General features: G+C 43.8%; 52 protein-coding genes, 3 tRNA genes and 1 pseudogene (1 of these 56 running past the window's edge). 24 read left to right on the top strand and 32 right to left on the bottom strand.

The genetic code is table 11. The features are described from left to right. A protein-coding gene (gene ptsP / locus G5T77_RS06870) for a phosphoenolpyruvate--protein phosphotransferase (RefSeq protein ID WP_159123644.1) crosses the window boundary here: on the top strand, positions 1 to 2012 show its 3' portion. Its footprint begins 286 nt before the window's first position; 2012 of the gene's 2298 nt are visible here — the last part of the coding sequence; its start codon lies off the left edge, out of view; the stop codon is at positions 2010 to 2012. A gap of 42 nt (positions 2013 to 2054) precedes the next feature. Further along, a complete protein-coding gene (locus tag G5T77_RS06865; RefSeq protein ID WP_166138117.1) occupies positions 2055 to 2555 on the top strand; it encodes a hypothetical protein in 501 nt (166 codons plus the stop codon). Here G5T77_RS06865 and G5T77_RS06860 read toward each other — a convergent pair. Next, entirely contained in the window at positions 2552 to 2728 is a 177-nt protein-coding gene (locus G5T77_RS06860) for a hypothetical protein (RefSeq protein WP_004781833.1), read from the bottom strand. The two genes, G5T77_RS06865 and G5T77_RS06860, sit on opposite strands and share 4 nt — an antisense overlap. 637 nt (positions 2729 to 3365) lie before the next feature. Here G5T77_RS06860 and G5T77_RS06855 point away from each other — a divergent pair. Then, complete coding sequence (locus G5T77_RS06855) at positions 3366 to 4886, top strand: catalase (RefSeq protein ID WP_004781832.1); 1521 nt, start codon at positions 3366 to 3368, stop codon at positions 4884 to 4886. A 126-nt stretch (positions 4887 to 5012) separates the two neighbouring features. Here G5T77_RS06855 and G5T77_RS17045 read toward each other — a convergent pair whose 3' ends face one another. From G5T77_RS17045 to G5T77_RS06840, 3 genes are all read right to left on the bottom strand, one after another. Further along, entirely contained in the window at positions 5013 to 5153 is a 141-nt protein-coding gene (locus G5T77_RS17045) for a hypothetical protein (RefSeq protein ID WP_171431268.1), read from the bottom strand. Positions 5154 to 5234: 81 nt separating this feature from the next. Then, on the bottom strand, positions 5235 to 6290 hold the full coding sequence (locus G5T77_RS06845) for an MBL fold metallo-hydrolase (RefSeq protein ID WP_034704696.1): 1056 nt from the start codon (positions 6288 to 6290) through the stop codon (positions 5235 to 5237). 411 nt (positions 6291 to 6701) lie between these two features. Beyond that, positions 6702 to 7640 (bottom strand): cation diffusion facilitator family transporter, encoded by a 939-nt coding sequence (locus G5T77_RS06840; RefSeq protein ID WP_166138114.1) that lies wholly within the window; start codon positions 7638 to 7640, stop codon positions 6702 to 6704. A gap of 131 nt (positions 7641 to 7771) precedes the next feature. Here G5T77_RS06840 and G5T77_RS06835 point away from each other — a divergent pair, with 131 nt between their 5' ends. Continuing rightward, positions 7772 to 8209: a GNAT family N-acetyltransferase gene (locus G5T77_RS06835; RefSeq protein ID WP_004781822.1), complete on the top strand. Its 438-nt coding sequence runs from the start codon at positions 7772 to 7774 to the stop codon at positions 8207 to 8209. 53 nt (positions 8210 to 8262) lie between these two features. Here G5T77_RS06835 and G5T77_RS06830 read toward each other — a convergent pair whose 3' ends face one another. The 7 genes from G5T77_RS06830 to hcaE form a co-directional block, all read right to left on the bottom strand. Further along, entirely contained in the window at positions 8263 to 9171 is a 909-nt protein-coding gene (locus tag G5T77_RS06830) for an EamA family transporter (RefSeq protein WP_166138111.1), read from the bottom strand. Positions 9172 to 9469: 298 nt separating this feature from the next. Then, on the bottom strand, positions 9470 to 10699 hold the full coding sequence (gene hcaD / locus G5T77_RS06825; protein WP_166138108.1) for a 3-phenylpropionate/cinnamic acid dioxygenase ferredoxin--NAD(+) reductase subunit: 1230 nt from the start codon (positions 10697 to 10699) through the stop codon (positions 9470 to 9472). A gap of 4 nt (positions 10700 to 10703) precedes the next feature. Continuing rightward, entirely contained in the window at positions 10704 to 11669 is a 966-nt protein-coding gene (locus tag G5T77_RS06820) for a 3-carboxyethylcatechol 2,3-dioxygenase (protein WP_004781819.1), read from the bottom strand. A 67-nt stretch (positions 11670 to 11736) separates the two neighbouring features. Next, on the bottom strand, positions 11737 to 12552 hold the full coding sequence (gene hcaB, locus G5T77_RS06815) for a 3-phenylpropionate-dihydrodiol/cinnamic acid-dihydrodiol dehydrogenase (RefSeq protein ID WP_004781818.1): 816 nt from the start codon (positions 12550 to 12552) through the stop codon (positions 11737 to 11739). A 2-nt stretch (positions 12553 to 12554) separates the two neighbouring features. After that, entirely contained in the window at positions 12555 to 12881 is a 327-nt protein-coding gene (gene hcaC, locus G5T77_RS06810) for a 3-phenylpropionate/cinnamic acid dioxygenase ferredoxin subunit (RefSeq protein WP_004781817.1), read from the bottom strand. Next, positions 12881 to 13399 (bottom strand): 3-phenylpropionate/cinnamic acid dioxygenase subunit beta, encoded by a 519-nt coding sequence (gene hcaF, locus G5T77_RS06805; RefSeq protein WP_004781816.1) that lies wholly within the window; start codon positions 13397 to 13399, stop codon positions 12881 to 12883. Before hcaF ends, hcaC begins: the two co-directional genes overlap by 1 nt. Further along, complete coding sequence (gene hcaE, locus G5T77_RS06800) at positions 13396 to 14763, bottom strand: 3-phenylpropionate/cinnamic acid dioxygenase subunit alpha (RefSeq protein ID WP_004781815.1); 1368 nt, start codon at positions 14761 to 14763, stop codon at positions 13396 to 13398. The genes hcaF and hcaE overlap by 4 nt, the downstream gene beginning before the upstream one ends. 280 nt (positions 14764 to 15043) lie before the next feature. Between hcaE and hcaR the strand changes: the two genes are divergently transcribed. Further along, entirely contained in the window at positions 15044 to 15952 is a 909-nt protein-coding gene (gene hcaR / locus G5T77_RS06795; RefSeq protein WP_166138105.1) for a DNA-binding transcriptional regulator HcaR, read from the top strand. Positions 15953 to 16327: 375 nt separating this feature from the next. Here the strand turns inward: hcaR and G5T77_RS06790 are convergent, their stop codons facing one another. The 7 genes from G5T77_RS06790 to G5T77_RS06760 all read right to left on the bottom strand — a co-directional run bounded on the left by G5T77_RS06790 (position 16328) and on the right by G5T77_RS06760 (position 24615). Then, positions 16328 to 17188 carry an alpha/beta hydrolase gene (locus G5T77_RS06790; protein ID WP_166138102.1) on the bottom strand — a complete coding sequence of 287 codons (861 nt, stop codon included), beginning with the start codon at positions 17186 to 17188 and terminating at the stop codon, positions 16328 to 16330. Between the two features lie 279 nt (positions 17189 to 17467). Further along, positions 17468 to 18757: an OprD family outer membrane porin gene (locus tag G5T77_RS06785; protein ID WP_166138099.1), complete on the bottom strand. Its 1290-nt coding sequence runs from the start codon at positions 18755 to 18757 to the stop codon at positions 17468 to 17470. A 491-nt stretch (positions 18758 to 19248) separates the two neighbouring features. Beyond that, the gene (dmpG, locus tag G5T77_RS06780; RefSeq protein WP_166138095.1) at positions 19249 to 20268 is read right to left on the bottom strand and encodes a 4-hydroxy-2-oxovalerate aldolase; all 1020 of its coding nucleotides are present in this window, start codon (positions 20266 to 20268) and stop codon (positions 19249 to 19251) included. Positions 20269 to 20279: 11 nt separating this feature from the next. Next, positions 20280 to 21176 (bottom strand): acetaldehyde dehydrogenase (acetylating), encoded by an 897-nt coding sequence (locus tag G5T77_RS06775; RefSeq protein ID WP_004781810.1) that lies wholly within the window; start codon positions 21174 to 21176, stop codon positions 20280 to 20282. A 22-nt stretch (positions 21177 to 21198) separates the two neighbouring features. Then, a complete protein-coding gene (locus tag G5T77_RS06770; RefSeq protein WP_166138092.1) occupies positions 21199 to 21996 on the bottom strand; it encodes a fumarylacetoacetate hydrolase family protein in 798 nt (265 codons plus the stop codon). A 408-nt stretch (positions 21997 to 22404) separates the two neighbouring features. Continuing rightward, the gene (locus G5T77_RS06765; RefSeq protein ID WP_166138089.1) at positions 22405 to 23073 is read right to left on the bottom strand and encodes an HAD-IA family hydrolase; all 669 of its coding nucleotides are present in this window, start codon (positions 23071 to 23073) and stop codon (positions 22405 to 22407) included. A 573-nt stretch (positions 23074 to 23646) separates the two neighbouring features. After that, positions 23647 to 24615, bottom strand: coding sequence for an RluA family pseudouridine synthase (locus tag G5T77_RS06760; protein ID WP_005232406.1), 969 nt, complete (start codon positions 24613 to 24615; stop codon positions 23647 to 23649). Positions 24616 to 25384: 769 nt separating this feature from the next. Between G5T77_RS06760 and G5T77_RS06755 the strand changes: the two genes are divergently transcribed. The 5 genes from G5T77_RS06755 to G5T77_RS06735 all read left to right on the top strand — a co-directional run bounded on the left by G5T77_RS06755 (position 25385) and on the right by G5T77_RS06735 (position 31337). Next, positions 25385 to 28819 carry an Rne/Rng family ribonuclease gene (locus G5T77_RS06755; protein WP_166138086.1) on the top strand — a complete coding sequence of 1145 codons (3435 nt, stop codon included), beginning with the start codon at positions 25385 to 25387 and terminating at the stop codon, positions 28817 to 28819. 173 nt (positions 28820 to 28992) lie between these two features. Then, positions 28993 to 30834: a long-chain-acyl-CoA synthetase gene (locus G5T77_RS06750; protein ID WP_166138083.1), complete on the top strand. Its 1842-nt coding sequence runs from the start codon at positions 28993 to 28995 to the stop codon at positions 30832 to 30834. A gap of 197 nt (positions 30835 to 31031) precedes the next feature. Further along, positions 31032 to 31107: transfer RNA gene (locus G5T77_RS06745), tRNA-Lys, on the top strand. A 21-nt stretch (positions 31108 to 31128) separates the two neighbouring features. Continuing rightward, positions 31129 to 31204, top strand: a tRNA-Lys gene (locus tag G5T77_RS06740). Between the two features lie 57 nt (positions 31205 to 31261). Further along, positions 31262 to 31337, top strand: a tRNA-Lys gene (locus tag G5T77_RS06735). Between the two features lie 157 nt (positions 31338 to 31494). Here the strand turns inward: G5T77_RS06735 and G5T77_RS06730 are convergent. Continuing rightward, positions 31495 to 32181, bottom strand: a complete 687-nt coding sequence (locus G5T77_RS06730) for a hypothetical protein (RefSeq protein ID WP_166138080.1) — start codon at positions 32179 to 32181, stop codon at positions 31495 to 31497. A gap of 250 nt (positions 32182 to 32431) precedes the next feature. Between G5T77_RS06730 and G5T77_RS06725 the strand changes: the two genes are divergently transcribed. The 3 genes from G5T77_RS06725 to G5T77_RS06715 all read left to right on the top strand — a co-directional run bounded on the left by G5T77_RS06725 (position 32432) and on the right by G5T77_RS06715 (position 35160). Then, entirely contained in the window at positions 32432 to 32704 is a 273-nt protein-coding gene (locus tag G5T77_RS06725) for a PspC domain-containing protein (protein ID WP_034169835.1), read from the top strand. Between the two features lie 179 nt (positions 32705 to 32883). After that, the gene (locus tag G5T77_RS06720) at positions 32884 to 33666 is read left to right on the top strand and encodes a sulfite exporter TauE/SafE family protein (protein ID WP_125279384.1); all 783 of its coding nucleotides are present in this window, start codon (positions 32884 to 32886) and stop codon (positions 33664 to 33666) included. Between the two features lie 84 nt (positions 33667 to 33750). Beyond that, the gene (locus G5T77_RS06715; RefSeq protein WP_166138077.1) at positions 33751 to 35160 is read left to right on the top strand and encodes a DASS family sodium-coupled anion symporter; all 1410 of its coding nucleotides are present in this window, start codon (positions 33751 to 33753) and stop codon (positions 35158 to 35160) included. A 73-nt stretch (positions 35161 to 35233) separates the two neighbouring features. Here G5T77_RS06715 and G5T77_RS06710 read toward each other — a convergent pair whose 3' ends face one another. Together G5T77_RS06710 and G5T77_RS06705 are read right to left on the bottom strand one after the other, a co-directional pair. Continuing rightward, on the bottom strand, positions 35234 to 36343 hold the full coding sequence (locus tag G5T77_RS06710; protein WP_034704289.1) for an HPP family protein: 1110 nt from the start codon (positions 36341 to 36343) through the stop codon (positions 35234 to 35236). Between the two features lie 198 nt (positions 36344 to 36541). Next, on the bottom strand, positions 36542 to 37369 hold the full coding sequence (locus G5T77_RS06705) for a transglutaminase family protein (RefSeq protein ID WP_166138074.1): 828 nt from the start codon (positions 37367 to 37369) through the stop codon (positions 36542 to 36544). A 314-nt stretch (positions 37370 to 37683) separates the two neighbouring features. Between G5T77_RS06705 and glyQ the strand changes: the two genes are divergently transcribed. The 6 genes from glyQ (at position 37684) to G5T77_RS06675 (ending at position 44408) form a co-directional block, all read left to right on the top strand. Beyond that, a complete protein-coding gene (gene glyQ, locus G5T77_RS06700) occupies positions 37684 to 38673 on the top strand; it encodes a glycine--tRNA ligase subunit alpha (protein WP_005232423.1) in 990 nt (329 codons plus the stop codon). Then, positions 38673 to 40742 (top strand): glycine--tRNA ligase subunit beta, encoded by a 2070-nt coding sequence (glyS, locus tag G5T77_RS06695; protein ID WP_166138071.1) that lies wholly within the window; start codon positions 38673 to 38675, stop codon positions 40740 to 40742. Before glyQ ends, glyS begins: the two co-directional genes overlap by 1 nt. Before the next feature lie 86 nt (positions 40743 to 40828). Further along, the gene (locus G5T77_RS06690; RefSeq protein WP_166138068.1) at positions 40829 to 42601 is read left to right on the top strand and encodes an AAA family ATPase; all 1773 of its coding nucleotides are present in this window, start codon (positions 40829 to 40831) and stop codon (positions 42599 to 42601) included. A 75-nt stretch (positions 42602 to 42676) separates the two neighbouring features. After that, positions 42677 to 43066 carry a hypothetical protein gene (locus tag G5T77_RS06685; RefSeq protein ID WP_159123919.1) on the top strand — a complete coding sequence of 130 codons (390 nt, stop codon included), beginning with the start codon at positions 42677 to 42679 and terminating at the stop codon, positions 43064 to 43066. 235 nt (positions 43067 to 43301) lie between these two features. Beyond that, complete coding sequence (locus tag G5T77_RS06680) at positions 43302 to 43781, top strand: hypothetical protein (RefSeq protein WP_166138065.1); 480 nt, start codon at positions 43302 to 43304, stop codon at positions 43779 to 43781. A gap of 108 nt (positions 43782 to 43889) precedes the next feature. Beyond that, a complete protein-coding gene (locus G5T77_RS06675; protein ID WP_166138063.1) occupies positions 43890 to 44408 on the top strand; it encodes a hypothetical protein in 519 nt (172 codons plus the stop codon). Between the two features lie 38 nt (positions 44409 to 44446). Here G5T77_RS06675 and G5T77_RS06670 read toward each other — a convergent pair whose 3' ends face one another. The 3 genes from G5T77_RS06670 to G5T77_RS06660 all read right to left on the bottom strand — a co-directional run bounded on the left by G5T77_RS06670 (position 44447) and on the right by G5T77_RS06660 (position 47082). Further along, a complete protein-coding gene (locus tag G5T77_RS06670) occupies positions 44447 to 45400 on the bottom strand; it encodes a 2-hydroxyacid dehydrogenase (protein WP_166138060.1) in 954 nt (317 codons plus the stop codon). A 92-nt stretch (positions 45401 to 45492) separates the two neighbouring features. Then, positions 45493 to 45687 (bottom strand): hypothetical protein, encoded by a 195-nt coding sequence (locus G5T77_RS06665; protein WP_005232434.1) that lies wholly within the window; start codon positions 45685 to 45687, stop codon positions 45493 to 45495. Positions 45688 to 45810: 123 nt separating this feature from the next. Continuing rightward, positions 45811 to 47082, bottom strand: coding sequence for a hypothetical protein (locus tag G5T77_RS06660; protein WP_166138057.1), 1272 nt, complete (start codon positions 47080 to 47082; stop codon positions 45811 to 45813). A 113-nt stretch (positions 47083 to 47195) separates the two neighbouring features. Between G5T77_RS06660 and G5T77_RS06655 the strand changes: the two genes are divergently transcribed. Both G5T77_RS06655 and G5T77_RS06650 read left to right on the top strand, forming a co-directional pair. After that, on the top strand, positions 47196 to 47972 hold the full coding sequence (locus G5T77_RS06655; protein ID WP_166138054.1) for a class I SAM-dependent methyltransferase: 777 nt from the start codon (positions 47196 to 47198) through the stop codon (positions 47970 to 47972). Between the two features lie 15 nt (positions 47973 to 47987). Continuing rightward, positions 47988 to 48566, top strand: a complete 579-nt coding sequence (locus tag G5T77_RS06650) for a hypothetical protein (protein ID WP_005232438.1) — start codon at positions 47988 to 47990, stop codon at positions 48564 to 48566. Between the two features lie 83 nt (positions 48567 to 48649). Here G5T77_RS06650 and G5T77_RS06645 read toward each other — a convergent pair whose 3' ends face one another. Then, entirely contained in the window at positions 48650 to 49852 is a 1203-nt protein-coding gene (locus G5T77_RS06645; protein WP_166138051.1) for a TIGR03862 family flavoprotein, read from the bottom strand. Positions 49853 to 49855: 3 nt separating this feature from the next. Next, positions 49856 to 50500 carry an SAM-dependent methyltransferase gene (locus G5T77_RS06640; protein WP_171521881.1) on the bottom strand — a complete coding sequence of 215 codons (645 nt, stop codon included), beginning with the start codon at positions 50498 to 50500 and terminating at the stop codon, positions 49856 to 49858. Between the two features lie 84 nt (positions 50501 to 50584). Here G5T77_RS06640 and G5T77_RS06635 point away from each other — a divergent pair, with 84 nt between their 5' ends. Both G5T77_RS06635 and G5T77_RS06630 read left to right on the top strand, forming a co-directional pair. Further along, positions 50585 to 50761, top strand: a complete 177-nt coding sequence (locus G5T77_RS06635) for a DNA gyrase inhibitor YacG (RefSeq protein ID WP_166138045.1) — start codon at positions 50585 to 50587, stop codon at positions 50759 to 50761. 154 nt (positions 50762 to 50915) lie between these two features. Then, positions 50916 to 51098: a hypothetical protein gene (locus G5T77_RS06630; RefSeq protein WP_004781764.1), complete on the top strand. Its 183-nt coding sequence runs from the start codon at positions 50916 to 50918 to the stop codon at positions 51096 to 51098. A gap of 32 nt (positions 51099 to 51130) precedes the next feature. On the opposite strand, the gene G5T77_RS06625 is transcribed toward G5T77_RS06630, so the two are convergent. From G5T77_RS06625 to G5T77_RS06605, 5 genes are all read right to left on the bottom strand, one after another. Continuing rightward, the gene (locus G5T77_RS06625; RefSeq protein ID WP_166138042.1) at positions 51131 to 51775 is read right to left on the bottom strand and encodes an MBL fold metallo-hydrolase; all 645 of its coding nucleotides are present in this window, start codon (positions 51773 to 51775) and stop codon (positions 51131 to 51133) included. A 21-nt stretch (positions 51776 to 51796) separates the two neighbouring features. Beyond that, entirely contained in the window at positions 51797 to 52810 is a 1014-nt protein-coding gene (gene hemH, locus G5T77_RS06620) for a ferrochelatase (RefSeq protein WP_166138039.1), read from the bottom strand. A gap of 65 nt (positions 52811 to 52875) precedes the next feature. Continuing rightward, positions 52876 to 53904, bottom strand: coding sequence for a DUF4062 domain-containing protein (locus G5T77_RS06615; protein WP_166138036.1), 1029 nt, complete (start codon positions 53902 to 53904; stop codon positions 52876 to 52878). A 115-nt stretch (positions 53905 to 54019) separates the two neighbouring features. Next, positions 54020 to 54898, bottom strand: coding sequence for a glutamate racemase (gene murI, locus G5T77_RS06610; protein WP_166138033.1), 879 nt, complete (start codon positions 54896 to 54898; stop codon positions 54020 to 54022). 49 nt (positions 54899 to 54947) lie between these two features. Beyond that, positions 54948 to 55559, bottom strand: coding sequence for a DUF1285 domain-containing protein (locus G5T77_RS06605; RefSeq protein WP_159123934.1), 612 nt, complete (start codon positions 55557 to 55559; stop codon positions 54948 to 54950). Positions 55560 to 55746: 187 nt separating this feature from the next. Here G5T77_RS06605 and G5T77_RS06600 point away from each other — a divergent pair, with 187 nt between their 5' ends. After that, positions 55747 to 57459 (top strand): electron transfer flavoprotein-ubiquinone oxidoreductase, encoded by a 1713-nt coding sequence (locus G5T77_RS06600; protein WP_166138030.1) that lies wholly within the window; start codon positions 55747 to 55749, stop codon positions 57457 to 57459. 67 nt (positions 57460 to 57526) lie between these two features. On the opposite strand, the pseudogene G5T77_RS06595 reads toward G5T77_RS06600, so the two are convergent. Then, positions 57527 to 57671: pseudogene (locus G5T77_RS06595) on the bottom strand (IS30 family transposase); the annotation flags it as partial.

The raw sequence follows: 57671 nt of genomic DNA, 5'->3' as shown, positions 1-57671 counted from the left end.
AGCATGATCGTTTCCTATATTTACCGGAAACGGGCGAAGAAATTTATAATTCCTTTCTGGGCGTTCCGGTCATGTACCGCCGTAAGGTCATGGGCGTACTGGTGGTCCAAAATAAAGAATCCCAGGATTTTAGTGAAGCGGCTGAATCATTCCTGGTTACGCTATGTGCCCAGCTTTCGGGCGTAATCGCTCACGCTCACGCAGTCGGTAATATTGATGTATTCCGCAAGCCAAATAATTTACCAGCATATAAAACCTTCCAGGGCGTATCGGGTTCTGGCGGTATTGCACTCGGCCGTGCCATTGTGCTTTATCCACCTGCAGATCTGGGCGCTGTTCCGGATCGTGAAGCAGATGATATTAGCGAAGAACTGGCTTTGCTAGATAATGCCTTAAATTCGGTGCGTGAAGAAATTCAGTTCCTGGATGACAAGATGCAGGATGCGCTGATGGCCGAAGAACGTGCTTTGTTCAGCGTGTTCTTGCGTATGCTGGATGAAAATGCCCTGCCATCGGAAATTAAAGCACTGATTCGTGATGGCCACTGGGCGCAAGGTGCGGTTCGGATCGTAATTGATAACCATGTGGCGCAGTTTGCCCAGATGGAAGATGATTACCTGCGTGAACGTGTCGCTGATCTGAAAGATCTGGGTCGCCGTATTCTGGCCAAATTACAGGAAGCCGATGAAAGCCATCGCGAACTGACCGATGAAAGCATCCTGATTGGTGAAGAAATTTCAACGGCTGCACTGGTGGAACTGCCTGTTGATAAGATTGCCGCGATTGTCACCACTGAAGGTGCCATGAATTCGCACATGGTGATTGTGGCACGCGCACTCGGTATTCCGACTGTCGTGGGTGTGACTGAACTGCCAATCAATACCCTGGATGACGTCGAGATGATTGTCGATGCGCATCAGGGCCGTATCTTTATCAATCCACCACGTCGTCTGCGTACCCGCTATAAAGAAATTCAGAAAGAAGAAGAGCAGATTGCCAAAGATCTACGTCAATACGAGACCAAAGATGCAATTACGCCAGATGGTACCGCTGTACGTCTGTTCGTAAATACTGGCCTGATGATTGACGTGGTTCGTGGTGTACAACGCGGTGCCAAAGGTGTTGGCCTATACCGCTCTGAAATCCCGTTCATGCTACGTGACCGCTTCCCGGGCGAAGAGGAACAGCGGGCCATTTACCGGCAGCAACTGAGTCACTTTGCCAATAAACCGGTAGTCATGCGAACGCTGGATATTGGTGCAGATAAAGACCTGCCATATTTCTCGATTGAGGAAGAAAATTCAGCATTGGGCTGGCGCGGTATCCGCTTTACCCTGGATCATCCTGAAATCTTCTCTTCTCAGATTCGCGCCATGCTAAAAGCCAGTATCGGTCTGAACAATCTGCATATCCTGTTGCCGATGGTGACCAGTGTCAGTGAAGTTGAAGAAGCACTGTATCTGTTAGAGCGTGATCATTATGCCGTTCAGGAAGAAGAGCAGGTCAAAATTACCAAACCGCAAATCGGAATTATGGTCGAAGTACCAAGCGTACTGCATCAGATTGATGAATTTTCTGAACTGGTCGATTTCTTCTCGGTCGGTTCTAACGATTTGACCCAATATTTACTTGCTGTAGACCGGAATAATCCACGTGTGGCCAATGTCTATTCACACTTACATCCAGCGATCCTGCGTGCCCTGACCCGTCTGGTAGAGGATTGTCACCGTAATAACAAACCGATCAGTATCTGTGGTGAAATGGCCGGTGATCCTCTATCGGCCGTACTATTAATGGCCATGGGATTCAATACCCTGTCCATGAGTTCTAGCAATATTTTGAGAGTCCGAAAAACGATTTGTCATGTACCGATGCCTGATGCACAGGAATTACTCAAACATGTACTAAAACTGGACAATCCACTCATGGTAAAAAGCTGGATGGAGCATTATTTTAGAACACATGGTTTAGGAGATATGGTGAAATCCACCACCCGTATGGTCAGCGCTTAAGGAGGAACTTTTCCAGGTTCCTCTGCATCTGTCGAGGTACTTATGGAATTTGTGCTTATCCTGCTTATGCTGGCTGCAGCGTTTTATTTTATTATTGTTGCACCGGCCTTACGTTCGCAAAAATCCAGATATACATCTTCTCGTGGTCGTAATAACACAAGTACCAGTCATCAGTATATCCGTGAAACTGAACGTCCTAAAGCCTGTCCCTTATGGGGAATTGAAATTTCTCGTACCCAGCAACGGCGTTTAGGCAAGAATGATCCATCGGTCATTGCCGCAAAACTGTATCGGCAACAGCTAGGAAAATTTGCCAGTTTTCAGCAAACCCGGCCTATGGCTGATGCTGATCCAAATAGATCTTCGAGTTCTGCGACCCTGCCCCGTTTTTTTCAAAATATGTTTCCCGAAGAAGCTTCTTCAACCACCCGGCGGACTTCACCGCATTCTTCGAAAAGAAATTCATCTTTTCACTATACCCTCCAGAATCCCTTAAAGTCAGCTCCTGTCCAAAGCAGATCCACTTCTTCCTGGCCGCCCTAAGCCGCCCATAAAAAAGGGCGATCATCTTGTTGATATCGCCCTTGTTTGTGCTTGGTATAACCACGTTTTGCATTTTTCTTCCGGTCTACAAAAACCTGGCTTTTATTGACTTCATGCATATGTTTGGCCACGAAGTTTGGCATGACTGCCTCTACAGCTTTTTTCTTTGCCATCTTGCTCTCTGTTTAATTTGGACTAAGGAAATGATCCGCTCGGGATGTGAAATGATTATAAGGGCGACTGGCCAATTTTCAAGCAGATCAGGACTTAAATATTTTCCAGAAAATAGATAATTTGGTAGATATTCTTGCTGTAAAAATCAGAAAATTGTGAGCAAGAGAATGCTGATTTAACTACCTGTTTAATCCTTGAATTTTAATCCTTAAATCTTTCTATTTAAAAAATATTTATAAAATTAATAACTTAATAAATATTTAATAAAACCTAATGAAATCTAAAAGAGATATTGAAGCATTTTTCTGACTTAGAGAAGACATCTTAAATTCTGATTTTCTTACTTAATCATTTTAAACTGAGTAAAAAATTTGCATATTTTAACATTGTCACATTTCTAGAAATATCTTATGTTCAAATTAGATTATTTATTTTCAATGACTTAATTTTTATTCATTTAGGCAGTATTTTCTGAAGTTACAGAAAAACCAAACTTATTGCCAAAACACCCAATTCAACAACTCACTTAATTAAAAATCTGTTGGAAATAAAGCCCCTAATGTTATTCCTGCGCTTATAGATGATTTTTTTGAATGCTGGAATAACGAATAAAATTCTCAACGCTTGGAGAGAAATATGAGCCAAGATATGAAAAAGTGCCCTGTCACCCATCTGACTACTGAAGCTGGCGCACCTGTAGTCGACAACCAGAACAGTATGACGGCAGGTAGCCGTGGCCCATTGCTGGCCCAAGATTTATGGCTGAATGAAAAACTGGCTAACTTTGTTCGTGAAGTGATTCCTGAGCGCCGTATGCACGCAAAAGGTTCAGGTGCATTTGGTACCTTTACCGTAACCAATGACATTACCGAATATACCCGTGCAAAAATTTTCTCGGAAGTCGGTAAAAAAACTGAACTCTTTGCCCGTTTTTCGACCGTCGCTGGTGAACGCGGTGCAGCTGATGCAGAACGTGACATTCGTGGTTTTGCCCTGAAATTCTATACCGAAGAAGGGAACTGGGACCTAGTCGGTAACAATACACCGGTATTCTTCCTGCGTGATCCACGTAAATTTCCTGACTTAAACAAAGCAGTAAAACGTGATCCGAAAACCAATAAACGTAGCGCCACCAATAACTGGGATTTCTGGACTTTATTGCCGGAAGCACTACATCAAGTTACCATCGTAATGTCCGATCGTGGGATTCCGGCTGGTTACCGTCATATGCACGGTTTCGGCAGTCATACCTACAGTTTTATCAATGCCCAAAATGAACGCTTTTGGGTAAAATTCCATATGCGTACCCAGCAAGGTATCAAGAATCTGACTGATGCTGAGGCAGCAGAGTTGATTGCTAAAGACCGTGAAAGCAGTCAAACCGACCTGTTTGATGCGATTGAACGTGGCGATTATCCGAAATGGAAAATGTACGTTCAGATCATGCCTGAAACAGATGCCGAGAAAGTGCCTTATCATCCGTTTGACCTGACCAAAGTCTGGCCGAAAGGTGATTATCCACTAATTGAAGTAGGTGAATTCGAACTCAACCGTAATCCGGAAAACTATTTCCAGGACGTAGAACAAGCCGCTTTTGCGCCAAGCAATCTGGTACCAGGTATCAGCTATTCACCGGATCGCATGCTACAGGCACGTTTGGTCAATTATGCTGATGCAGCGCGTTACCGTGTAGGTGTGAATCATGCCCAGATTCCGGTCAATGCCGCACGTTGCCCGGTACATTCAAATCACCGTGATGGTTTGGGCCGTATGGATGGCAACTATGGTTCATTGCCGCATTATGAGCCGAACAGTTTCAGCCAGTGGCAGGAACAGCCAGAATTCAGAGAGCCCCCTCTCAAAATCACGGGTGATGCAGATTTCTGGGATTATCGCAAAGATGATAATGACTACTTCAGCCAGCCACGTGCCCTGTTCAACCTGATGAATGATGAGCAGAAACAGGCTCTATTTAATAATACCGCAGCCGCAATGGGTGATGCGCTTGATTTCATCAAGTACCGTCATATCCGTAACTGTTATGCCTGTGATCCCGCCTATGGTGAAGGTATTGCTCAAGCTCTTGGGATGAGCGTAGCTGATGCCCAGATGGCTCGAGCAACTGATCCAGCTAAAGGCCTACCAAGCTTTCTCTAAGTTTTTTAGCTTGAACTGAGCGAATAAAAAACCACCCGAGGGTGGTTTTTTTATTGGTGTTAAATTAAAGCATTAGGAATATGAATTGCAGTTCATTTCAGGTCATGTGTTTGACGGTCACGGATTTCAAAAAGGTTCTTCTACCGGTACCCAGATCTTTTTCATATCCATCAGATTCACGAAGAAATCATTGCTCAACATACCCACCCGATCAGTCAGTATGCCATGCTTGTTTCCACCACGATTGGCACCTGTACCCTTCAGCATAGGATTTAATCCTATACAAATGAGAGCTACTCTATATGCTAGCTAACGACTCAATCGTTATACAGGAGTGATCTTAAGCCCTTAGACAATAATCCGTTTGCCTTCACGAATACAGTAAAACGGGTTAATCAGCTTGGATGAATGCTGAATAATATGCTGCAGTTCATTTTCAGGCTGGTCACGTGCTTCATCAGTGAGCTGGAAGGTCCGATAATGAATGGCCATAGAACAACGTGCCATTAAGTCCTGATGGGCATGAAAAGCATCTTCCGGATTCATATGAATATTGCGCATCAGTTCACGCGGTTCATAGGCACCGATCGGCAACAGCGCAATTCGTGGTGGCCCCAAGCGTTTGCGAATTTCCTTGAAATGCGGCGCATAGCCGCTATCCCCGGCAAAATAGCAATGATCCTTACCATTCAATAAGGAAAAACCGCCCCATAATGCACAGTTCTGATCGCGCATTCCACGTCCTGAAGCATGCTGTGCTGGCGAGTAGACAATCTGGATATCTTCAAAAAATGCATTTTCCCACCAGTCCATTTCAATGACATTATAGTCTTTAGGCAGGTACCAGCCATTGCCAAGGCCAGTATAGATCGGCATTTGATAGGTTTGATGCAGCCAGGCCAAGGTCGCCAGATCCATATGATCATAATGGTTATGGCTAAGCAATACGGCATCAATATGCGGCAGCTCATCCAGGGCAATGCCAGCAGGAATGACGCGCTGTGGCCCTCGGGATGCAGAAGGACTGGCATATTCACACCAGACCGGATCAGTCAGAAAATTATACGGCCCGATCTGGATCAGAGCGGTGGCATGCCCAATAAACCAGATTTGCCAGTCATCTAAAGTGGCTTCCGGCCGATTTTGTGGCAAGGCACGCGGACGTGAAAAAAACTCGGCACGTTCCTGTTCCAGATTTACTTCCCAAGTTCTGGATTTTCTAGTGAATAACCATTTATACAAGTCAAAGCGACTCTGCTCGAGCGAATGATGCTCCAGATTCTTAAACCGCTCACCATCAAAATGATCGGAATGTAGATAATCAAATACCGGCTTGGACCAGAGATGTTTCCAACTGGACTCAGTCTCAAGCTGAAATTTTTTAGTCTTGAAAAGATCTTGCATAAATATCCACTATTTATTATTTGTTATATGCAAGACAGCATCCACCTGGAATTTTCAAACGGAGCATCTCTTTAAATCGCATACAAACTTATATACTTCGGTATTTCAGCATAGTATGAAATACGTGCCTAAGATTCATTTATGTTTTTGTTATTTTTAGCAAAACATCGAGCCCATGGAAAGACTAAAACCGATGAAAAGCTTCTAAAAAAATGAATACTCGAGATCAAGTTTGTGTCCATTCTTCTTTCTAAAAAGACAGGAGAATGATCGATATTCATCCGATAATTCTCACTCCGTACCTGACTGTACATGATTTCATGACCTAAATTTTTATCCCGTATTCATGTAATCACGCTTGATGCCCTTCTGACTATCCGACGAAAGTTATCTACTGAAATCTTCACTTCCTTAAATACGACCTTGAGTCCGTTCCAGCCATACGGCTTTGGTTTGAGGTTTCACAAACAGAGTAATAATTTCAGGGTGTAGCTGTTTAATCTGCGCTTCAATCCGGTTGACGCAAGCTTCGATTTCATCAGAAGTCAGATCGTCTTTGAATTCCAGACTTAAGGAGGCAATCACCTGATGCGCGCCCATTTGCTCAGTCAGCACCCCATTGGCGCTATAGACCGCAGTATCCTGCTGGGCAATGTTAAGTACATTTTCACGCAGTCTAGGATCGGCAGTTTCACCAAGTAACAGCCCTTTTGTTTCACGCGCCAACAGCCAGGCCGATACAGCCAGTACCAAACCAATCAGAATTGAGGCCGCTCCATCTAGCTCAGGGATATTTAGCTGATGTGCGAGAAAAATACCTACCAGCGCAATAAAAAGTCCGATCAATGCAGCCGTATCTTCAAATAACACAGTAAAAGTCGTTGGGTCTTTACTGCGTCTAAAAGCTTCAAAATATCCCATTTTGCCTTTGTGTTTGCGAAAGGCTTTTAAAGCCACGAACCAAGAAGTTCCTTCACATAAAATCGCAATACCGAGCACAATATAGTTAATCATCGGGTCTCGCATTTCTTCAGGGTGGATAATGTGCTGGATACCCTGATAGATTGATACAATGGCGCCCAAAGCAAAGACCATTAAGGCGACAATAAAGGCCCAGAAATATAGCTCACGACCATAGCCAAAGGGATGCAATGCATCGGGGCGTTTTTGAGATTTTTTCATACCGTGCAGCAGCAGAATTTCATTCAGGGTATCCACTACCGAATGAATAGCTTCACTCAACATGGCAGAACTATTGGTAATATAGGCTGCGACAAATTTAACCAGCGCAATAGCCAGGTTGCCAAATAACGCTGCATAGACCACAATTTTATTAGATTCAGATGACATTCAAAGTTGTCCTAGTCTTTCCTCAAACAGATGGATCTATTTGATTTTTCATTTTATCTCTTTGCATCTTAATAAACTGCTGCGATAAATTGTTTATTGTTTTGTTGTTCTCATTTTTAATCGGAATCTTCATGCCTGTAATTGTCCATACTTCTGCCGATCGGCATCCTCAGCTCCTAGAATTGTGGGAACAATCCGTCCGTGCTACGCATCATTTCCTAAATGACGCGCAGATCCTAAAGATCCGTCAGCAGATTATTGATCATAATTATTTCACCCACGTGCAATTGTTCCATGTGGAACATCAGCAGCAGATTCTGGGTTTTATGGGCATTGCAGGCAACAAACTGGAAATGCTGTTTGTCTCTCCTGCGGCATTTAGAAAAGGCATAGGCAGCCAGTTATTACAACATGCGCTTGCTCTAGGTGTGACTGAAGTCGATGTGAATGAGCAGAATCCTGATGCGACTGCTTTCTATTTAAAACATGGTTTCGAGATGATCAGCCGTTCAGAAACCGATGCTGAAGGTAATCCCTACCCAATTCTGCATCTAAAACTGCAAAAATAAAAAAGGAAGCCAAAGCTTCCTTTTAGGTCTGAATTTAACTTGAACAATCTATTTTAAGATTTAGAAAAATACTGCTCGCGCCATTCTTTCCAGAAGTACATCACGATCCCGAACATCACCACGGCAATTCCGGCAAAGGCATGACTGCTGATCACTTCGTTATTCAGGGTTGCACCGAGAATCAGGGCAATAATTGGCGTCATTACATTACTGAGGGATACGGTGGATGCGGCTAAACGGCGAATCAGCCAGAAGTAACACAGCATCGCCACAATCGAAGACAGGATCATGGTAAAACCAAAGCCAAACAGTGCCTGCATACTTGGCATTTGCGTTGGGAAAGATTGCCAGATAAATGGAATAATCAGTAATGATCCCAATGAGGAAACAATCAAAGAACCGGTGGCTTGCGACATTGGTTTTAAAGGAGCATTGATCTGTTTTACCCAGAAAATCGAGCTGATATAAGACACCATACTAATCAGCATCAGTACCACACCCCACGGATTCACTTTACTATCTGCTGACTCCGCAAAGACAAAACTTAAACCACCGACGGCAACTGCCATACCGAGCCATTGCAGCCAGATCAGACGGTTGGTTTTCAGGATGACATGCCCGATCAGACCAGCAACCAGTGGTGAGAAGCCGAAAATCAATGCCATTAAGCCAGAGGTCAAATAATTCGCAGCCAGGTAGATAAATAACTGCGCACCAATGAGGTTCAGACTACCTGCTACATAGCTCATCATGGAGGTTCGATCAAATGGCAATGGATTACGCATCGCTGCCAAGATCACCAAAGCCAGCACAGAAGCACCGAAATAACGAATGATCAGCACCCACATCGGATGAACTTCTGCAACGCTCCAGACAATCGCCAGTGGCGTCGCTGCCCAGATCAGCACCAGCAAGGCATAAATACTTGCCGTCACTAGCATGGGAGATGAATTTGAATTCATAAAGGACTCAATTAAATTTTAATCAGAAAGAATTGAACTAACTTCTCGTTCAAATCCACAATCGACAATACTGATGGTGGCAGGGATGCCGCCACTAAACTGGGATATAGGGATATATCCTCATTTTAGCAAAAGATTTTTATTACTTTTCATCTTTGAAAAGTAAGCCAAACCTACACAAAGCCATTTCAAATCACAATAGAATGTGAGGTCATGACAGCACAATCTGACAGACATAAAAAAGCAGACCCAAGTTGCCCAAGGTCTGCCCTTTTGTAAACTTATCAATAAAACAAAGTTATTTCACAAGTTTACGAAGATCCTGGCTGAGATCTAAATATTTGTCTGCTTCAAACGCTGCATTCTTGCTGATCAGCTTTTTCAGGTGACGCATTTCTTTTGCCGCATTTACAGTAATACCGCCAACAATAACGCCATCAGTCACACCAAACATCACGAATGATGATTCAGCGCGAAGCTCTGGATTGATTTCACCGCGAACTTGCCATTCAGCAGCAGCCATGTCACCCACGAACTGGTAGTTGATGTCCAACTGATCTGTCCAGAACCATGCTGGATTTGGAGTCGGATGCTCAACGCCCATCACATGGCGCGCAAAGATGCCTGCTTGAAGGTTGGCATTTTCCCAAGTTTCGACACGACGGTGGTTACCGCAATTACGAAGTTGAGTTGCCACATCACCTGCTGCATAGATGTCTGCATTTGAAGTCTGGCAGTTTTCATTTACTTTAATCGCGAAATCAACATCCAGGCCAGCTTCTACAGCCAATTGTGCATTTGGCACGATACCAATACCATAAACTACAGCATCAGCGCGAAGTTCTTCACCACCCTCAAGGGTAATCACCACTTCTTCACCATCCAGTTTGCAATCTGCAATCTTAGTTTCCAGACGAACGTCGATCCCTGCCAAACGTTGTTGTTCAAGCAGGAATTCGCTCAGAATACGTGGCGAACAGCGACCCATCACCATAGGACCCATTTCGATCACAGTCACCTGACATTCTTTGAAACGTGCAGAAGAAGCCAGTTCCAGACCGATCACACCACCGCCGATCAAGACAATATGACGGCCTGATTGCAACACAGGTACTAAAGCTTGTGAATCTTCAAGGTTACGCAAGGTATAAACGTGTTTACCCAGCGCATCGAAGTTCGGCAGACGACGAGCTGCGCCGCCTGTAGCAAGCAACAGTTTGTCATAAGCAACAACGTCACCATTTTGAAGTTCAACCGTTTTCGCTTCAGCGTTGATTTTTGCCACGCCATTGCCACGAATGGTTTCTACACCAAGTTCCGCCAGTTTTTCTTCTGACAGAATCTCAATCTTGGTTTCTTCAGGTTTTAGAATCACGTCTTTAGACAGTGGTGGACGCTCATAAGGAAGATGCGTTTCATCACCGATCAGAATGATTTTACCTTCGTATTTATTGCCACGAAGTTCTAAAATCGCGCTTGCACCTGCCTGGCCAGCACCTACAATTACGATGGTTTCGATGTTGCTCATGTCTTTAACCTTTTAACTCTGCAGATACGATGCCGAAGCCCGCAATCCATTCACTGATTTCTTCATAACAGTGCGTTGTCATTTCGTACTCGCCCATTTCGCTTAAAGCAGCAAATGCCGCCATCCACGAACGGACTTCCTGACCACCACGGCCACCATCACGGCGGATTTCAGCTTCAGTCATGGCTTCTAGTGCAGCGAAGTCGGCATTCTTGAATTTTTCAAGCAATGCGATATCCCATTCAGCATTCAGAGGAACTGCAACAGAGGTATCGCCCGCTGCCAGTTTCTGGCCCACTGCAATAATTTTTGACTGACGCGCGTTACGTGCTTCAGGTGTCGGGTTACGACCTGCAATCAGGAACTCTTCCACTTCTGGTGGTACAGAACCCATTTGCGGAGTCGGTGGATCATGTGACAGGCCACCTGTACCTAGGACAAGTACACGCTCATTTTCAAGGTTCAGAGATTTGATGAACTGACCTACAGCACGGCCTAAAGCGATGGTACGCTTCGTAGTTGGCATCGGTGCTGCAGCGCCATTAATGAAAATTGGAATCGTTGGATAACGATCAAGTTTGCCGTCGCACAGGAAGTGCAATGGCTGAGTCACACCATGGTCAGCTTGCATACGGTAAGAATACGCAACGTCCACGCCCTCATCGAGTACACGACGCACTAAGCCCAGTGCTTTGTCTTCTGGTACATCAATGTGTGCATTGTCTTTACCATAGTCCCAGTCACCTGCAGCAGTCGCGCGAATGCCCACACAGAAGCTTGGCATCAGGTCATAGAAGAAACCATTGAAATGGTCAGGACCAAAGGTAATGATCAGGGTTGGGTCGTAAGCTTTTACTTCAGCAGACAGTTTTTCAAACGCTTCACGAACAGCCTGTTCTTTGCGTTTTTCCTGCGGTGAAGCAAATTCCATTAAAGGACTGTGCGATGCACAAATAAGTTTAACGGCCATGAGAGACTCCTTAAAAGGAAGGCAGCCTTAGAACAGGCTGCCGAAAAGTCCATTTCAGACTAGATTTTTATTCGTCAAAGAAACCGGCACGTGGCTGACGTAGACCACGAATACCCAGACCGCATTCTGCATTGATCAGAACACCAGTCAAAGGACGGTTATTTTGACGAGATGCCAAGAGCACATATGAACCAGTCATATCTTCCGGCTCAGGTAAGAAATTCAGTGGCATGCCACGGGCGATTTTCTCAGGATCACGTGCATCGAGCAGGCCAAGATTTTCCTGACCCAAAGATGCAGCACCTTTGATATTCACATTCATACCTGATGGCGCAACGGCATTGACTCGGACTTTAGGTGCAAGTTCATAAGCCAGTTCTTTCATAATGCCTACACCGGCATGTTTTGATGCAGTGTAAACCGGACCGCCACCTGCAGAATAAAGTGCAGAATTTGACAGTGTGAAAATGATCGAACCTTCAGATTTCACGAGCTCATCAAGTGCAGCTTTGGCACCCAAGATCAGAGATTTGGTATTAATCCCCATAATCTCATCAAAGGCTTTTTCCAGCTGCTCACCTGAAGTATTGACGATATCGGCATAGTGATCCCAGATACCGGCATTACCCACGAAACAGTCGAGTTTACCGTAACGCTCTACAGTCGCTTTAACAGCGCGGACGTTGTCTTCATAGCTGGCCACATCACCTGCGATTGCCAGCACGCGATCACCAAAATGTGCATTCAGTGCATCGACTTTAGACTGTGAACGTTGAAGAACGGCCACTTGTGCACCCTCTTCCAGGAAACGTTCTACCAGTGCCCAACCGAGACCTGAACCACCACCAGTGATCAGTGCAACTTCGCCTTGTAGCCAACCCATGATTACTCTCCTGCCATCTCTACGTATAACGCACCATCTTCAAGTACAACTGGGAATGTTTGAATTGGGTCAGTTGCTGGTAAGCAAAGTGCCTGACCTGTTTTCAAACAGAAGCGAGCTGCGTGAAGTGGACATTCCACTGTACCATCGTCTTCAAGGTAGCCTTCAGACATAGAAGCATTACCGTGTGAACAGCGGTCGTTCATTGCGAAGAATTCGCCACCGTTGTTGAATACTGCAAGCGCTTCGATACCGTTTACGCCACAATCCACTTTTAACGCTTCGCCTTCATCTAATTCGTCAACTTGGCAAACAAAAATCTTATTCATTAGAAGAACACACTCAGGTTATGTGAGTTATAGGTAACTTGGTCAAGCGTGATCTTACGGTTGAAGATCTGGAAGCCCAGGCCGCCTTCAACTTTGCGGATCTTGTCATGACGTTTACCACAGTAAATCGTAACGTCTTTCTCTTTCTGAGTACGGTACAGTAGGTATGTCACGTATACATCGTATTCGCCTTCAACTTCAGTCGGCTCAACAATCACGTTGCTCACCATGTGAGTGGTACGTGATGGAGGCTCTTCAGCCCAAGCCATACCAGTTTCCAGACGTGCAACACGACGTTCCAGAAGATCTTTCGTATCGTTGAATACCCAGGTAGTAGGTGGTTCAACTGAACGACGACGGTCACGCGTTTGAGCGTTTGGTGTAGTACGTAGCGTGTAAGAAATATCTTCAGCTAGCGTGTCTAACCATTCGCGGAATTTCCAGTCATCAAGAAGCTTGGCTTCTTGATACAGGAACTGACTAATTTGGTGATGAAGTTCTAAACTGATTTGACTCATTTCATAAGCTCCTTCTCATATTCGTCAGCCGCAGCTTCAACGTCTTCCCATTTTTCATGAATCAATAAATCTGCCCAACGGCGGTACATACCACGTGCTGCAGTTTCAGAGAAAATATAGTTAGTGATACCCGGGATACCATCTTCACGTACTTTCTCGTTACCTTTACCCATTTCCATAATGAGTTTGTTTTGACGCGCTTTGTAACCACGTAAAACTTTTTGGATTTCGATCCAGTTTTCAGAGTCATCTTGCTCCAGGAAGCCTGCAGGACCGAAGGCACGAGTTGCAGAACGTTCAAATGCTGCTTGTACATCTTCTGGTGCGTCCGCATCACAGATACAGAATGCCCAAACTTCAGTTTTGTTAGGACCACGTGGGTGCCATACACGAAGAGTCGCAGTACCGTTCAACCAAGACAGCGTTGGGAACATGGTGTTGTGACCTGCAAGACGCAGCGCACGAGTTTCACCTAGGCGTTCTTTCACTTCTTCGTAAGTTTCACGGAAGTAATTTGCAACTTCACCGTCAACCCATACGTTTGCGTCTGGTTTCTCTGTGAAGAAGAAGCCTGAACCGTGACCGCGTGAACCGTATTGGATCGCGTCTTTCGCAGTTTCCCAAACTGGACGAGCAGTTTGTGCAGCACCTAATTTCTTAGAAGATTCGTCGTCTGGTTTCGCACCAAGCACCTGAATTGCAGATGCGTGAGAGAACAACGCGTGATATTGGTCAGATGCGAACTGTTCAGCTGCAAATTTCCAGTTACACTCGATTTCCCATTTGTGTACACCACCCACAATCACAGTACCGCCTTCACGACGATCTACAACGCCGTCCAGGTACCAAGCGATATCGCCCATGTATTCTTCTAGATCTGGAGTCGTTTCATCCCAGCATCCGAAAATCAGGCCTTTGTATGATTTAACACGGTTAACTTCTACCAGACCCCATTGTTCTTTACATGCACCATGTGGGTAAGCACGATCTTCAAGCGGGATGTCTTTTAGAGAACCATCAATACCGTATGACCAGCCGTGGTATGGGCAAGTGAACGCACGTGTGTTACCACAGTCTGCGAAGCTTACGCGCATAGAACGGTGACGGCATTGGTTTAAGAATGCTTTGATTGAGCCATCTTTTTGGCGTGCCACGATGATTGGATCTTCACCCATGTAGGTATTGAAGAAATCGCCAGCCTTAGGAATTTGGCTTTCATGGCAAAGGAATAACCATGTACGACCGAAGACACGTTCAAGTTCTAATTCGTAAATGTCAGGATCTGTATAGATAGATGGCGTGATACGTCCATTTTGTGCATCGACTAAAGCGTCGATTTCGCGCACATCAATTTTTCCACTCATGAAAAGCTCTCCTGTGACCAGTTATGGCACAAAGTAATAGACTCAACTTTTCAACGATGATGAATTTTAGGGCGGTTTTGGGGAAATATTTTTTTTGTTTCAATTAATAGTTTTAAGCAATTATTCTAGGCGTGTATTTTTATATTAAAACACTAATCAATCCCTCCAAAGCATTTACTTTCTAAATGACAAAATAATCTTCACGACATAGTTGTTTATAGATTATACTCTTCTGAAATTATAGTAAGACATTTTTTGGATTACTCGACGGGCTGATGATATGGAATTACGACACCTCCGCTACTTCATTACTGTGGCTGAAGAACTCAACTTCAGTAAGGCAGCACTCAAACTTTACACGGCTCAGCCATCACTTAGTCAGCAAATCAAAGATTTGGAAGAAGATGTCGGTGTCAAACTGCTACACCGTACCAAGCGTAAAGTCGAACTGACCGAAGAAGGTGCTGTATTCCTAGAACAGGCCCGCCTGACGCTGGCACAAGCTGATAAGGCGATTGCCATGGCCCGTCAGGTCTCACAGGCCAAGCAGCAGATGCTACGCATCGGTTTCGTCCCTGTCGCGGAAATGAAAATCTTCCCGTATATCCTGCCGAATCTGCGCGTGCAAAACCCTGATTTAAAAATTGAATTGCTCAGTCTGAACAATAATGAGCAAATGCGATTATTGAAGAAAGGCGAACTGGATCTGACCTTTACCCGTCACAATTTCCATAGTGATGAAATTGAAAGCCAGTTTGTGATTCGTGAGCCATTGATCTTCATTTTGCCGAAGGATCATCCTTTAGCGAAATACGACCGTATTCCAGTTAAATTACTGAATGGTATAGATTTTATTATTCCATCTGCAGAACAGTCACAGACCCTGCACAATACGATTATGGAATTTGCCAAGACCAATGGCATTGAGCTTAATATTGTGCAAAAGGCGGATAATATCCTGTTCAATATCAACTCGATTGGAATGGGCTTGGGCTGTGCCATCCTGCCAGGCTATATCGCACCATTGACCATGAACAATACTATAATCCGCCCGCTGGATGTAGAATTTCCCTTTTTAGATCTGTATGTTAGCTATCGTAAAGATAGTAATTCAGTCGCAGTGAAGAAGTTCCTGGAACTCCTGACTCGCGTATTCTACCTAGACATTAACCGCGACGAACCACATTAATTTTCTATTTTTATAGCAGCACACGTAATTTCCTCTGAGAATACGTGTGCTTTTTTGTTTTTATTTTTTCTGATCAAAATTTCATTTTATATTCATTTTTCCTATGACAGACCACATCTAGCTTGGCTTCCAACATCTCCGACCATGGCTTATTAGGTTTAATTTTTGCTCAAATTAGGCTTCTTTTACAACTTAAGTCTAATAAGAAGTCTAAGGCCCATTTTAATTTTTGAAATTCTGATTAATAGCTAAAAGGCATTAAAAACATTCAAAAAATTCACTGAATGAAATGACACTCATTTGGCAGCAGTAAATCAAATATTTTAGAAAGAAAAAAGGATGACCGAAGCCATCCTTTTTTAAACTGAGTACGACTTATTTTACGCCGTGTACAGCCAAGTAATTTTTGATCACAGTGTTGAACTCATCTGATTTTTCAACTTGAGACCAGTGACCACATTGACTGAAGATGTGTGCATCAGCATTTGGCACGATGTTCAGGATGTCCCAAGTACGAGAAACCGGAATGACCACGTCTTGAGTACCATGAATCAATAATACAGGTACAGTGATGTCTTTCATTTTTTCGAAGTCTAACGGGAATTCGAAACGGTCACGGTCACGTGCGCCCACTACATCCATCAAACGATTTGATGCATAGTCATTTGCAGCAGAAGCAAAACGTACTTTAACCAGTTCGTCGGTGATCAGATCTTTGTTCACCACGAACATAGAAAGTGTTTTCTTAATACCTTCTTCAGTCAGTACAGGGTTTGCATGCGCTTTAAGTGCAGCAGTCTGTTTTGCACCGCCGGTACCCATAGATACAATACCTAAAACACGCTCTGGATAATCCAGTGCCAATTGGAATGCCAACCAGCCACCTAAAGAGTTACCTACCAACCAGGTTTTTTCAATGCCAAGAGCATCTAGAGTACGGATCGCGTGATCCACCCATGCACGGATACCATAAGCAGTACCTGGTGCAACCACAGTTTGACCATAACCAATCGTGTCAATTGCGATACAACGTGCTTGCTCACCAATTGCAGGCAGGTTCAACCACCAGTTTGCAGCAGCAGATACGCCAGTACCAGAACCATGAAGGAATAGAATTGGTGTACCTTCACCAATTTCGTGGTAGTGAGTCAACTCACCTTCTGCAGTTTCAATCCATTTGTCTTCTAAGCCAAAGAATGGATCTGTTTTATAATCAGGGATTTGAACAGTGCTCATGTTGATTCCTCGTACAGTCTTTAGCTTGCGTGTCCATCTATTCAGAGGTCGACGGCAAGTTGACTCTTTAAAAAATGAATTTTTACAGCTTTATATTAACCGCTTAGCACAGCTCAACTGATACAAAATTACGATTGCATACTATAAAAAATATATAATTTAAGATATTGTTTTGTATAACTATTTTTAAAATAATTCCTTATAAATATTCAGGTTTTAAATTTCAAAATGACATAAAAAAGAGCGGTATTGGTATACCGCTCTTTTAAATTCTCAATTTTAGAATTTATAGGTATAAGTTGTTGCAATACGATGTTCCTGCAAATCAAAGCCACCTGCAATATTGTCATAGTTGGTATCGATGAACATGTATTGGAGACCTAAGCCTTTTAATTTACCTTCAGGAACAACATAATTAACAATTACATTGTTTTCATCTTCCTTACCACGCTCATTGCCAGCACCATTATCTACGTCCCATCCTTCAAAATGACGTAAAGTTGCAGTTAAACCTTTCGCACCCAGCTCTGAGAAGTCATAGGTATAACCGAGACTCCATGATTTTTCGTCTTTACGAATAAAACTTGCTACAGACCAGTTGTCTAAATATGGTTGTGGAACCCATCCGCCCAGAGTCGGGAACATAGTGGCTCTCGTACCATGATCACCAAACATTTGTTGATAGCCCAACTGAACTGTATGAGCACCCTGATTTACTTTCAGGCCTGCAGAAACCGCCTGGCTATCGATATTGCCATAAAGTTTGTCACCAGATTCACTGTTATCAAAGTAACGAACGTGTCCATCGAGCTTAGTCTTTTCACCGACAGTTGTTTTATAATCTGTAGCTACATAATGCTGTTTATACATATTGGTCACATCGGCATACCAATAGCTACCAGTAAACTTAGGTGTGAATTGATGGTCGATTCCTACGATATACATACCATCATCAGTGGATAGACCTGCAGCTTCAGCTTTAGCAAAATCATTTTGCGGGAACAGCGTTAAATTTTGATATTGATTATCATAACGCGCATTAATACCATCAATATAAGCCAAGGTCAGTTTAGTGTCTTTGATATCTTTAGATTCTAACCATGCGCCACTATAGGTCGTTAGCAATTGACGAGATGGATCAAAGAACACCACTGGTGACATGGGTTGTAAGTCACCTACTTTCAATTCAGTTTGACCAACTTTTGCTTTTAAGGTTACGCCCAACTTGGCATTATCACGTTCAGTCTTCTGATCTTTGTTGCTATATGGCATGTGAATATCATTCACATTATCAGGAGATTTCAAACCTACGGCATATTGTGCTAATACATCGGCACCTACCTGAACCCCACCACCGATATCGTGATAACCAGACTTAGCATCTAGTGTTACCGCTTGCGTCCAGTTACCATAGTTTTTTTGAGATTCATTATCATAATTACGTTCTAAATAAAAATTCTTAAATTTTAATTGAACGTTACTGTCGTCAATAAAATCAGCTTGAGCAGCTGTTGTTCCTAAAGTCGCTGTTGCAGCAATGATTGCTATCCATAAATTATGACGACGCATTTTCTTTGTCCTTAACCAACATAAGAAGTAATGGCTGCATCATGCTGAACAACGTATTTATTTAAAATCCGACCACAGTATTAACTTTTTGATCCCAATTATTTTTCTGGATTTATTTGAATATATTTATCATTTCTTTAATATTTTTAAAATCTTAGATATTTTTTATTATTTTACTAAACAATGAAAATAACTCTTTGTTCTATATTTCAAATTCAATATTAAAAAATATATAAACTCTTTAAAATCTATTTTTTAATCGTTTTTACGTTTAAGGCTTTTTATAATATTTAAAAACTATAAGTTATATTTATAAAAAATATGATAGCTATTTAATTCAGGGGATTTATTTCGCAGTTCAAATATTTATGCATGACAGCATACATAAGTTATTTCTAAATTTATTTTTAATTGTGTTACTTAAATATTTTTAAATTTAAAAATAAAAAAGCGCCCTTTCGGACGCTTTTTTAAAACTTGCGTTTTAACAATTAAGCTTGAAGCTCTTTCGCTTTAGACATAGTCAATGCCAAATCTTCAATCATATCTTCCTGACCACCAACGGTGCCACGACGACCAAGCTCAAGCAGAATTTCACGAGCAGATACGCCATATTTTGCTTCAGCACGTTTAGCGAACAGCAGGAATGAAGAGTAAACACCCGCATAACCTAAAGTTGCAGCATCACGGTCCGCACGGATCTGATGAGTCATCATTGGAATGATCAGATCTTCTGCAACGTCTTGTACTTTAAACAGGTCAACACCAGTTTCCATTTGCATACGATTGGCAACCGCAACAAACAGTTCAAGTGGCGTATTACCTGCACCAGCACCCAGACCGGCAGATGCCAAGTCAACACGTGTTGCACCCGCTTGTACAGCAGAAACAGAGTTAGCAACACCCATACCTAAGTTATGGTGACCGTGGAAACCAATTTCGATGTCTGAACCCAAGTTAGCACGTAGGATACCAACACGGTCAGTCACGTCTTGCGGAAGCATGTAACCAGCAGAGTCAGTTACATAGATACAGTTGGCGCCGTAAGACACCATTTTTTGCGCTTCTTCAAGCAGTTTTTCTGGAGAAGCCATGTGTGCCATCATCAGGAAGCCCACAGTATCCATACCCAGTTTACGAGCAGCAGTAATGTGCTGTTCAGAAACGTCTGCTTCAGTAGAGTGAGTTGCAACACGGATGGTTGCTACACCTACATCATGCGCCATTTTCAGGTGATCAACCGTACCAATACCAGGAAGTAACAGCGCAGATACTTTTGCTTGTTTCAGGTTTGGAATAACCGCTTTCAGGTATTCTTCATCAGTTGCAGCTGCGAAACCGTAGTTCACAGAGTTACCGCCAAGGCCGTCACCGTGTGTTACCTCGATTAAAGGTACACCTGCATCATCCAGCGCAGTTGCAATCGCAACCATTTGCTCAGGTGTAGTTTGATGGCGCATTGGATGCATACCATCACGTAAAGTCATATCATTAATAATAATCTTAGACATGAAGGTGCTCCTTAAGCTTCAACTGCATTTAAAACACGTTCTGCAAACATCTCTGCGGTACGTGCAGCTGCTGCAGTCATAATGTCGAGGTTACCTGCATATTTCGGCAGGAAGTCACCCAGACCTTCAACTTCAAGGAAGATCGATACGCGGTTGCCATCAAATACTGGACCATTGACCAGTTTGTAACCTGGTACGTATTTTTGAACCTCGAGGATCATCGCATGTACAGATTCAGTGATCGCTGCCTGATCTGGCTCACCTTCTACTAGACAGTGAACAGTATCACGCATCATCAGTGGTGGCTCAGCCGGGTTAATGATGATGATCGCTTTACCTTGTTTCGCACCACCGACTTTCTCAATTGCACCAGCAGTAGTACGCGTGAATTCGTCGATGTTTTTACGTGTACCAGGACCAACTGATTTAGTAGATACAGTCGCAATGATTTCGCCATAGTTCACAGGCTGAACGCGAGAAATCGCTGCAACCATAGGAATCGTTGCCTGACCGCCACAAGTTACCATATTGACGTTTGGCACTTCACCTTGTTCAAGCAATGCTTCAAGGTTGACAGGTGGTACGCAGTAAGGACCAATTGCAGCTGGTGTTAAGTCAATCATTAACACGCCAAGCTCGTTCAGCTTACGGCTGTTTTCAGCATGTACATAAGCAGAAGTTGCATCGAAGGCGATTTTGATGTCATCTTCAACTACGTGAGGCAGCAAACCGTCTACGCCTTCAGCAGTGGTTTTTAAACCCATTTTTGCTGCACGTGCTAGACCTTCAGAAGTTGGGTCAATCCCCACCATCCATACTGGTTCTAACCATTCGCTGCGTTGCAGTTTATAAAGCAAATCAGTACCAATATTACCTGGACCGATCAATGCACATTTAATCTTTTTCATGAATGTACTCTCTTGTATTCCCTTATTCAGCAGCAAAAGCAGCTGTTACTGAACCAAAGCCTTCAATTTCAACTTTGAATTCGTCGCCAGGCTGAGCTACAACCATTGGACCCAAAGCACCAGTCAAAATAATGTCGCCTTTTAGCAATGGACGGCCACGGCGTACCATTTCATCTGCCAGCCACACAGCAGCATTTAACGGGTTTGCCAGACATGCTTTACCCACGCCTTGAGAAACCACTTCGTCGCCACGTGTCATGACCATCTTGCAGTTCACAAGATCAAGGTTTTCCAGTTTGACAGGCTTAGAGCCCAGAACGAATGCAGCAGAAGATGCGTTATCAGCTACGGTATCAATCAGGCTGATTTTCCAGTTTTCGATACGGCTATCGACCACTTCTACAGCAGGAAGTGCATAGTCAGTTGCACTGATGATGTCTGCATACGTATGTTTTGCTTTAGTCAGATCTTCTTTGATGACCAATGCGATTTCAGCTTCAACTTTCGGTTGAATCAGCAAACCTGCAGGGATTGCTTCACCATCGCCATAGGCCATGTCGGCAAACAACATACCGAAGTCAGGCTGATCTACGCCAAGCTGTGCTTGAACCACTTTCGATGTCAAACCAATTTTACGACCTACCAGACGGCGACCTTCCGCCAGAGCACGCTCGGTATTTACTTCCTGAACGGCATAGGCAATATCTACGTCAGCACTTTCACCACCAAGTTCCGGGCGAATCGGTGCGATCGCAGTTTTTGAGAGTTCAGCAGTATGTAATGCTTGTGCAACTGATTCAACAACAGCAGAATTCGACATCAATGTTTCCTTAAACTGCAAAAATGAGGCTTATGCCGAGAACTAAGACAGGCAAAATGTTCTGACCTGATCATTTCGATCATTCCAATAAACAATTGCGCCTAGTACGGGCATATGAATAAACAGTTTTAGGATGGGAAAAATACGACGTGAATGCCAATAGTTATTTTATTTTTTGCAATAGCTATTATCTATAAATTAAATTTATAAAAATCAATTAAAAACATAATCTTATAATTATGAATTAAGTTATATCCAACTAAATAACTCAACAATCATGACAGAACAAAACCACTGTAATCACAACTTTAGACTAAAAGATAAGACCAGTTGTTCAAATCTACCGCATTGATCCGCATCTTCTATTTCAGAAAATGCCGGATCTTGAAGAATGACTAAGATACTGAATTAAATCGCTTCCTTCCATTGGACTTTAGCCAATAAAAAGTCATGCAAACTGCTGACATCCTTTACAATCGACAGTGGATTAAACTGTGCCAAAGTTTCCGGTGTATGTACGCCATAAGTCACACCTACACTTGGCATGGCAATGTTCATCGCCATTTCCAGATCATAAGAAGTGTCACCGACCATAATCGCTTCATGCGCATTGACACCAGTTTCAGCCAGAATTTCAGCCAGCATTAAAGGATCAGGTTTGGAGCGGGTTTCACTGGCAGCACGAGTGGCATGGAATAGTTCCAGACTATTCGTTTGTTTTAGTACCCGGTCTAAACCTTTACGACTTTTACCTGTCGCCACTGCCAGTTTGATGCCTTCATCCTTTAATGCATAGAGCATTTCAGATATGCCTTCAAACCACGCATCTTCAACAGAGTTCGCCACATAATGATCTGAATAGGCCTGCAAAATATCCGCATGTAATTCTGGTACAGTTGGGAATAGTCGCTGTGCGACTTCTGGCAAACCCAGCCCGATAATGCCCTTCGCATCTGCATCAGTTAACGGTTGCTGAAATTGCTGCGCGGCAAACTGCAGGCTCGACACGATCTGACCCACTGAATCAAATAAAGTGCCATCCCAATCAAAAATGACCAGTTTTATAGGTGAATTCATATAAGGTTCCTAGTATTTGATTCAGTAATAATCCACCCCGGCCCTCCTTTTTCAAAGGAGGGAGAGTTTTATCACAAAATAACTTTTATTGTGATATCACAACAGCTATTGGCTATCCAATGGCGACATGGATGTCGCCGTTGATCTGTGGCATAGGGACATGCCATCAGATCAACAGAAGGGGTTTTGTTACTTTTGCCCCCGTCAAAAGTAAAACACTGCCTACGCGATAAAATTTGAATTTATAACTACAAAACTCGGCTGTGCTTTACTTTTACCTCACCTCAGCCCTCTCCTTCTAGGAGAGGGTTTGGGAGAGGTGAGTTAAATTAATTCCCCACCACAATTAACATCAGTGAGCAGCTGTTTTCGTATAGGTATTATCTACTTTTCAAGGATGAAAAGTAGCAAAAATCCTTTGTTACTCTGATGGCACGTCCCTGTACCACAGAGTAACAGCGACATCCATGTCGCCCTTCATTGATTTAGAAATTGTCTTGAATCATCTCTAATAAAGAGGGAAATTTCTCCCACTCAAGTAAAGCAAGATAAGACTCATTAAAAAGCTAAAAATTACTCGTCATCTTCCGCAGGTGTTACCACCTTATCCGCCTTTTGCGCACGAAGCTGAGCTACAAGACTCTGCATATCTTCAGGCAAAGGCGCTTCAATCGTCGGATAACCCGGAATTTCTAAGCGCATCGCATGCAGACATAAACGACGTGGTTTTGGTCCACGATATTCAGTCTCGTGACCATATTTCTCATCACCCACTAACGGATGACCAATGCTGAGACCATGTACACGAATCTGATGGGTACGACCAGACAATGGAGAAGCATACACCAGTGTCGCATGCATAAAACGCTCTGCCACATTCCACTGGGTTTTAGACTCTTTGCCTTCTTTAGAGACACGGACACGGCGCTCACCATTAGAAAGTTCATAACGATGCAAAGGCGCATCAATGAGTTGCTTATCTAGCGTTACCTGCCCTTTCACGACAGCGGCATAAGTTTTTTTAATCTTATGTTCACGTAATAAATCTTGTAGCGTTTTTAAGGTACTGCGCTTTTTCGAGATCATCACCAGACCCGATGTGTCACGGTCAATACGGTGAATCAGTTCCAGGTATTTTTTACCTGTTGCAGCGCGTAAACCTTCAATCAGGCCATACGCCACACCGCTACCGCCATGCACGGCAATACCCGATGGTTTATTGACGACCATCAAGCCTTCATCTTCATATACCACACGTGACAGAAGACCTTGAGCCACCTTGTCCGAAATCGGCGCTTCTGATTCATCTTTTTGTTCATAACGAATAGGTGCCACACGAATCTGGTCGCCAATCGCCAGTTTGGTTTCGGCCTTAATGCGTTTTTTATTGACGCGAACCTGTCCTTCACGAATCAGACGATAAATCCGACTTTTAGGCACCCCTTTCAGACGACTGAACAAGAAATTATCGATTCGCTGTCCATCTTGATGTTCATCCACTTCAAACCAAGTGACGCTTTGCCATTGTTGTGTAGAATTCATACAGTTACTATGACCCAAAAATTACTAAAATTGATTAAAAACTGATCACTTAGGTTATGCTTTACACAAGAAACATAAGCTTAGCCCATAGGCAGATGATGCAAGGTTTGATATAGTCAGCGCACGGAAACCATCGTTTGTGAGTAAAAGTTGAAGCATTTCAGATTTCTCTGAACTTGATTATTCAATTAAAGACTCACATGATACGGGAAGGTCCCAAAAGAATTATGCCGACGCCGAAGGCTTATTATATCGGCAAACAAAGCAAACTGTTGCGTTTAATTGTACCTCAGGTACATAAATCAGTTTGTCTGAAAAAATATGTCGCCAACCTAGTTGGTTTTTAAACGTAAACTGATACACATCAGATTAGTCGCACCCTGAAGACGACTTCAGGCTACAGCGTTTGATGCATTGGATCTGCACAGTTTGTAAAGATACGACGACAATTCCGTATCAAGACACTTTCTATAAAGAAGGGATGATCTTCGAGCAATGTGACAGTGAAAGTTACTCACATCTAATGCACCGCTTGTCCGCCAGTGAAACGTTCAGGTGACTTTAATCGTTTAAAGATTGAAGCCGTATTGCCATCATCAATACGTGAATCAAAATACCGAAGCTGATCTATATTCAAGTAGACGCCGGGAATAAAAGACTCAGACCACAATGAAATTCATTGGAGATCTGGGCCATTGATCCGTGATGTGTGATGTTCGCTACGTGAATAGCGATTTTTTGCTGTGTATCACTATAAGGTGTTACACCCATGAAACGTATGTTGATTAATGCAACACATGCCGAAGAAATTCGCGTTGCACTTGTCACTGGTCAGCGTCTTTACGATTTCGATTTAGAGAATCGTACCCGTGAACAAAAAAAATCTAATATCTATAAAGGTCACGTGACTCGCGTTGAACCTTCTTTAGAAGCTGTATTCGTTGAATACGGCGCAGGTCGCCAAGGCTTCCTGTCTATGCGTGAAATCGCAAACTCTTACTACAAAGCCGATCCTCGCCAAACTTCAAATATCCGTGAACTGATTACTGAAGGCACTGAACTTCTGGTTCAGGTGGAAAAAGAAGAGCGCGGCAATAAAGGCGCTGCCCTTTCAACTTTCATCTCTTTAGCTGGTCGTTATCTGGTTCTGATGCCAAACAACCCGAAAGGTGGCGGTATCAGCCGTCAGATTTCTGGTTCAGTACGTGAAGAACTGAAAGAAATGCTGGCCTCTTTAAATGTGCCACGTGGTATGAGCGTCATTGTTCGTACAGCAGGCATTGGCCGTTCTCAAGAAGAATTACAGCTTGATCTGCAACATTTGCTAGACCTTTGGGCACAAATTCAAAGCACTGCAAATTCAGGTCCATCACCTATGCTGGTCCATCAGGAAGCAGGTGTGGTAACTCGTGCCATCCGTGATTACCTGCGTGATGATGTAGCAGAAATCCTGATTGACTCTGAGCAAGCCTATAACGAAGCTTATAACTTCGTTAAAGCAGTAATGCCGCTTCAGTTAGACAAACTGAAAACTTATACATTGAATGAGCCTTTGTTTGCGCATTTCGGTATCGAAAGCCAAATTCAAACTGCTTATGAACGTGAAGTAAAACTGCCTTCAGGCGGTTCGATCGTGATCGACCAAACTGAAGCTTTAGTTTCAATCGACATTAACTCGGCAAAATCAACTCGCGGTCAGGACGTTGAAGATACAGCGTTAAATACCAACCTTGAAGCCGCTGAAGAAATTGCTCGCCAATTACGTTTACGTGATATCGGTGGCTTAGTTGTCATCGACTTCATCGACATGACCAAAGACCGCAACCAGCGTATGGTAGAAGCGAAACTGCGTGAAGCAACTCAAAGCGACCGCGCACGTATCCAGTTCGGCCAACTGTCTCGTTTCGGCCTGATGGAAATGAGCCGTCAACGTCTGCGTCCATCGCTTGAAGAAGCAACTGGTTATGTCTGCCCACGCTGTCATGGTACCGGTATGGTACGTGACCTGCGTTCTCTATCACTTTCAATTATGCGTAAAGTGGAAGAAATCGCACTACGTGAACGTCATGGTGAAGTTCAGGTTGAAGTACCGGTAGAAATTGCGGCGTTCATGCTTAATGAAAAACGTCACAGCCTGGTATATCTGGAACAAACTTCAAATACACGTGTGACTGTACTTCCACATCCACACTTGGAAACACCTCACTACGAAATTTCGTATAATCCTGAAGGTTTCGCACCGACAAGTTACGAGCGTACTGAAGCAACCCGTTCAAGCGAAAAAGAACTGGGCTATGAGTCTTCTGAGTGGCATTTAGAAGAAGAACATACGCATACCGCTGCACCAGCACCTGCTCAGCAGCAAAACAACGGCAAAAACAATAAACGCCGCAATAACCAGAATCAGCAAAACGTACAGCAAGCACCTGCTGCACAACAGGCACCTGCTCAAGTTGCCGCACCTGCTGCCAGCCCATGTGCATGGTTAGAAAACCTGTTTGTGCAAAAACAGGCAACTACTGTTGATCAATCTCGCACAGCGAACAATGCTGCTGCTGCTATTGAACAGATGGTGAATGGCGGTGCAGTGAGCCGTGGCCAGTTCGGCCAGGTTGCTCCTGTAACACCAGCAGTATCCGCACAGCCAACAGCTGTTGCAGCACCAGCAACTACCGGCAATGCTTATCTGGCGCCATCGACTGTAGTCCATAAACCAGAGCGTGATCAGTCTGAAAAAGCTGAACGTGAAGAGAAATCACAGCGTCATAACAAGAAAGCACGTAGCAACAAGCACAAAGAGCCACGTGAACAGGCGCAGTCTGATAATGCATCACAACATCAGGTGCATGAAGAAGTGGTTCAAGTTTCTCGTCAGGAACAACGTCAGGAAGCGCGTGAAAACAAACGCAACTCTCGCCGTCAGCACCACAATGAGTCTGCACAGCAAAGCGATACTCACGGTAATGAGCAACAGCAAAACGTGCCACGTCGTGACCGTCGCAACCAGCAACGTCCAGAACGTCCAAATCGCCACCGCGATCCAAGTGTTCTAAATGAACAAGCTGCACCTCAAGCACCTGCTGCCGTTGAAGCGCCAGCAGTCAATGAAAAGCAAGTTCGTGTGGAACTGGTCAATGCTCCTCGTAAAGAAGTGATGCCAACAGCAATGGTGGTAAATATTGACGAGGCGAAAAGCGAAATTGTGGCATTGAATGACACTGCTCCAGTCGCAAAACCTGCTGTTGAAGTGACTGCCCCTGCCGATGCTCCTGTAGAAGCACCAGCTGCGGAAGAGTTCCTGGCTGAAGTGACTGCATCTGCTCCTGCAGAGAAAACGCCTGAAGCTCAGTCATCATCAAAACAGCGTGCCAGCAATGACCCACGTCAACGTCGTCGCGACCGTCGTGCTGCACAAGGCCAACAGGCGAAAACTCAGCAATTGACACCATCACAGGTGCCAACACTTGGCCAATACACTATTGGTAGCCTGATTCGCCATGTTTATGGTGAAGACTGTTCAGTCCTGATTGAACAGTTCGGTCTGTTACCAACATTTAACCGTGCATTGCAAAAGTTCACGCAGGAATATAATGCGACTTTAGCAACGGTTTCGACCGCGGCCACAGAGAAAAAACCTGTAACTCGCGATGTAGAAGTCAGCAAAGCGCAACCTGAAGCAGAACCTGCACCTGTGCTGGATTTAACTCCGCCTGCACCGGTTTCAGAGAAACGTGTGGCGAATGATCCACGTGAGCGTCGCCGTCTTGCTAAACTGGCTGCCGAGCAAGCGTTACAGCAGGCAAAACAGCAAGCACAAGCTGAAGCAGAATCTACTGCGGTTGAACCTGTTCCAGAAGCAACGGCTCCAGCAGAAGAAGCGAAAGCTGAAAGTGCTGAAGCTGCACCTGCTGAAGCTCCGGTAGCTGCAGTAGAAAGTGCTGATACAACTGAAGCGGCTCAAACTCCTGAGCCAGCTGCTGAAGCATCTGTAGAAACTGCGAAAGCTGAACAAGCTCCCGCTGAAGAAGTCACTGAAACGACTACAGTTGAAGTAACTCCAGCAGAAAACGAAGCTACGCCTACCGAAACTCCGGAAGCCGATAAAGCTGAAGAAGCTGTAGCAAAAGCTGAAAAACCGGCTGCCCGCCCACGTCGTCCACGTGGCCGTCCACCGAAAAAAACCAATACTGCAACTGAGTCATAATTCGCCCAATTGCAGTTAACTAAAAAACCTAGTCATTTCGGTGGCTAGGTTTTTTTTGCTAGATTTTGTCAGAATAGGTTGATTACTCTAGTTTCAACACGCTAAAAGATGGCTACCATCCGTTTATTGCATATAAATTAAACGCATTGGATACGAAAAATAATAGGACGCCCATGACCCAGACGAATCAACCCGATCTTATTGGCATTGCAGATGTCGCAGCCAAAATCCCTGCCTTCATCAGTAAGGTCCCTAATCTGCTAAACGGACTGCGACAGGCGTATTTACGTACTCCCAATACGCCCGCAGGCCTGGGTTTAGCTTTTGAAAAAGCAACACAGCGTAATCCTGAAGGTATTGCATTACGTTTTGAGGATCAGTCCTATACCTATGCTCACCTAAATGGCTGGGCGAACCAGATCGCACATTTCTACCTCTCTCTCGGTGCACAGAAAGGTGATGTGGTGGCCGTGATGGTCGAAAACCGTCCGGAGTTTATTGCCAGTGTGATTGGCCTGGCCAAGCTGGGCATCACGATTGCGCTGGTGAATACTTCTCAGGTCGGTAAAGTCCTGACACATAGTATTAACCTGGTGAAACCGATTGCAGTCATTGTCGGTGAAGAGTGCCGTGCTGCCGTTGATGAAATCCGCAATAATCTCAATATTGCCGCTGACCGTTTCCACTGGTTTGCCGATCAGAACACACAAGAAAATACCGGACAAGCACCTGAAGGGTTTATCAACCTAGCAGAGCAGATTGACCAGTTCCCGAAATTCAATACACCGACTACGCATTCGGTACAAGGCAAAGACGGCCTGTTCTATATCTATACTTCAGGTACTACCGGCTTACCTAAAGCGGTGATCTTTACCAATAGCCGCTGGACACTCGCCTATGGCACCTATGGCCATGTCCTGAACCTGAATAAAGATGACGTGATGTACTGCACCCTGCCGCTTTATCATGCGACAGGTATTGTGGTGTGCTGGTGTGGGGTGATTGCCGGAAGCAGTACTTTTGCCATCCGTCGCAAGTTCTCCACCTCTTCCTTCTGGAAAGATGTCAAAAAATTTGATGCTTCTGCGATTGGTTATGTGGGTGAACTTTGCCGCTACCTGATGGATGCGCCACCGTCTAAACTGGAAAAAGGCCATCGCGTTACCAAGATGATTGGTAATGGCATGCGCCCGAATATCTGGGATAAATTCAAATCCCGTTTTGGCATCAAGGAAGTACTGGAACTGTATGCCTCAAGTGAAGGTAATGTCGGTTTCAGCAATGTCTTTAACTTTGACAATACTGTCGGTTTCTCACCAACACCTTATGCCATTATCGAATTTGATAAAGATAAAAATGAGCCTGTGCGTGATGCCAAAGGTCGCTGCAAACGGGTAAAAAAAGGTGAAACCGGTTTATTGATTGGTAAAATTACCCGCCGCTCCCCTTTCGATGGTTATACCGATCCGGAAAAGAACAAGGCAGTCATCATGCATGACGTGTTCGGCAAAGGTGATTCCTACTTCAATACCGGCGATCTGGTGCGTAATATCGGTTTCCGTCATGCCCAGTTTGTTGATCGTCTCGGTGATACCTTCCGCTGGAAAGGTGAAAATGTTTCAACGACTGAAGTCGAAAACATGCTGACCGAGTATGACAAAATTATCGAAGCTGTGGTTTATGGCGTAGAGATTCCAAATACCAATGGCCGTGCCGGTATGGCAGCAATTACCCTGCAACCGGGAAGCACCCTGGATGAGCAAGACCTGAAAAATATGGTCAGCACCTTTAAACGCTGCCTGCCTGCCTATGCAGTTCCGGTTTTTCTGCGCATTCAAAAGCAGGTAGAAACGACCGGTACCTTCAAGTATCAGAAAAACAAACTGAAAGAACAGGCTTTTGATCCAAATAAAACCGATGAACGCTTGCTGGTTTTATTACCAGGAAGCGACGCGTATTGTGAGCTGACTCAAGAAATTTTTGAGAACATTCAAGCTTATCAATATCGCTTCTAAGTGCTGAAGTTGCCTATTTTTTGTTTAGATAAAGCAGAATTGTTGTATTTATAATCAAACATAGGCAACTTTGTTATTTTTTACTTGCGCTGCAATGAGATCTTGCTACAATACGCTCCATCAAACAAAGTGGTGCTTTCAGAACTCTTTAGTTTCTTTTGCACTGCACAATTAAGCCTTGCTTGATTGTTGGTTCAGGGCCGTTAGCTCAGTTGGTAGAGCAGTGGACTTTTAATCCATTGGTCCCGCGTTCGAGTCGCGGACGGCCCACCATTAAATTTGATATCCCCTGATGGGCCGTTAGCTCAGTTGGTAGAGCAGTGGACTTTTAATCCATTGGTCCCGCGTTCGAGTCGCGGACGGCCCACCATCATTTCTAAAATCTCTTTTTAGAAACTTCAATCAAAGCTACTTTGATTACCCGAATGGGCCGTTAGCTCAGTTGGTAGAGCAGTGGACTTTTAATCCATTGGTCCCGCGTTCGAGTCGCGGACGGCCCACCATTCTCCCCTCTATATTTATTTCTTCTTTCAATATTCTTATAATATTTCTTATATTATTCAGTTCATTCTTTTTATTTAAGCGCAATTCATCCTGACAATTTTAGAATCGCCATTTCCATTTACTCTGTTTTTAAATTTTTTACAGATTTTATCGCTTTTATTCTGTCATCTTAAATTCAGAATCTTTGACCAGCTCATACGCTTTAGAAGGTGCAGGATAACCCTGATCAAATAACTGCTGGTTTGCCCGTTCTTTTTCGTCATAAATTTTTTCCAGATTCATGACCAGATGGGTTGGGCTTTTAATTGTATAATAGAATTTTGCCCCCTCTTTACGGTCCACGATCAGTTCAGTTTGTTCCGGATTAATCATCCAGCGGTCCTTACGATAGTTCACATTACTTTCGGTCTGAACCCGTCTGGAATTATTCACAAATACTTTGCCATAATGTACGATACTGCGATGCACTGTACCATCTGGCAATAAAGTCAAAATAAACACTGACTTCCCTTCCGTACAAGGTGCAAACCGCCCGTCACAATCAATCTGGGTAAGATAACGCCCGACATAGCTTTTGGCATAATCCGGTACAGGTTTAGGATCGACATTTGGTTCTACAGGCAATGCCTTATAGGTTGCAGTCTGGGTGAGCGATTTAGCATTACGGGTGTCATAACTTTCATTGGCGGCGGAGATGACTACGCCATCTTGTGCCAAAGTTTTCGCAGTATCAGGTAAGGGTTTGCTTTGATGGTCATCACAGGCAATCAGTCCTGCAACACTTCCCAGCACAAATCCAAGCCGGCATAAACCACTTAAATGATGCGATACATTCGATTTCATTTTAAAAATATACCTGAAGGGGTGCACATCGATATAGGCAGACGACTCACTGAAAACTTATAAGTTTTAATAATGAATTCAATGGAATTTTTATGATCTTAGTGATTTTTTAAGGATTATTTAATCTCCCGTAACATTACTTAACGAATTTATTTTCAATAGATACTTTAAAAATTTAGATAAAACTCCATTTTTATAAATACGAGTCATTTTTTAGACTCAATCTTATTTTTTCTATCAGGAGACCTGGATGGCCAATGTTGGTTTATATCGCTCTAACCGCTCAAACATGATTGCAGGTGTAATGGGTGGTATTGCTGAACGTTTTGGTTGGAACGCAAATTTATTACGCTTGATCTTCGTGATTATTTCGGTCATGAGTGCTGCTTTCCCGGGTATCCTGGTTTATCTGGTTCTATGGTTAGTGATGCCAAAAAAGAATTCTATGCCTGATTATGCTGCGAGCAGAACTGATTATGAACGTCCTGTACGTACAGTAAATCAGGATAAAGATTACCGATAAAATCGTTTCCTCTTTCACCTAAATATTCATATGGTGAAATTTTTATGCCACGGTCCTTCCCCCAAAAGATCGTGGTTTTTTTTGCCTGATTTTAGGTTTTGGTCTTATTACCATTTTATGCTTTACCCTGCTCACCTGTTCAGGGTAAGTTGATACTTTATTCTTGAAATGGATTTCAGATGACACAGGCAGAATGGATTGTGCTTTGGCTGTGTGCGATCGCGGCATTACTGCATGGAGTCAGTGGTTTTGGCTTTCCTATGCTGAGTACGGCTGCCCTATCCAGTGAATATGCCTTAAGTACAGCAGTCACCCTGGTAATTCTCCCCTGCCTGTTATTGAATCTTTGGATGCTTAATAGTGATCCAAAACATAGCCTGTTGCAGAGCATTCGCTATTATGCCTCACGCTATTGGCCACTCATGCTCAGCAGTCTGGTCGGTAGCGTGATAGGGGTTAAACTACTCATCTGGATCAATGAAGGCTATCTTAAATTATTGCTGGGTCTGGTAATTATTTTCTATGTACTGGATCAGTTACGCCCTACTCCACTTCGGGTCAGTAGCAGTCAGCTCAGTATGCTGGGATTCGGTTTACTGGCCGGCATGATTGGAGGTGCAACCAATGCCATGGCCCCCTTCCTGATGATGTATCTGCTTAGCTGTCAGCTCTCTAAAACCGATATTGTCATCATCAGTAATCTTAATTTTATTGCCAGCAAACTGGTGCAGTTGACCTTACTTTTCCCAATTCTCATTTCTTTACAAACCCATCAGCGACATATCCTGCTTGGAATCACATTATTTGCTCTCATCGGCGTCTGGCTGGGTGGGAAAATACGGCATCGACTTTCCCAGCAACATTTCAAATATCTGGTGCTATTTTTTCTATTTGGACTGGGGATTTACGCACTTTGGCAAAGTCTGGGATTATTACAACACTCTACTATACTGTTCAAATAATATCTTTTTTAATCAAACCACATATTCACTTTTATAAGAATTTCAAAAACGCTTTTAAATAAAAAAGTTGAGCAAGGAGGTTGTATGAACGACCCTTTACGCACCCCGACTAATGCCATGCCAAAAGGAATTCGCAAAGGCTGGATTTTAATTGTGATCGCTGCCGTGATCTCTTATGGCTTGTATCATATTTTACCCTATGACGAAAATGCCAATAAGGGATTGGCCCTACTGACCTTTATCGCCATTCTATGGCTGACCGAAGCCCTGCATATTACGATTACAGCCCTACTCATACCGGTACTGGCGGTTGTATTGAGTATGCCGATGGCAGATGGTGATGAACTGGTACCGATTAGCATGCAGGCAGCACTCGCTACCTTTGCCGATCCCGTGATTTTCCTGTTTTTTGGTGGTTTTGCTTTGGCTACGGCGCTGCATATCCAGAAACTGGACAAGAAGATTGCCACATGGATTATCTCGCTCTCCGGTGGACATCTCGGTGCTTCGGTACTGGCTATCTTTTTAGTAACTGCTGCCCTGTCGATGTGGATTTCCAATACCGCCACCGCAGCTATGATGTTGCCTCTGGCGCTGGGTTTACTTGCGCATCTGGATGCCGAAAAAGAACGTAAAACCTTTGTATTTATTCTGCTCGGGATTGCCTACTCAGCCAGTATTGGTGGCTTGGGCACTATCGTCGGTTCTCCACCGAATGCGATTGCAGCCAAAGCCCTCGGTTATGACTTCGCTGACTGGATGAAAGTCGGCCTACCAATGATGTTCATCATCCTGCCAGCAATGTTGATCAGTCTGTATCTGGTGCTGCGTCCAAAGCTGAATCATAAGGTGAATTTTGTCACCGAAAATATTCCCTGGACCACCACCCGTATTGCGACGATGGTGTTGTTCCTCTGTACGGCGATGGCCTGGATTTTCAGTAAAAAATTGACTGAAAATTTCGGTATTTCACAGCCTGATACCTGGATCGCGATTCTGGCAGCCTGTCTGGTGGTGATTCTGGGTACGGCTACATGGAAACAGGTTGCTGAAAATACCGATTGGGGCGTGCTCTATCTGTTTGGTGGCGGCTTGACCTTAAGTGCTGTCTTGAAGGATTCAGGCAGTTCTCTGGTTTTAGGTCAAACACTGGCAAATGCTTTCGGTGACTCCTCGCCTCTCGTAATTATCTTCGTTGTGGCAACCTTCATCATCTTCCTGACTGAATTTACCAGTAATACTGCCTCAGCTGCCTTACTGGTTCCGGTCTTTGCCGCCATTGCCGACCAGATGGGTATGCCTAAAGAGATTCTGGTGATTGTGATCGGGATTGGGGCTTCTTGTGCCTTCATGCTACCTGTGGCGACACCACCGAATGCGATTGTGTTTGGTACTGGCCATATTCAACAAAGTGAAATGATGAAAGTCGGCTTTGTCCTGAATATCATGTGTATTTTCTTGGTTTCCCTGTTTATTTACTGGTTCTTTATCTAAGTTTAAATAAATCCAGATTCCAAATTAAAAAGCACCCGAGGGTGCTTTTTTTTCAGAACTATTCAAAACAGCTTTAAGCTCTCATTTTAAAATGGTTCAGTTCCTGATTCAGGGCAGCGATAATATCTGCGCGGCTAATAATTCCGACCAGACGCTGCTCGCTCACTACCGGGATATAGTTAAAAGAACGTTCCACAAAATAGGGCACCAGATCCTGAATCGGCTGCAATGGCTGCACTGTGACTACCTTGCGGGTCATAATATGTTTGACCTGATGTTCCCAGCTGCTGCGCACATCTGCAGCACGTTTAAACCATTCTACCACCTGATACATGGCCAGCGTTCCCACCAGCTTGCCTTCCGCATTAACCACCGGCAGGCTCATCAGGTTCATTTCTTTAAATTTATCCAGTGCATGCTGAATATTATCATTGGCATGCAGGGTCACCACGTCTTTAGTCATAATGTCCTGACAGGTAAACTGGTTGACCGCACGGGCATTGGCTCGGTCCTGCGCTTCCAGAATAATCTTTTGCAGGTCATATTCACTAATGTCCAGCAGCTCGGTTTGCTGATCTAGTACTTCCTGAATATCTTGCGGCTGAATAGTGACTTTCTGGGTCGGGGTCGGATCTTTGGAGCGGGTATTCAATTGCGCCTGCTGCGGATAACGCTTGCCAATCATTCGATTAAAGACGATCGCAATTACCATCAATAAGATCGAATTCAGCAGCACCGGATAGAAAACGAAAGCATAGCCGAGTTCATGCACCGCATTGCCGCCGAGTACCGCCGTAATAGCCACAGCACCACTCGGTGGATGCAGGGAATCGGTGGTCATCATCAGGATAATAGCCAAAGCTACCGCTAGACTAAAAGCTTCCGTCGGACTGGCAATAAACAAGGCACAGGTCACACCCACTACCGCAGCAATAGTATTACCTACCAGAATATTCCAGGGCTGTGCCAAGGGACTGGCCGGAACTGCAAACAGCAGCACAGATGAGGCCCCCATCGGCGCAATATACCAGGCTTCAAAATCACCCAGAATCCATAAACTCAGTAATGATGATACCGTGAGACCCAGTAGTGCCCCAATACCGCAGAGTAAACGGTCCTTGAGTGGAAGAACTTTAAAATTCGGTTTTAAGGTATTGAGCCAGTCGAGATTGGAATGGAACACGGCGCGCCTGATTTTAATGTTTACAGATTTTGCGCATTATAAAACTAGTCGCTTTAAAGATGTATTTATTTTATATCTTTTAATTACACTTAAATGGATGCTGTTTAAAAAGCTAAGTCACACACCAGAGAAAAACCATCCATCTAGTCCTATTTTACTATTCAATCTCTCATAGGATTTTCAATAAGATCATTCATGTCAGGTGATTTTAGTCTCAGCTTCGCTATGAGAACCAGATTTAATCAGAGGTTCGATTTTGAGCAGCTCGACCTGACCATAATAGGTTGAAAATGCTACATCTCCGGCATCTACCCCAGTACCAATGCGAATCAGCTCGTCGACCGGGGCTAAACGGGTCGGATCAAACTGCACCCACCCTCCTTCCAGATAGGCTTCAAAAATGGCATGAAAATCGGGTAAAAATTTTTCAATTTCCACATAACCGACCACCATGCGTGCCGGAATTCCTAAAGCACGACACAGCGCAATGCCCAAATGAGCAAAGTCACGGCATACACCTGCTCGGTGGACCAGCACATCTGTCGCAGTCGTAAACTGATCAGAACAGCCAGAGACATAAAAAATATTGTTATAAATCCACTGTTCGATGGCTTTTACACGCGTATAGCCGGGTATCATCCAGCCAAATGAACGTTTCGCCATTTCTAGTAATAAATCTGAATTGCAATAGCGGCTGGCCAGCAAATAAGGTAGTACTTCATCCGGCAGGTCTGGAATTTTGACTTCACTCAAGTTTTGCCTCAGATCATTCGGAATGCTCGGCTGACGGGTAACTGTCGCGCTATAGTTCAGTTCAAATGCCTCACAGGATTCGAGTTGCAACCGGATATGACGGTTTTGATGCTGAGCATCCTGAAATTCATGCCACTTGACCGGCATATTCATAGTGAGCTGTTCTCCGAGAATATTCTGATCGGGATGATGGGCGACCTGAACCATAAAAATAAATTCGGTAGGTTGCACAATCTTGTATTTTAAATGGCACTGAATTTGGTAAGTGGTCATGAAGTTCCTTATTATTAGGCATTATTATATTGTGTGAAGATTAAACTAATTCTAAGACCGCAATCGTATGAGATCAGTTTAACTTTATCGCGCTTCAGTGAACAGGATGCTATACATCTGATTTATTCCTGATTTTTGGATCTCATCCCATTGCTATTCCAGCATAAAATTGCAGCAAAGCCGCGCAAAATCTGGCATGAATGAAGACCATTTTAATTTTTTCCAAAATATTTTCAGCGTATTAACCCTTTGCCACTCCCCTGTAAAATCCTTATAATCAAGCACAATTTTTCTCTAATTTTAAGTGGATGACCATGAGTCGCGCCATATCGCATATTGATACCTTCCAAGGCTTAATTCTTGCCTTACAAAACTACTGGGCGGAGCAAGGCTGCGTCGTGTTACAGCCTTACGACATGGAAATGGGTGCAGGGACATTCCACACTGCAACTTTCCTTCGTGCGTTAGGTCCCGAAACCTGGAATGCTGCTTATGTTCAGCCATCACGCCGTCCGAAAGATGGTCGTTATGGTGAGAACCCGAACCGTCTGCAACATTATTACCAGTTCCAGGTTGTGCTTAAGCCAAACCCGGACAACATCCAGCAGCTTTACCTAGATTCTTTAAAGGCAATCGGTATTGATCCTTTAGTTCACGACATCCGTTTCGTGGAAGATAACTGGGAATCTCCAACACTGGGCGCATGGGGTCTAGGCTGGGAAGTTTGGCTGAACGGCATGGAAGTGACTCAGTTCACTTACTTCCAGCAAGTCGGTGGTGTTGAATGCTACCCAGTAACCGGTGAAATCACTTATGGTCTGGAACGTCTGGCGATGTATCTGCAAGGTGTAGACTCAGTTTACGATCTGGTTTGGACCAAAGGTCAGTTCGGTACTGTGACGTATGGCGATGTGTTCCATCAAAATGAAGTAGAACAATCGACTTATAACTTCGAATATGCACCAGTAGAAAAAATGTTCGAACTGTTCGATTTCTACGAAGCTGAGGCGACCCGTTTAATCGAAGCTGAACTGCCATTACCTGCTTATGAGCAAGTGATTAAAGCATCACACAGCTTTAACCTGTTAGATGCGCGTGGCGCGATCTCTGTGACTGAACGTCAGCGTTATATTCTGCGTGTGCGTACTTTGGCACGTTCAATTGCGACCAGTTATGTAGCAGCACGTGCGAAACTTGGTTTCCCAATGGCAGAACCTCACCTACGTGACGAAGTCCTGGCTCAGCTTAAAGCTCAAGTAGAAGCAGAAGCGGCTCAAGCAGAAAAATCAGCGGAGAACAAATAATGTCTAAACATACAGTTTTATTTGAACTTGGCTGTGAAGAACTTCCTCCAAAAAGCCTGAAAAAATTACGTGATGCTTTAAAAGCTGAAACTGAAAAAGGCTTAAAAGATGCGGGTCTGGCTTTCGATGCGATCGAAGCTTATGCAGCGCCACGTCGTCTGGCACTTAAAATCGTAAATGTTGATGCTGCTCAAGCGGATACGCAAAAACGTTTTGACGGTCCTGCTGTGCAAGCGGCTTATGATGCTGAAGGCAAACCAACCAAAGCACTTGAAGGCTTTATGCGCGGTCAAGGCATTACGGTTGATCAGGTGTCTACTTTCCAGGCCGGTAAAGTTGAAAAAGTCTGCTACCTGAAAGATGTGAAAGGCCAAAGTCTGGACGTTTTACTGCCACAAATCCTGCAACATGCTCTGGATCAATTGCCAATTGCAAAACGCATGCGTTCTGCTGCTAGCCGTACTGAATTCGTTCGTCCGGTAAAATGGGTGGTCTTGTTAAAAGACAGCAATGTGATTGATGCAACCATTCAGGATCATAAAGCAGGCAACTTGACTTATGGCCACCGTTTCCATGCGCCTGAAGCGATTATTCTGGCCAATGCAGATGCGTATCTGGATGCCCTGCGCGCTGCGAAAGTGATTGCGTCTTTTGAAGAGCGTCAAGCAATCATCGATCAGCAAGTCAAAGTACTGGCTGATGAAGTGAATGCGATTGCCATTGTTCCTGCGGATCTCCGTGACGAAGTCACTGCACTGGTTGAATGGCCGGTTGCATTACGTGCCAGCTTCGAAGAACGCTTCCTTGCAGTTCCACAAGAAGCGCTGATCACTACCATGCAGGACAACCAGAAGTATTTCTGTCTGGTGAATGCTGAAAACAAATTACAGCCTTACTTCATTACCGTTTCTAATATTGAGTCTAAAGATCCGACTCAAATCATTGAAGGTAACGAAAAAGTAGTTCGTCCGCGTCTGTCAGATGCAGAATTCTTCTTCCTGCAAGACCAGAAACAACCGCTTGCGTCTCGTAAAGAGAAACTGGCCAACATGGTATTCCAGGCACAACTGGGTACTTTGTGGAACAAGTCTGAACGTATTGCCAAACTGGCTGTCGCGCTGGCTCCGATTACCGGTGCCAAAGCTGAAGATGCTGAAAAAGCGGCTCTGCTTGCTAAATGTGACTTAACTTCTGAGTTGGTGGGTGAATTCCCGGAACTTCAAGGGATCGCGGGTACTTACTACGCACGTCTTGAAGGCGAAAATGACGAAGTGGCTGAATCTTTAGGTGAGCAGTATTTACCTAAATTTGCTGGTGACGTTCTGCCTAAAACCAAAACGGGTACAACGATTGCCCTTGCGGATCGTTTAGATACCTTGACTGGTATTTTCGGTATCGGTCAGGCACCAACAGGTTCTAAAGACCCATTTGCGCTACGTCGTTCTGCGATTGGTATCCTGCGTCTGGTGACTGAAAACGAACTTGATGTATCCATTGAAGACCTGATCAAACTGGCTCTAGCTGCTTATGGCGATGTATTGAAAGACCACGACAAGACTTTGGCAGATGCAGTTGCATTCCTTGAAGGTCGTTACCGTGCGAAATACGAAGACCAAGGCGTTGATGTTGACGTGATCCAGGCTGTTCAAGCACTGTCACCTAAATCACCTCTTGATTTTGACAAGCGTGTAAATGCGGTAAATCACTTCCGTGCATTGCCTGAAGCTGCTGCACTGGCTGCTGCGAACAAGCGTGTGGCGAATATTCTGGCTAAAGAAGCTGCGCCTGAAGGTGCTGTGGTTGAAGCCAATCTGGTGGAAGATGCTGAAAAAGCATTATTTGCTGAACTTGCGAAAATCACACCAGTGGTTGAGCCGCTGTTTGCTTCTAAAGATTACACTGCTGCGTTATCTGCATTGGCTGCCTTACGCGCACCAGTAGATGCATTCTTTGATGGTGTAATGGTGATGGCGGATGATGCTAACTTGAAAGCGAACCGTTTACGTCTACTTGCTCAGCTTCGTGACCTGTTCACTAAAGTTGCAGATATTTCAGTACTTCAACACTAAAACCTAATTGGTTGTAAAATACACGAAACCCCGCTATAACATTAGCGGGGTTTTTTATTTTTATAAACAATATATTAGGGCTGATAATGAGTGTAATTATTAAAGAATTGGAGATTTTGAATTTTAGGTCATGTAAAGATACTCAGGTATGTTTAAAAAATTTCACCGCTCTAATTGGTTATAACAATGCGGGTAAATCAAATATTCTTTTGGCTATTAAATTTCTTTTAGAAGGCTTAAGTGTTAAATCTTTTAACTACTATGCAAATGCAAATAATTGTGAAGAACCCATAGAAGTAACAGCTCTCCTAACCAACATCAAAGATGACTTATTAAATTTATTAGAAGAGGATCATGCAAATAAGCTTCGACCATTTATACAAAATGAAGAATTAAAAATTAAAAGAAGAACCTTCCTCGATAGAAATGAAAAACAGAAGATAGTTGCTACCTTATTTGATGGTAAGGAGTGGAAATCTATCCCTTCCGGTATTGAACAATCAATTATAAAAATTTTTCCAAAATTCATTCATATTGAAGCCATGACAGATGCTCATGAGGATTCAACAAAAAATAAAAGTGGGACAGCAATATCTAAACTTCTTGAACTGATTTCTTTAGAGATTCAAGAAAACTATCAACAAGATTTTATAACAAGTTTGGAATCTGTTTCTAATCTTTTATCACATGATGGAAGTAATAGAATTCCTGCATTGAGTAAAGTCGATACAGGTATAAATGAAATAATTAATGACTTTTTTCCAAATATATCGGTAAAGCTGCATTTCCCAACCCCAACCATCGAAGATATTTTTAAAAGTGGGACTTTGAAAATATTTGAAGATACACATACAGAAAGAGATTTTAATAATTTTGGGCACGGTACTCAGCGCTCAATCCAAATGGCTCTTATTAGATATTTGGCTGACTTACAGCAAAAGAATCCTAGCTCAAGAAGATCAAATACTATTATTTGTATTGATGAACCTGAACTCTATTTACATCCTACAACTATTGAACTTGTACGTGATGCATTAATGACTCTCAGTAATTCAGGTTACCAGATTTTATTTTCTACGCATTCCGCAAGTCTTTTGTCCTCTGAACATGCAATTAATGCTTTACAAATTCATAAATCTCCAGAGTTAGGCACACAAGCAAGAAAGCCTATTTCAGAAATTATCGAATCTCTTAATGCTAAGTATCCTAGTCATTTTTATGAAGTATTTAAGTTAAATAATGCTTCTCAAATATTTTTTAGTGATGAAGTCCTTTTAGTAGAAGGAAAAACTGAGCTTAGAGTTCTTCCTAACATATATACTAAAATACATAAACGCCCTTTTCATCTCAAAAAACTATCTCTAGTTTCTGCTGATAGTAAAACCAGTCTTTTACCTATTCAAAAAGTTTTAGGTGCTCTTGGAATTCCTTCAAGAATTCTTACAGATCTTGACTTTATCGGTAATTGTAAGGATTGGGATCTAATTGATGATTCTAATGCTCATTATTTTGAAGAGTTTAGAAGTTTAGTAGAGAGAAATAAGGACTTACCTGATTTGAATATTTGTCAGGATCATGTCAAAGACTGTTCGTCCTTAAGACAAATCGGTGCAAAAAAGTTTAAAACTCTAGCTCAACTACCTGAAGCCAAACCCATACTAAAAAACATTCATAATTCTCTAAAAGTTAAAGGCATATACATATGGTGTACAGGAGATATTGAGGCTGTTTATGGTTTTAATTCTAAAAGAGAACAAGAATGGCGTAGATTTAATACTGCTCTTATAAATAATGAATCTATTGAAGAATTAGTAAGTGATTACGAACATTTGAGAGATGCTATAGAGTGGATTAGCTAAAAGTGGAGTAACTATAGGCATATCCCTATATATTTCATATACTCACCCTAACAACACTCAACAAGAAAGAAGCGCATGAAATTTCAAACACTCATTATGACGACTCTTGCGGGTATCGCACTTACAGCATGTACATCTCAACCCACCATTCCACAACTGGAACTGGGTGTATTACAGGAAGTAAAAAATCTAGAAGTTATTCCAGAAACTACCAACAATAAGGCGAAACTGACCAAATTCCTCGACAAATGCGTGATTGAATTTACTGGCGACATCGGCAACAACCGTTCAGTTGAACAATGGTCATTTAAAGGCATGACCCTGATTGATGCCGGCTCAGCAACTTTCCAGCGCGACGGAACCAGCACCGCACAAAAATTTGACCTGCATGATGCGGCGGTACAAAAGAACTTTGTAACTCTGCGCAATCATTTTGCCAAAGATGCCCTGACTCAATGTGACTAAACAAATCGCCCTGTTTTCATCATGAAAATGGGGCTATTTATTTGAATGAACAGAAATTTAATCTTTCTTCTGATTTGACCTAATTTTTCTTCCCCTTAAAAATTATAAAATCCTCGCATCAAACTACGCTGAACCTATACTCTCTTCACAGCTTATTCATTGTTTTTGGCTGATTATCCGTTACACTGAAAACCAAACTCAGACCGCTCTTTGACGAATTCGAGGTCGATCCATAATGAATATCAAAACCCCAATTATTTTAACGACAGCTTTAATGTTCTGCGCACCTGTATTTGCACAGACCGAAACTACTCAGACTACCAAACCGATTGCGCCTTATGGTGAGAATCCGAACCTGCTGCATGTGTTTGCCTATAAAGCACAGGAAGGTGTTATCAATACTGCTGAAAAAGTAGGTGAAGTCACTGAAAAAGGCATTGCCAAAATCAAACCGAGTGTAGACCGTGCCTGGGGCAATACCAAGTCTGCGGCATCAGATACCATCCAGAAAGTAGATGAGGGTGCGACTCAGGCAGCACAGCAAACAGGTCAGAAAATTCAGCAGACCCGTGAAGTCTGGCGCGGCAATTCACAACAGGCACCGATCGTGCAGCAGCCTTTGAGTCAACCATCTACCGCGACTCAAAATTCATCGGTATCACAGCCCCAGTCAAGTTCCGGTACAGCGACCAGTTATGCAGTAGATGATCTCTAAATCATCACATTGAAAAAAGCCCATTACGGGCTTTTTCTTTTAAGCATTGAAGATATCTGAGTCTTTCTTTAGACTGAGCTCAAATAAAATCATGAGAAGATAATAAAAATGAGAAAAATTCTTTTCAGCTTTATCGTCGGTATTTTGTGTGGCGTAGCTATTCTATACATCACTTTACTGGTTTCAGGTGAAACCGTGACCTCACTTGCTGCCATTGATGACGAATTATCCTCAATCCCGAGCCTGTCTAGTGCTGCCTCTTATAACCACAAAACCGAAGGCGAGAAAATCCAGCATATAGAACACCTAGAGGAAGCTGAATTTAGGCCCGCCTCTGGCAATAATGCCGACCTGTATCAGATCAAGGATATGTGTAAATTAAGAATCGGGACTCAGGGCGACGACATTTATAGCTATCGAACGGCTTATTTTTCGCAGAATCATCTGATTTATATGTTTGAAACCCATTATCGAACATCTTATGACAAGCGTCCCGATGAATGGGTACCCGAATTTAAGCGAGTTTATCAGGAGATTATCTTTAATCCCCGGTCTGCACTGGTTCAGAGTGAATTTTTAAAACTGTTGGATAAATACATCACGCCAGAAAACCGAAAAAAATGCTGATCGAATTTAATCAGCATTTAGTTTTTATTTGGCAGTTTTTAATTTACCTGACGGATGGGCTGACCTTGCTTAAAGGCTGCTACATTTTCAACCATCTGATCCACAATGCGTTGACGGGCATCGACACTGCCCCAGGCATTGTGCGGTGTAACGATCAAATTTGGAATTGAGGCATCGAGCAATACATTTCCCTCTTTCGGAGGCTCCACGGTAAGCACATCCGTCGCAGCACCGGCAATTTTGCCTTCGCGTAAGGCCTGAGCCAAAGCCTGTTCATCGACGATTCCACCACGCGCACAGTTAATTAAAAATGCACTTGGTTTCATCGCGTCCAATTCGGCATGACTGATTAAATGACGGGTATCTTCCGTTAAAGGGCAATGCAGGCTTAAAAAATCCACTTGTGGCAATAAATCGGCAATTGGAATACGAGAGTCATCTGCCGGGCGGTTGGGCAAAGCGGCAATCAGTACTTTCATACCAAAGGCTTCAGCCAGTCTGGCAACAGCATGGCCCAACTCACCATAACCGACAATACCTAAGGTCTTGCCTGCCAGCTCCACAATAGGTGCATCCAATAGACAGAACTGGCTGGCTTTTTGCCACTTGCCCTGCTGTACTGCACGTTGATAGGTTAAAAATGAAGTGGCCAGATTGAGCATCAGCATAAGGGTATGCTGAGCGACGGCAGAGGTGCCATAAGCCTGACAGTTACACACCACAATGCCACATGCCTTGGCCGCAGCCAGATCGACATTATTGGTGCCCGTAGCAGAAATCAGGATCAGTTTCAGTTGAGGGCATTGCTGGATGGTTGCCGCGTCAATCATGACTTTGTTGGTAATAATGACATCGACATCGGCTACACGAGACTGAATCTCAGCAGCCGATGTGGCCGGGTATAAGACCAGCTGGTCAAATACTGCATGAAGTGCCTGAAAGTCCAAATCCTGTTGGTCTAAAGAAGCATAATCTAAATAAGCGGCTTTCATGGCTTTACCCTCAACCTTGTTTGACAATTTATTTTGATTGCCATTTAAAACAAGTCCTGCAGGGTTTTCAAGCAACTTACTGTCAGAAGTGGTTAATCTACAGACTTATCAATATGGTTACGCAGAGAACGGCGCACCTTATAAATCACATATACACTCAGAAAGATCAGAAAAATAAGAGAAGAACTGAGCAAGATCACTGCAGGATGCACACTTTCCGCGTGTGCAAAATTAGGCAGCATCAGTCCAAGAATAAAACAAATACTTGTAACTTGTTTGGATTGCATATATTTACTCCCTTGTCATATAAACAACCGGGAGCGGTGTGACTATTTCTCATACCGCCTAAGACCATATTAGGTCTTAGCAAACATAAGTCAAGTATTTGTTTTTTTAGATAAATTTTTTGGTTAGTTCATTTCACTTTGTGTCACAAACTGTGTATTTTTGTCGCTTGCGTCAACGAAACCGGAAGCGCCGTATTCATCTGTATGCAAATTCAGATGTTTATAGCTGAACATATAAAAATCAGCATAGCGTTTCATAATAATCGGATGCATGCCTACATTTAATTCATCCTGCTCCTTGACCAGTTTCATGATATGCCGGTCATTCATCACTACCAGATAACGTTCATCATTCAGATTGATGGTCAGCAAGCCATTACCTTTGGCATAGATTGGAATCAGGAATTTATGGTTCAGTGCAATCGCATCACCGGTATAGCTTTCGATCTTGTTGCTGATCACATTAAAGACCAGTGCATGTCCATAGGCATCCAGCAATAACTGGCGCTTTTCCTGCGGCAGATTGACGTGAATCCCAAGCTTGAGCAGATCCTGCTGATCGACCTGTTTATTACTCAGCAATTCACGCAAAATCACCTGTTTCTGGGCTGCATCAAAAAATTGAGTATCCAGCAATAGGTCATTATTTTTCAGGATACGTCCTAAAGCAAAACGATGCCTCGGCAAGATATTCTCAATCACCTTGCGATAGTAGAACTTGCTGTTTTTCTTGACCCGACGCATTTTCTGGTAGAAATAACTTTCATCATATTCATGCAATAAAAAGTCATACAACAGCTCGGAACTGGCCAGAACAGCGATGGCGTCATGGCCGGTAAATGGCAGATGCAGTACATGATGCTGCGGAAGTACGGCTTCTAGTTTCAGGTAATGTACCCGGTCTTCGGTGCAATACGGGTCATATACCAGAATATATTCCCGTTCCGGACTGACATCTTCTGCCTCAATCCGCATGCCTTCATTCAGCTCGGGCTGGTAAAACATGTTGTAGCGGGCATCTTCGACATCTTCCGGATCAATCGAATATTGCGGCACCATCGCCACCACTCGCTGAACATTCAGCAGATTGGAATATTTAATCGCAGCATAGCCACCCATGGAGCCACCATAGGCAATGCGCTGCTGAAACGGTGCAATCAGCTCGGCAATGGCTTGCAACATGTTCCACATGGAACTTTTTGGAAACCAAGATTTATGTTTGGGCATGATTCCCAAAACATTAAATTCAAATTTCGCTAATGATTTTTCGGCATTGATGCTCAAGCCCTTGGCACGGGTAATCAAATCTCCAAATGAAAAAATCAATTCTGAAGATGACCCCGGCATAAAAATTGCGCGTATATGCTCATCTTCAAAAACAATCTGCTTATCCATAACTTTCCCGTGCTGGTGAATCTAACTTTTCGGCAACAATTCACTCAATGAATAGGGCCGAAAAAGTGAATATGCTATTTTATATCGATGAAAAAGATTAAAAAGCGCAAAATATGACACAATCACTGCATCCTGCAGCTCAACAAGGGTTTAGTACAGCGGCTGAGCTTTATCAGCAGGTACGCCCTGACTATCCGGCAGATCTTAGCCCATGGCTTACCGAGACACTGTCATTGCCTGTAGATGCAGATCTTGTTGATTTGGGAACAGGAACAGGTAAATTTATTCCCTATTTGCGTCCGCTCAGCAGCCACATCACCGCCATTGATCCTGTCCCTGAGATGCTGGCCCAGTTAAAACTGGCACATCCGGATATTCATACCCTTGAAGGGATGAGCCACCAGCTTCCCCTGACCGATCATAGCGTGAATGCAGTGTTTTGTGCACAGTCATTTCACTGGTTTGCCAATCTGGAAACCTTAAAGGAGCTGGATCGGGTACTGAAACCTCAAGGCTTTCTGGTACTGGTCTGGAACCAGCGTGATATTACAGTCGACTGGGTCAAAGCCCTGGCAGATTGTATTGCGCCACTGGAAGGTGATACGCCACGCTATCATAGTGGTGCCTGGCGTAAAGTATTTGAAGAACAGAATCTCTTTCAGCCTTATGCTGAAACGCAAATGCGCCAGCTGCAGCATGGCCCTGTCGAGCAGGTGGTTTCCAAACGCTTATTGTCAACCAGCTTTATTGCCGCACTTCCAAAAGAACAGCAACAGCAGCTCAAGCAGCAATTCGAACAAATTATCAAAAATTATACGGACAAAGGTGCAGAAGATATGATTAATTTCCCTTATGTCACCTATGTTTATGTATTCAAAAAAAATAATTAGGAACAGGATTCAATCATGCACACGATTCAATTGATGTCACGAACTGCACTTTTCACTGCCGCCATGTTTTTGATGGCCTGTGACCAGAAAAGTTCACAATCTGTAGAACAGCAGGCAACAGAAGACTCTGCATCAGAGGAAATCATGCAGGAATTGAAAACTGGACCCGTAAAAAACTTCCCTAAAACGGAAGATGATCCCCATGATATTGCTGTCTTGAATGACTATGAAGAACGTTTTCAGGAAATGAGCGCGGATCTGGAAGCTGAGCTCAATGGCATGCGCAATGATGACAATCTGACTCCGGAATTTGTCCAGCAACGTCAACGCGATCATGTCCAGTCTTCGCTAAATATGCTCAAAGATCTGGAGCTTAAAACTGAACAGGGCCGTTATATTCAGGGTTTGATGTATCAATACTGGGAACATCAGGAAAAACTGGTGAATAGTCCGAAATCTCAGGCCTCTACCGTAAATGAAGCCAGTGAAAATGTAAAAGGTCTGGGCAAATATCTACATGCCCAAGAGCAACTGGAACGCTGGCGTTCGCAATATCCAGAGATGACCACCGCAAATAAAGCCCCAGCACAATAAATAATACATTTCAGGAAGCGGACGCTTCCTGAAATTTTATATGCAGTTCTAAGATTTAACTTTCACTTTCTGATGAATGCGTATTATTGAGCTTGAACTAAATAGTGCTGCACCCCTTCTGCGGCTGCACGTCCAGTGGCAAAACAGGCTGTCAGCAAATAACCACCCGTAGGCGCATCCCAGTCCAGCATTTCACCACATAAGAACACATGTGGATTGGATTTAAGCTGAAGCTGCTCTGACAGAACCTCGCGTTTAACGCCACCTGCACAGCTAATCGCTTCCTGTATAGGACGGAAACCTGTTAAAGGAATTTTTAATTGCTTAATCTGCTGTGCTAATTCAGTAGCATTTTGCCAAAGTGGCTTTGGTAACAGTTCACGCACCAGAGCAGCTTTTGCACCATCCAGACCTGCTTTCCGCCAGATATTATTCAAAGACTGCTTTTTACTTGGCTGTAATTTTTTAGCCAGCTGCTCTAAGGTTTGATCCGGAAAAAGATCCAGATTCAGCTGCATTGGCTGACCCTGTTTCAGCTGTTGACGCAGTCCCCGGTCCTGTTTATAGATTAGACCACTTTCCAGACCATAGTGACTGATCACGATATCTCCCATGGTCTTGTCACCGCCATCAACCCAAGCCTCGACCCGTTTTAGGGGCTGACCGAAGATTGGCTGCATAAACTTGGACCATGGATATTCCACACCCGCATTACTGGCTTGAAAAGGTTCAATCTCGCTGCAATCAAGCCATGCTTGCCATTTCCCATCACTGCCGAGTTTTGACCATGACACTGCACCACAAGCCAAAACAATCGCATCAAAGTTTTCTGTGAATGCGCAATCATTTTTTAAATCATGGATCTGTAGCTGATGATTTTTCAGATCTAGAATTTGATGACGATAATGAAATTGTACCCCTTGCTCAGTTAAACGTTTTAACCAGACACGCAATAGTGGAGCGGCTTTCATTTCTGTAGGAAAAACTCGACCTGAAGAACCAATATAAGGTTCAATGCCAAGATTTTTCATCCAGTTTTGAATCCATATCGCATCCCAGCGTTTGATCCAAGGTTCTAACCAGTCTACCTGATCATAACGCTGCACAAACTGCTCGACGGGTTCGGCATGAGAAATATTTAGGCCGGTTTTCCCAGCCATCAGGAATTTACGGGCAGCCGAAGGCTTCTGTTCAAACACATGAACTTCATAATCAGACTGGCTCAGAACTTCTGCAGCCATCAAGCCTGCCGGGCCAGCACCCACAATTGCAATGTGCTTCGTCATGGCTTATTCCGCTGAACTCGCATTCTGCCCTTGTAGCGGCTGAAACTCATCAAAACGTGTTGTATAGCCTTCCGGTTTACTAATAATCAATTGCTGGCACAACTCACCACGCTCTAGATATTTAATTTCAAAATGAGTTCTTGCCGAGTCTTGGCCAATGACTTCTTTAACGAAAGGCAGCTTCCACAGGTTTTGAACCTGCTGTTCTGCTTCATCAATATATTCAGGAATATTGCTGGCTAAAGTGATCGTGCCACCGGTTTTTAAACGCGATAATAAAAACTCAAAAAATGGCATATTCAGCCAGCGCTGTGCCGGATTATGCGGCTCAGGGTTCGGATATAAAATAAAGAACTGTTCCACTTGTGCTGGATAGAGTGCATGCACAATCCAGGGCAAGGCATCGGCATGAACCGTCTGTAAATTCGGCTGTCCTTCCAGCGCATGCTGTTTTTGCATGGCTAAAAATTTCTCTCGAGTCCGTTCGATCGCAATCAGCTTGCTGTCTGGATTGATCTGGGTAAAGAGCAATGCGTGTTTACCTTTGCCCGCACCGATTTCCACACAAACCGGTTCAGAACTGATACTTTGGAAATCACGAGGCGCATGCATACGCTGTGCTTGAAATTGACGAATCGACATAATCAGATCAAACTAATAAAAACTGTATAAGTCTAACAAGTGCAGTTATATTTGCCTAATCGAAGCTTTATTTTTCTAGGGAGTGCGCTGATGTCAACCACTTTAAAATGTCCACGCTGTGGCAAACTGACCACTTGGGAAAATAATGAATTTCGTCCTTTCTGCTCGGAACGCTGCAAAATGATTGATCTAGGCGCTTGGGCCAGTGAGGAATACAAACTGCCAACCCAAGATGCTCCCGCAGCTGAATCTTCTGAAGAAGACTGAACCTTTTAAAATATCCTATCACATTAAGCATATCCTAAATAATCACATGATTTTTATAAAAGGCTTGTAGAAAACCAACACAAGTTAACAGCACATATGCCAGTTTAATACTATGTTCTTACGCAGAAATATCACATTATTTTAGAGCAAGAACATGGGCTACATTATTCTAAAGATCATTTTAATTGGGGTAGGAATACTTGCGATATTGTCATTAGGGATAGGCATTTTCCAACAGGATGGCTTATTTATTGTTGTTGGAATTCTCCTTGCCATTATGACTTGGCTGATCTACGCACAAACCCGTCAGTCTTTAAATAATCCTTTTAGCAAATAAAAAGACCAGCTAGGCTGATCTTTTCACCTACTTTAACCGGCTTTTCCCGCAACGAAAGGATTATGCTGTTTTTCAAAACCAATATTACTAATCGGACCATGTCCTGAAATAAACCGGGTTTCATCCGGCAGACTAAAACATTCGCGCTGGATTGAATCGAGTAGCTGTTGGTAATCGCCACGCGGAAAATCTGTCCGTCCAATTGAGCCTTTAAACAGTACATCCCCTGTCCATAACAAAGCATGGTTCCTGTTATAGAACATTACATGACCTGGAGTATGGCCCGGGGCAAAACGTACTTCAAACTCTTCATCACCCAGTTTGAGAACTTCTCCACCTTCCAGCCATTGCGTGACTTCTACTTTTTCCGGAATCGGAAAACCGTAACGGGCAGACACTTCCTGAATCATATCTAACCAGAATGCATCGTCCTTATGCGGACCAATCACCGGCACATCCCAAACTTTTTTTAAAGCACCAACTGCTCCAGCATGATCGAGATGGCCATGAGTCAGCCATAAAGCCTTGACCGTTAAGCCCAGTGCTTCTACTTCCGCTTTTAATTTTTCAGGTTCGCCCCCTGCATCAATCAAAACAGCCTCTTTACTGTCGCTATCCCAAAGAATCGAGCAGTTTTGCTGAAATGCAGTCACAGGAACAATTTTGACTTGTAACATAGGATAAGAAACCTCAAAAGATTAATGGGCAAGCGTCTGGTTCAATGCTTCAAGATTAGCCTGTAACAGCGTATTGAGCAATTGCACATGATCTTCACGGTTGTTCAAAGCCGGAATATAACTGTAGCTTTCCCCGCCATTGGCCTTGAAGGTCTCCCCATTTTCCATGGCCAGCTCTTCCAGTGTTTCTAAACAGTCAGCCGAGAAAGCCGGACTCATCACCTGAATTGATTTCACGCCCTGTTTGCCCCACTCTTCAATTAAGGCATCCGTATAAGGCTTAACCCACTCCTGTTTACCAAACCGGGACTGGAAACTAATTGCATATTGATCTTCAGATAGACCTAAAGCTTCTGCAACCAGTTTGCCTGTGATCCGGCAACGATCCGCATAAGGATCACCTTTATCGGCATAGGGCTGCGGGATACCATGAAATGACATCAATAGTTTTTCCGGCTGCCCATGAATCGCCTGATAATCCCGAACACTTTGTGCCAGTGACTGAATAAATAAGGGATGCTGATAATAATCGCGGATAATCGACAGACCAGGTAAATTGCGCTGTTTCAGCACCCATTTTGCGACTGCATCATACAGAGGTGCGGTAGAGGTCGCTGAATACTGGGGAAATAACGGAAACAGAATAATATGATCTTGCGGTTGAGCCGAAATCTGATCAAGAACACCCTGAATATTAGGATTGCCATAAGTCATGGCAGGCACCACATTCAGTTCAAATTGCGGATATTGTTCAATGAGTTTGGCCTTTACTTGACTCACCTGCTGCAGCAGAATCTCACGCATCGGTGAATCCTGACCCCAGACCTGTGCATAAGCCTGGGAAACTCGCTTGGGACGGAACGGTAAAATAAATAAACGCAGGATGAGTTGCCAGATCGGCTTGGGAATTTCAATGACACGCTGATCAGATAAAAACTGCTTCAGGAAATCGCGTACTGCCGGCACAGTCGGTGCATCAGGTGTGCCTAAATTTGCCAATATAATTGTAACTTTCGGTTTAGCTGTAGAAAACATGCAGTACGCCCGTCGTGGTATCAACCCGCTTACTTTAACAGCTTTTTACTTATTCTCTATATGGATTAATACACTGACTTATATTGAAAAGTACGATCTTTATCCAGCAAGTTACTATCCAGCAGTTTTTGTGCCTTAGGCGTAATCTGCCAAAGCAGACGCTGACGGTCATCACGGCCTGACGGCACAATCCAGTCATTCTGGCGCATCTGCAATTTCAGGCTATGCAAGGCGCGAATATTAATCTGGGCACGGGCTACAGCATGCGCGCGCGGCATTTCCGCTCGTGCATCTTCCAGACCGGTTTCATTCAAATACTCATTCATACGCTTGGAGAAAAATTCCTCCGGCGTCGGATTAATGAAGGTAGAACCGAGAATAGCCAGCAATTGTGCCCAGGTCAGTCTCTTCTGAACTTTCAGCTCTTTAAAGTTACCATCCTGATAGGCATGCATACGGTATTCGAAGGAGAAAACTTCATGCATAGACACTTTCGGCAGGCTCAGGAAAGGATCCACTTCACGTGTCCCCCCATCGCGTTCCAGTTGGGCCACTTTGGCTTTGAGCTGGTCAATCTCGTCATGCAAGGCTTGAGTATTCTGCGGACGTACCCAGCCACTTACTGGATAACGTTCCAGCATTTGCGGCATGTTCAAACGTACCGCCATTTCCAGATCGCGCAAGGTACGATAGCAAAAGACCTGATCAGCTTCCTGCTGCAATAACTGACGAAATTCTTTAAATTTTTCTTGTAATTCAGGTTTCGCATCGTGCAAGGAAGGATCACGTGAAGCCGGATCTTCATGCATAAACACAATAATCGGTTTCTGCTTGGTCACAGCGTAAATGTATTCCAGATGCATATAACCTACACCGGAAACCGACTGCTCGCCATACTGGCTACCCAGCAGAATCACCACATAATCACAATCATCAATCTGGCGACGTGCAAATGCAGTATTTAAAGGAGTGCGTTGTTCCAGCCCCCAGGAAAAGAAACCCATGCCGACCAAAGTTTGTGACAAGATGATCCGCTCTGGCTGCATTTCTGCACCAGAGGTGGAGATAAACACCTGATAACGTTTATCGAGCATTGGTTATCCTCTTTTACTGCACATTGATCTGGCCGGCTAAACCCTGCCCTGACACAATATGACGACCCCAGTATAAAAATATATCTTTCAAAATTATAAGATGAGTGACGGTCGCCTAGCTGACTTCTGTCTCCATATTGCTGACCTGCCATTTAATATCGGCTGGAATCAGATGCCCTAAAATCGGCTGGAGCTGTTCAGCATTTTGACCACTAACCACAAGTCGGATTTTTAGACTGTCCTTGCACTCATGTTCAAATAATAACCCATTTTTGATCAAAATTCGGGCCGTTTGTCTCGCAACCGCGAATCCTGAGTCAATTAATGTCAGCTTTTGACCAAAAATATACTGAATTGACGATTTTAGGAAGGGGTAATGTGTACATCCTAGCACTAAATAATCAGCACCCTGATCAACAACCGGTTGTAAAATCTGAGTTAATGTCGCCAGACACTCAGGACTCATCTGCTGACCGGCTTCTACAAAAGGCACCAGATCCAGACAGGTCACCGGAATTACTTTGACCTGTGCCGGCTCGGCAAAACGGGTCATGACATCCTTAATCAGCTGGCCACGAAAGGTTGCAGGTGTGGCCAGAACGGCCACCGTTTTGGATTGGGTATTGAGGACTGCAGGTTTGAGCGCTGGCACCAGTCCAATGATAGGAAAGTTTTCACCATAATGCTCACGTAAATAATCCAGGCTAAATGCAGAAGCGGTATTACAGGCAACGACTGCAACTTTACAGCCTTCACGATACAGCCATTCAATCGCTCGCGCAGTTAGGTCACGGATTTCCTGATCTTTACGGGGCCCATAAGGTACGTAAGCCGTGTCGGCATAATAAACAAAGCGTTCATTGGGCAAATACCGGGCAATTTCCAAAGCAACCGACAACCCTCCCACACCAGAATCAAAAATCCCGATAGGTGCATCAGCACTGGCTTTAGGCATGGGATCTACTAAGGGATAAATCGGTTGGATAGCGCTCATAACGTTGCTAGTTGCTCGTTTCAAATGACCTTGCGACAAAGCTTAAACCTCAGGTGCTTAAATGCAAGTCTAAATCACCACTTTTCAAGCTTAAAACCGTCTCTCCAGCAGCATTTTCACCAAGCTCGCCCATCTCCACCAGATGTAAAAAAGCAGCCCGCTGAATAAGCGCATTGATTCCAAAACGCACATGCACATAAGGGCGCAATTCATCCTGATACTGACGCATAAAGATAGGATGTTCGCTATCGACAATAATGATGTCCTGAGTCGTGGTGGTCAGTTGCAGGTAAGTCCTGCCTTCAATCTTGACCTGATCGACCTGATTTACAAACAGAGGTTCATCTTCGACCTCGATTTCAATCATTTCAACCGGCGTCTTTAGATAGAATTTTCCTTCTTCTTTCCAGAGTACCGTGGAAAACAAGTCTATCATCGGCTGACGCTTGATCAATTGACCTTCGTGCCACCATTCTCCATTGGCCAAAACCTTGAGATCCATTGCGCCACAATGCTTTGGCTGCCATTGATCCAAAGGCGGGATTGACCTTTTGTGACTGCCCTGTGCATCTTTTAAGTATTGTGCGATATCCATTAAATTTTTATCATCGCTAGAAGCTACTTTTTTCGTCGGATTTTTATCGGGTGCTGACTTATTCATATAAAGAAGACCTTAATGACGGAAAAATAATATGTTTCAGCCAATTGGCTTAACCTGGGTTTAAAACTATACTAGCCCAGATGCTTAAAGACACTACTATTTTTGTGTCTAGGAATTCAGAACACTCATGGCAGCACCCAATCATCCGATTATGGTTGCCACCGAATAGAAATATGAGGAGTCCTACATGGAACACATCGAACGTGAATCGATGGAGTTTGACGTTGTGATCGTAGGTGCGGGTCCTGCCGGCCTGTCTGCTGCAATCAAGATCCGTCAACTTGCAATTGAAAACAATTTAAATGATCTGTCCGTTTGTGTCGTAGAAAAAGGCTCCGAAGTCGGTGCACATATTCTTTCGGGTGCTGTGCTTGAACCACGTGCCATGAACGAACTATTCCCGAACTGGAAAGAAGAAGGTGCACCTTTAAATGTGCCAGTGACAGAAGATAAAACTTTCTTCCTTCTTTCAGATGAAAAATCACAAGAAGCACCGCACTGGATGGTACCGAAAACCATGCACAATGATGGCAACTATGTCATCTCACTCGGTAATGTGGTGCGCTGGTTAGGCCAGAAAGCTGAAGAGCTGGAAGTATCGATCTTCCCAGGCTTTGCTGCTTCAGAAATTCTGTATCATGAAGATGGTACGGTGAAAGGTATTCAAACCGGTGATATGGGGATTGGCAAAGATGGCGAACCGACGCATAACTTTGCGCCAGGTTATGAGCTGCATGCCAAATATACGATTTTTGCTGAAGGCTGCCGTGGTCATTTAGGTAAACGCCTGATCCAGAAATTCAACCTGGATAAAGATGCTGATCCGCAGCACTACGGTATCGGGATTAAAGAACTGTGGGAAATTGATCCAGCGAAACACAAACCAGGTCTGGTAATGCACGGTGCGGGCTGGCCTTTATCTGAAACCGGTTCTTCAGGTGGCTGGTGGTTATACCACGCTGAAAACAACCAGGTGACTCTGGGCATGATCGTGGATCTTTCTTATGAAAATCCACACATGTATCCATTCATGGAAATGCAGCGCTGGAAAACCCATCCACTGATCAAACAGTACTTGGAAGGCGGTAAGCGTATTTCTTATGGTGCGCGTGCCATAACTAAAGGTGGTTTTAACTCCCTGCCGAAATTTACCTTCCCGGGTGGATCTTTAATTGGTGATGATGCAGGATTCCTGAACTTTGCCAAGATCAAAGGCTCACACACTGCCATGAAATCCGGCATGCTCTGCGGTGAAGCAGTCTTTGAAGCGATTGCTGCCGGTGTAGAAAAAGGCGGTGATCTGGCGATTGCGCGTGTGACCGAGGGTGAAGACTTCTTCGTGAAAGAACTCACATCTTATACAGACAAGTTCAACAATAGCTGGTTGAAAGAAGAGCTGTATAGCGCGCGTAATTTTGGCCCTGCGATGCACAAGTTCGGTCAATGGATGGGTGGTGCATTCAACTTCATCGACCAGAACGTGTTTAAAGTACCATTTACCCTGCATGACCTGATGCCAGACTTTAAAACTCTGAAAACAGTTGATGCAGTGAACTTCAAGCCGAACTATCCAAAACCGGATGGTAAGCTGACGTTTGACCGTCTGTCTTCAGTGTTTGTATCGAACACGGTACATGAAGAAAACCAGCCGGCACATTTGAAACTGACCGATGCTTCGATTCCGGTAGATGTCAACTTACCGAAATGGGATGAGCCTGCACAGCGCTACTGCCCGGCAGGTGTGTATGAAATCATGGAAAATGATGACGGTTCGAAACGCTTCCAGATCAACGCAGCGAACTGTGTACACTGCAAGACCTGTGACATCAAAGATCCATCTCAGAATATCACCTGGGTAACACCGGAAGGTGGCGGTGGTCCGAACTACCCTAATATGTAATGCTTAATTAGCTTGCATAAGCCTCTAAAATAATTAATTATTTTAGAGGCTTTTTTATATGGCGGATTCAAGCGGCAAGTGCAACAGTATAAAAACCAGCCATAACTTCACTCGGTGTATACCAACCTAGTGTTTTTCTAGGACGATGGTTGAGTGCAAACTCTATCTGCTCTATTTGTTCGTTTGACACGCCATCAAACGATGATGATTTT

It is taken from the genome of Acinetobacter sp. GFQ9D191M, assembly GCF_011174875.1.
GTDB lineage: Bacteria > Pseudomonadota > Gammaproteobacteria > Pseudomonadales > Moraxellaceae > Acinetobacter.
Note: the sequence above shows the minus strand (reverse complement) of the source record. Positions and strands in the feature narration are given on the sequence as shown.

Coding starts and splice junctions, on each gene's coding strand:
- G5T77_RS06635 (WP_166138045.1), top strand. CDS start 50,585: ATGTCAACCACTTTAAAATGTCCACGCTGTGGCAAACTGACCACTTGG.
- hcaC (WP_004781817.1), bottom strand. CDS start 12,881: ATGAATAAGATTTTTGTTTGCCAAGTTGACGAATTAGATGAAGGCGAA.
- glyS (WP_166138071.1), top strand. CDS start 38,673: ATGTCTAAACATACAGTTTTATTTGAACTTGGCTGTGAAGAACTTCCT.
- hcaF (WP_004781816.1), bottom strand. CDS start 13,399: ATGAGTCAAATCAGTTTAGAACTTCATCACCAAATTAGTCAGTTCCTG.
- G5T77_RS06720 (WP_125279384.1), top strand. CDS start 32,884: ATGACACAGGCAGAATGGATTGTGCTTTGGCTGTGTGCGATCGCGGCA.
- G5T77_RS06705 (WP_166138074.1), bottom strand. CDS start 37,369: ATGACCACTTACCAAATTCAGTGCCATTTAAAATACAAGATTGTGCAA.
- G5T77_RS06630 (WP_004781764.1), top strand. CDS start 50,916: ATGGGCTACATTATTCTAAAGATCATTTTAATTGGGGTAGGAATACTT.
- G5T77_RS06600 (WP_166138030.1), top strand. CDS start 55,747: ATGGAACACATCGAACGTGAATCGATGGAGTTTGACGTTGTGATCGTA.
- hcaD (WP_166138108.1), bottom strand. CDS start 10,699: ATGAGCAACATCGAAACCATCGTAATTGTAGGTGCTGGCCAGGCAGGT.
- G5T77_RS06785 (WP_166138099.1), bottom strand. CDS start 18,757: ATGCGTCGTCATAATTTATGGATAGCAATCATTGCTGCAACAGCGACT.
- G5T77_RS06615 (WP_166138036.1), bottom strand. CDS start 53,904: ATGCTCGATAAACGTTATCAGGTGTTTATCTCCACCTCTGGTGCAGAA.
- hemH (WP_166138039.1), bottom strand. CDS start 52,810: ATGTTTTCTACAGCTAAACCGAAAGTTACAATTATATTGGCAAATTTA.
- G5T77_RS06605 (WP_159123934.1), bottom strand. CDS start 55,559: ATGAATAAGTCAGCACCCGATAAAAATCCGACGAAAAAAGTAGCTTCT.
- G5T77_RS06840 (WP_166138114.1), bottom strand. CDS start 7,640: ATGTCATCTGAATCTAATAAAATTGTGGTCTATGCAGCGTTATTTGGC.
- G5T77_RS06680 (WP_166138065.1), top strand. CDS start 43,302: ATGAATATCAAAACCCCAATTATTTTAACGACAGCTTTAATGTTCTGC.
- G5T77_RS06645 (WP_166138051.1), bottom strand. CDS start 49,852: ATGACGAAGCACATTGCAATTGTGGGTGCTGGCCCGGCAGGCTTGATG.
- G5T77_RS06820 (WP_004781819.1), bottom strand. CDS start 11,669: ATGGCCGTTAAACTTATTTGTGCATCGCACAGTCCTTTAATGGAATTT.
- G5T77_RS06625 (WP_166138042.1), bottom strand. CDS start 51,775: ATGTTACAAGTCAAAATTGTTCCTGTGACTGCATTTCAGCAAAACTGC.
- G5T77_RS06765 (WP_166138089.1), bottom strand. CDS start 23,073: ATGAATTCACCTATAAAACTGGTCATTTTTGATTGGGATGGCACTTTA.
- murI (WP_166138033.1), bottom strand. CDS start 54,898: ATGAGCGCTATCCAACCGATTTATCCCTTAGTAGATCCCATGCCTAAA.
- G5T77_RS06755 (WP_166138086.1), top strand. CDS start 25,385: ATGAAACGTATGTTGATTAATGCAACACATGCCGAAGAAATTCGCGTT.
- dmpG (WP_166138095.1), bottom strand. CDS start 20,268: ATGTCTAAGATTATTATTAATGATATGACTTTACGTGATGGTATGCAT.
- G5T77_RS06660 (WP_166138057.1), bottom strand. CDS start 47,082: ATGGATAAGCAGATTGTTTTTGAAGATGAGCATATACGCGCAATTTTT.
- G5T77_RS06730 (WP_166138080.1), bottom strand. CDS start 32,181: ATGAAATCGAATGTATCGCATCATTTAAGTGGTTTATGCCGGCTTGGA.
- G5T77_RS06655 (WP_166138054.1), top strand. CDS start 47,196: ATGACACAATCACTGCATCCTGCAGCTCAACAAGGGTTTAGTACAGCG.
- G5T77_RS06790 (WP_166138102.1), bottom strand. CDS start 17,188: ATGAGCACTGTTCAAATCCCTGATTATAAAACAGATCCATTCTTTGGC.
- G5T77_RS06665 (WP_005232434.1), bottom strand. CDS start 45,687: ATGCAATCCAAACAAGTTACAAGTATTTGTTTTATTCTTGGACTGATG.
- G5T77_RS06690 (WP_166138068.1), top strand. CDS start 40,829: ATGAGTGTAATTATTAAAGAATTGGAGATTTTGAATTTTAGGTCATGT.
- G5T77_RS06650 (WP_005232438.1), top strand. CDS start 47,988: ATGCACACGATTCAATTGATGTCACGAACTGCACTTTTCACTGCCGCC.
- glyQ (WP_005232423.1), top strand. CDS start 37,684: ATGAGTCGCGCCATATCGCATATTGATACCTTCCAAGGCTTAATTCTT.
- G5T77_RS17045 (WP_171431268.1), bottom strand. CDS start 5,153: ATGCTGAAGGGTACAGGTGCCAATCGTGGTGGAAACAAGCATGGCATA.
- G5T77_RS06750 (WP_166138083.1), top strand. CDS start 28,993: ATGACCCAGACGAATCAACCCGATCTTATTGGCATTGCAGATGTCGCA.
- G5T77_RS06770 (WP_166138092.1), bottom strand. CDS start 21,996: ATGTCGAATTCTGCTGTTGTTGAATCAGTTGCACAAGCATTACATACT.
- G5T77_RS06830 (WP_166138111.1), bottom strand. CDS start 9,171: ATGAATTCAAATTCATCTCCCATGCTAGTGACGGCAAGTATTTATGCC.
- G5T77_RS06775 (WP_004781810.1), bottom strand. CDS start 21,176: ATGAAAAAGATTAAATGTGCATTGATCGGTCCAGGTAATATTGGTACT.
- G5T77_RS06715 (WP_166138077.1), top strand. CDS start 33,751: ATGAACGACCCTTTACGCACCCCGACTAATGCCATGCCAAAAGGAATT.
- G5T77_RS06725 (WP_034169835.1), top strand. CDS start 32,432: ATGGCCAATGTTGGTTTATATCGCTCTAACCGCTCAAACATGATTGCA.
- G5T77_RS06760 (WP_005232406.1), bottom strand. CDS start 24,615: ATGAATTCTACACAACAATGGCAAAGCGTCACTTGGTTTGAAGTGGAT.
- G5T77_RS06860 (WP_004781833.1), bottom strand. CDS start 2,728: ATGGCAAAGAAAAAAGCTGTAGAGGCAGTCATGCCAAACTTCGTGGCC.
- hcaR (WP_166138105.1), top strand. CDS start 15,044: ATGGAATTACGACACCTCCGCTACTTCATTACTGTGGCTGAAGAACTC.
- G5T77_RS06685 (WP_159123919.1), top strand. CDS start 42,677: ATGAAATTTCAAACACTCATTATGACGACTCTTGCGGGTATCGCACTT.
- G5T77_RS06865 (WP_166138117.1), top strand. CDS start 2,055: ATGGAATTTGTGCTTATCCTGCTTATGCTGGCTGCAGCGTTTTATTTT.
- G5T77_RS06835 (WP_004781822.1), top strand. CDS start 7,772: ATGCCTGTAATTGTCCATACTTCTGCCGATCGGCATCCTCAGCTCCTA.
- G5T77_RS06845 (WP_034704696.1), bottom strand. CDS start 6,290: ATGCAAGATCTTTTCAAGACTAAAAAATTTCAGCTTGAGACTGAGTCC.
- G5T77_RS06670 (WP_166138060.1), bottom strand. CDS start 45,400: ATGAAAGCCGCTTATTTAGATTATGCTTCTTTAGACCAACAGGATTTG.
- hcaB (WP_004781818.1), bottom strand. CDS start 12,552: ATGGGTTGGCTACAAGGCGAAGTTGCACTGATCACTGGTGGTGGTTCA.
- G5T77_RS06855 (WP_004781832.1), top strand. CDS start 3,366: ATGAGCCAAGATATGAAAAAGTGCCCTGTCACCCATCTGACTACTGAA.
- hcaE (WP_004781815.1), bottom strand. CDS start 14,763: ATGAGTGGAAAAATTGATGTGCGCGAAATCGACGCTTTAGTCGATGCA.
- G5T77_RS06675 (WP_166138063.1), top strand. CDS start 43,890: ATGAGAAAAATTCTTTTCAGCTTTATCGTCGGTATTTTGTGTGGCGTA.